This is a genomic window from Planococcus shenhongbingii, from assembly GCF_030413635.1.
In the GTDB taxonomy this organism is placed as follows: Bacteria; Bacillota; Bacilli; order Bacillales_A; family Planococcaceae; genus Planococcus; species Planococcus shenhongbingii.
In genome coordinates this window covers 3166432-3224102 of the sequence record NZ_CP129235.1, presented here as the reverse complement: position 1 = coordinate 3224102, position 57671 = coordinate 3166432, and the positions used below count along the sequence as shown (strand labels likewise).

Annotated in this window: 57 protein-coding genes (2 of these 57 only partly in view); 53 read left to right on the top strand and 4 right to left on the bottom strand. The window is 44.7% G+C overall.

The window, feature by feature from the left end; translation table 11 throughout:
• The 12 genes from QWY16_RS15595 to pyrG all read left to right on the top strand — a co-directional run.
• On the top strand, positions 1-18 hold the final stretch of the coding sequence (locus QWY16_RS15595; protein ID WP_300990147.1) for a cob(I)yrinic acid a,c-diamide adenosyltransferase. Its footprint begins 570 nt before the window's first position; only the last 18 of its 588 coding nucleotides appear in the window; its start codon lies beyond the left edge, outside the window; it ends in the stop codon at positions 16-18.
• Entirely contained in the window at positions 11-493 is a 483-nt protein-coding gene (locus QWY16_RS15590) for an ECF transporter S component (protein ID WP_300990146.1), read from the top strand. The genes QWY16_RS15595 and QWY16_RS15590 overlap by 8 nt, the downstream gene beginning before the upstream one ends.
• A complete protein-coding gene (locus tag QWY16_RS15585; RefSeq protein WP_300990145.1) occupies positions 493-1176 on the top strand; it encodes an alpha-ribazole-5-phosphate synthase in 684 nt (227 codons plus the stop codon). The genes QWY16_RS15590 and QWY16_RS15585 overlap by 1 nt, the downstream gene beginning before the upstream one ends.
• A gap of 333 nt (positions 1177-1509) precedes the next feature.
• Positions 1510-3648, top strand: a complete 2139-nt coding sequence (locus QWY16_RS15580) for a (Fe-S)-binding protein (protein ID WP_300990144.1) — start codon at positions 1510-1512, stop codon at positions 3646-3648.
• 510 nt (positions 3649-4158) lie between these two features.
• A complete protein-coding gene (locus QWY16_RS15575) occupies positions 4159-5355 on the top strand; it encodes an acetyl-CoA C-acetyltransferase (RefSeq protein WP_300990143.1) in 1197 nt (398 codons plus the stop codon).
• A gap of 2 nt (positions 5356-5357) precedes the next feature.
• Positions 5358-6209 carry a 3-hydroxybutyryl-CoA dehydrogenase gene (locus tag QWY16_RS15570; RefSeq protein WP_300990142.1) on the top strand — a complete coding sequence of 284 codons (852 nt, stop codon included), beginning with the start codon at positions 5358-5360 and terminating at the stop codon, positions 6207-6209.
• A gap of 16 nt (positions 6210-6225) precedes the next feature.
• Complete coding sequence (locus QWY16_RS15565) at positions 6226-7362, top strand: acyl-CoA dehydrogenase (protein WP_300990141.1); 1137 nt, start codon at positions 6226-6228, stop codon at positions 7360-7362.
• A 16-nt stretch (positions 7363-7378) separates the two neighbouring features.
• Positions 7379-8518 carry an acyl-CoA dehydrogenase gene (locus QWY16_RS15560; protein ID WP_300990140.1) on the top strand — a complete coding sequence of 380 codons (1140 nt, stop codon included), beginning with the start codon at positions 7379-7381 and terminating at the stop codon, positions 8516-8518.
• A 16-nt stretch (positions 8519-8534) separates the two neighbouring features.
• Positions 8535-9176 (top strand): TetR/AcrR family transcriptional regulator, encoded by a 642-nt coding sequence (locus tag QWY16_RS15555; protein WP_300990139.1) that lies wholly within the window; start codon positions 8535-8537, stop codon positions 9174-9176.
• A 6-nt stretch (positions 9177-9182) separates the two neighbouring features.
• Positions 9183-12434, top strand: coding sequence for a fused isobutyryl-CoA mutase/GTPase IcmF (gene icmF / locus QWY16_RS15550; RefSeq protein WP_300990138.1), 3252 nt, complete (start codon positions 9183-9185; stop codon positions 12432-12434).
• Positions 12435-12930: 496 nt separating this feature from the next.
• Entirely contained in the window at positions 12931-13521 is a 591-nt protein-coding gene (gene rpoE, locus QWY16_RS15545; RefSeq protein WP_300993474.1) for a DNA-directed RNA polymerase subunit delta, read from the top strand.
• Between the two features lie 157 nt (positions 13522-13678).
• Positions 13679-15295 (top strand): CTP synthase, encoded by a 1617-nt coding sequence (pyrG, locus tag QWY16_RS15540; protein ID WP_300990137.1) that lies wholly within the window; start codon positions 13679-13681, stop codon positions 15293-15295.
• Positions 15296-15942: 647 nt separating this feature from the next.
• Here pyrG and QWY16_RS15535 read toward each other — a convergent pair.
• Positions 15943-16431 (bottom strand): DUF2529 family protein, encoded by a 489-nt coding sequence (locus tag QWY16_RS15535; protein WP_300990136.1) that lies wholly within the window; start codon positions 16429-16431, stop codon positions 15943-15945.
• 117 nt (positions 16432-16548) lie between these two features.
• Here QWY16_RS15535 and QWY16_RS15530 point away from each other — a divergent pair, with 117 nt between their 5' ends.
• The 33 genes from QWY16_RS15530 to fabZ all read left to right on the top strand — a co-directional run bounded on the left by QWY16_RS15530 (position 16549) and on the right by fabZ (position 46874).
• A complete protein-coding gene (locus tag QWY16_RS15530; protein ID WP_300990135.1) occupies positions 16549-16908 on the top strand; it encodes a response regulator in 360 nt (119 codons plus the stop codon).
• Between the two features lie 85 nt (positions 16909-16993).
• The gene (locus QWY16_RS15525) at positions 16994-17851 is read left to right on the top strand and encodes a class II fructose-bisphosphate aldolase (RefSeq protein ID WP_300990134.1); all 858 of its coding nucleotides are present in this window, start codon (positions 16994-16996) and stop codon (positions 17849-17851) included.
• 79 nt (positions 17852-17930) lie between these two features.
• Positions 17931-18593 carry a fructose-6-phosphate aldolase gene (fsa, locus tag QWY16_RS15520; RefSeq protein WP_300990133.1) on the top strand — a complete coding sequence of 221 codons (663 nt, stop codon included), beginning with the start codon at positions 17931-17933 and terminating at the stop codon, positions 18591-18593.
• Between the two features lie 470 nt (positions 18594-19063).
• On the top strand, positions 19064-20362 hold the full coding sequence (gene murA / locus QWY16_RS15515) for a UDP-N-acetylglucosamine 1-carboxyvinyltransferase (protein WP_300990132.1): 1299 nt from the start codon (positions 19064-19066) through the stop codon (positions 20360-20362).
• Between the two features lie 74 nt (positions 20363-20436).
• Complete coding sequence (glpX, locus tag QWY16_RS15510) at positions 20437-21402, top strand: class II fructose-bisphosphatase (protein WP_300990131.1); 966 nt, start codon at positions 20437-20439, stop codon at positions 21400-21402.
• A 127-nt stretch (positions 21403-21529) separates the two neighbouring features.
• Positions 21530-22813: a transcription termination factor Rho gene (gene rho / locus QWY16_RS15505; RefSeq protein ID WP_300990130.1), complete on the top strand. Its 1284-nt coding sequence runs from the start codon at positions 21530-21532 to the stop codon at positions 22811-22813.
• 152 nt (positions 22814-22965) lie between these two features.
• Entirely contained in the window at positions 22966-23181 is a 216-nt protein-coding gene (gene rpmE, locus QWY16_RS15500) for a 50S ribosomal protein L31 (protein ID WP_300990129.1), read from the top strand.
• A 153-nt stretch (positions 23182-23334) separates the two neighbouring features.
• Positions 23335-23928, top strand: coding sequence for a thymidine kinase (locus QWY16_RS15495; RefSeq protein WP_300990128.1), 594 nt, complete (start codon positions 23335-23337; stop codon positions 23926-23928).
• A 427-nt stretch (positions 23929-24355) separates the two neighbouring features.
• The gene (gene prfA, locus QWY16_RS15490; protein ID WP_300990127.1) at positions 24356-25429 is read left to right on the top strand and encodes a peptide chain release factor 1; all 1074 of its coding nucleotides are present in this window, start codon (positions 24356-24358) and stop codon (positions 25427-25429) included.
• On the top strand, positions 25422-26279 hold the full coding sequence (gene prmC, locus QWY16_RS15485; RefSeq protein ID WP_300990126.1) for a peptide chain release factor N(5)-glutamine methyltransferase: 858 nt from the start codon (positions 25422-25424) through the stop codon (positions 26277-26279). Before prfA ends, prmC begins: the two co-directional genes overlap by 8 nt.
• Before the next feature lie 90 nt (positions 26280-26369).
• Positions 26370-27362 (top strand): L-threonylcarbamoyladenylate synthase, encoded by a 993-nt coding sequence (locus QWY16_RS15480; RefSeq protein WP_300990125.1) that lies wholly within the window; start codon positions 26370-26372, stop codon positions 27360-27362.
• Between the two features lie 23 nt (positions 27363-27385).
• Entirely contained in the window at positions 27386-27838 is a 453-nt protein-coding gene (locus QWY16_RS15475; RefSeq protein WP_300990124.1) for a low molecular weight protein arginine phosphatase, read from the top strand.
• Positions 27839-28034: 196 nt separating this feature from the next.
• On the top strand, positions 28035-28472 hold the full coding sequence (rpiB, locus tag QWY16_RS15470; protein WP_300990123.1) for a ribose 5-phosphate isomerase B: 438 nt from the start codon (positions 28035-28037) through the stop codon (positions 28470-28472).
• Positions 28473-28489: 17 nt separating this feature from the next.
• Positions 28490-29074: a TIGR01440 family protein gene (locus QWY16_RS15465; protein ID WP_300990122.1), complete on the top strand. Its 585-nt coding sequence runs from the start codon at positions 28490-28492 to the stop codon at positions 29072-29074.
• Positions 29061-30296, top strand: coding sequence for a serine hydroxymethyltransferase (glyA, locus tag QWY16_RS15460; protein WP_300990121.1), 1236 nt, complete (start codon positions 29061-29063; stop codon positions 30294-30296). The genes QWY16_RS15465 and glyA overlap by 14 nt, the downstream gene beginning before the upstream one ends.
• Positions 30297-30374: 78 nt before the next feature.
• Positions 30375-32543, top strand: a complete 2169-nt coding sequence (locus QWY16_RS15455) for an EAL domain-containing protein (protein WP_300990120.1) — start codon at positions 30375-30377, stop codon at positions 32541-32543.
• A 151-nt stretch (positions 32544-32694) separates the two neighbouring features.
• Positions 32695-33324: a uracil phosphoribosyltransferase gene (gene upp, locus QWY16_RS15450; protein WP_300990119.1), complete on the top strand. Its 630-nt coding sequence runs from the start codon at positions 32695-32697 to the stop codon at positions 33322-33324.
• Positions 33325-33438: 114 nt separating this feature from the next.
• On the top strand, positions 33439-34536 hold the full coding sequence (wecB, locus tag QWY16_RS15445) for a non-hydrolyzing UDP-N-acetylglucosamine 2-epimerase (RefSeq protein WP_436837194.1): 1098 nt from the start codon (positions 33439-33441) through the stop codon (positions 34534-34536).
• Between the two features lie 238 nt (positions 34537-34774).
• Entirely contained in the window at positions 34775-34996 is a 222-nt protein-coding gene (locus QWY16_RS15440) for an AtpZ/AtpI family protein (RefSeq protein WP_300990117.1), read from the top strand.
• A 3-nt stretch (positions 34997-34999) separates the two neighbouring features.
• Positions 35000-35371: an ATP synthase subunit I gene (locus QWY16_RS15435; RefSeq protein ID WP_300990116.1), complete on the top strand. Its 372-nt coding sequence runs from the start codon at positions 35000-35002 to the stop codon at positions 35369-35371.
• A 27-nt stretch (positions 35372-35398) separates the two neighbouring features.
• Complete coding sequence (gene atpB / locus QWY16_RS15430; RefSeq protein ID WP_300990115.1) at positions 35399-36109, top strand: F0F1 ATP synthase subunit A; 711 nt, start codon at positions 35399-35401, stop codon at positions 36107-36109.
• Between the two features lie 61 nt (positions 36110-36170).
• Complete coding sequence (gene atpE / locus QWY16_RS15425; protein WP_006829234.1) at positions 36171-36395, top strand: F0F1 ATP synthase subunit C; 225 nt, start codon at positions 36171-36173, stop codon at positions 36393-36395.
• A gap of 173 nt (positions 36396-36568) precedes the next feature.
• Positions 36569-37090: a F0F1 ATP synthase subunit B gene (gene atpF / locus QWY16_RS15420; RefSeq protein WP_300990114.1), complete on the top strand. Its 522-nt coding sequence runs from the start codon at positions 36569-36571 to the stop codon at positions 37088-37090.
• Complete coding sequence (locus tag QWY16_RS15415; RefSeq protein WP_300990113.1) at positions 37087-37617, top strand: F0F1 ATP synthase subunit delta; 531 nt, start codon at positions 37087-37089, stop codon at positions 37615-37617. Before atpF ends, QWY16_RS15415 begins: the two co-directional genes overlap by 4 nt.
• A 28-nt stretch (positions 37618-37645) precedes the next feature.
• Positions 37646-39154: a F0F1 ATP synthase subunit alpha gene (gene atpA / locus QWY16_RS15410; protein WP_300990112.1), complete on the top strand. Its 1509-nt coding sequence runs from the start codon at positions 37646-37648 to the stop codon at positions 39152-39154.
• Between the two features lie 124 nt (positions 39155-39278).
• A complete protein-coding gene (atpG, locus tag QWY16_RS15405) occupies positions 39279-40133 on the top strand; it encodes an ATP synthase F1 subunit gamma (RefSeq protein WP_300990111.1) in 855 nt (284 codons plus the stop codon).
• 315 nt (positions 40134-40448) lie between these two features.
• Complete coding sequence (gene atpD, locus QWY16_RS15400) at positions 40449-41864, top strand: F0F1 ATP synthase subunit beta (RefSeq protein ID WP_300990110.1); 1416 nt, start codon at positions 40449-40451, stop codon at positions 41862-41864.
• A 24-nt stretch (positions 41865-41888) separates the two neighbouring features.
• On the top strand, positions 41889-42293 hold the full coding sequence (locus QWY16_RS15395; RefSeq protein WP_300990109.1) for a F0F1 ATP synthase subunit epsilon: 405 nt from the start codon (positions 41889-41891) through the stop codon (positions 42291-42293).
• A gap of 205 nt (positions 42294-42498) precedes the next feature.
• Entirely contained in the window at positions 42499-42732 is a 234-nt protein-coding gene (locus QWY16_RS15390) for a DUF1146 family protein (protein ID WP_300990108.1), read from the top strand.
• 462 nt (positions 42733-43194) lie between these two features.
• Entirely contained in the window at positions 43195-44493 is a 1299-nt protein-coding gene (gene murA / locus QWY16_RS15385) for a UDP-N-acetylglucosamine 1-carboxyvinyltransferase (RefSeq protein WP_300990106.1), read from the top strand.
• Between the two features lie 283 nt (positions 44494-44776).
• On the top strand, positions 44777-45832 hold the full coding sequence (locus QWY16_RS15380; RefSeq protein ID WP_300990105.1) for a rod shape-determining protein: 1056 nt from the start codon (positions 44777-44779) through the stop codon (positions 45830-45832).
• A gap of 289 nt (positions 45833-46121) precedes the next feature.
• Positions 46122-46388, top strand: a complete 267-nt coding sequence (locus QWY16_RS15375) for a DNA-directed RNA polymerase subunit beta (RefSeq protein WP_300990104.1) — start codon at positions 46122-46124, stop codon at positions 46386-46388.
• 42 nt (positions 46389-46430) lie between these two features.
• Positions 46431-46874, top strand: a complete 444-nt coding sequence (gene fabZ, locus QWY16_RS15370) for a 3-hydroxyacyl-ACP dehydratase FabZ (protein WP_300990103.1) — start codon at positions 46431-46433, stop codon at positions 46872-46874.
• 56 nt (positions 46875-46930) lie between these two features.
• On the opposite strand, the gene QWY16_RS15365 is transcribed toward fabZ, so the two are convergent.
• Positions 46931-47368, bottom strand: a complete 438-nt coding sequence (locus tag QWY16_RS15365; RefSeq protein ID WP_300990102.1) for a YwpF family protein — start codon at positions 47366-47368, stop codon at positions 46931-46933.
• A gap of 281 nt (positions 47369-47649) precedes the next feature.
• On the opposite strand from QWY16_RS15365, the gene QWY16_RS15360 reads away from it, so the two are divergent.
• Positions 47650-48060, top strand: a complete 411-nt coding sequence (locus tag QWY16_RS15360; protein ID WP_300990101.1) for a single-stranded DNA-binding protein — start codon at positions 47650-47652, stop codon at positions 48058-48060.
• A 25-nt stretch (positions 48061-48085) separates the two neighbouring features.
• Positions 48086-48244, top strand: a complete 159-nt coding sequence (locus tag QWY16_RS15355; protein WP_300990100.1) for a hypothetical protein — start codon at positions 48086-48088, stop codon at positions 48242-48244.
• A gap of 38 nt (positions 48245-48282) precedes the next feature.
• Here the strand turns inward: QWY16_RS15355 and QWY16_RS15350 are convergent, their stop codons facing one another.
• Complete coding sequence (locus tag QWY16_RS15350; protein ID WP_300990099.1) at positions 48283-51009, bottom strand: DEAD/DEAH box helicase; 2727 nt, start codon at positions 51007-51009, stop codon at positions 48283-48285.
• Positions 51006-52538, bottom strand: a complete 1533-nt coding sequence (locus tag QWY16_RS15345; RefSeq protein ID WP_300990098.1) for a hypothetical protein — start codon at positions 52536-52538, stop codon at positions 51006-51008. Before QWY16_RS15345 ends, QWY16_RS15350 begins: the two co-directional genes overlap by 4 nt.
• Before the next feature lie 465 nt (positions 52539-53003).
• On the opposite strand from QWY16_RS15345, the gene QWY16_RS15340 reads away from it, so the two are divergent.
• The 6 genes from QWY16_RS15340 to QWY16_RS15315 form a co-directional block, all read left to right on the top strand.
• Positions 53004-53366, top strand: coding sequence for a hypothetical protein (locus tag QWY16_RS15340; RefSeq protein WP_300990097.1), 363 nt, complete (start codon positions 53004-53006; stop codon positions 53364-53366).
• 104 nt (positions 53367-53470) lie between these two features.
• On the top strand, positions 53471-53929 hold the full coding sequence (locus QWY16_RS15335) for a transcriptional regulator (protein ID WP_300990096.1): 459 nt from the start codon (positions 53471-53473) through the stop codon (positions 53927-53929).
• Between the two features lie 664 nt (positions 53930-54593).
• Entirely contained in the window at positions 54594-55517 is a 924-nt protein-coding gene (locus tag QWY16_RS15330; RefSeq protein WP_300990095.1) for a S66 peptidase family protein, read from the top strand.
• A 178-nt stretch (positions 55518-55695) separates the two neighbouring features.
• The gene (locus QWY16_RS15325) at positions 55696-55917 is read left to right on the top strand and encodes a DUF2187 family protein (RefSeq protein ID WP_300990094.1); all 222 of its coding nucleotides are present in this window, start codon (positions 55696-55698) and stop codon (positions 55915-55917) included.
• Between the two features lie 263 nt (positions 55918-56180).
• Positions 56181-56891 (top strand): hypothetical protein, encoded by a 711-nt coding sequence (locus QWY16_RS15320; protein ID WP_300990093.1) that lies wholly within the window; start codon positions 56181-56183, stop codon positions 56889-56891.
• Positions 56884-57671, top strand: the 5' portion of a protein-coding gene (locus QWY16_RS15315) for an efflux RND transporter periplasmic adaptor subunit (RefSeq protein WP_300990092.1). 511 nt of this gene lie beyond the right edge of the window; only the first 788 of its 1299 coding nucleotides appear in the window; it begins with the start codon at positions 56884-56886; its stop codon lies beyond the right edge, outside the window. The genes QWY16_RS15320 and QWY16_RS15315 overlap by 8 nt, the downstream gene beginning before the upstream one ends.

Below are 57671 nucleotides of genomic sequence, written 5' to 3'. Positions count from 1 at the left end.
GCGAAGAAAAATGACTAATCCATCGACAAACAAAATCACGCTGGCTGCTTTGTTCATCAGCTTATCGGCTATCGGCGGCATGATTAAAATCCCGCTCGGAATCGCATCGATTGCCCTCGATTCCTTGCCGGCTCTTGTAGCAGTTTTGTTCCTTTCCGCACCGCTTGCTGGAACAGTAGCAGCTTTCGGACATTTACTTTCTGCATTATTTGGCGGCATGCCACTAGGACCTTTCCATATTATCATTGCATTGGAAATGTGGGCGGCGGTCTGGCTTTTTGCCAAGCTGCACAATGCAAACAGAACGGCCTTAAAATGGCCGGTATTCATTATCTGCAACGGGTTACTCGCGGCGATTCCATTTTACTTTCTATTGTCTCCGGCATTTTTCTATGCGTCAGTACTGGGGCTGCTGATGGCTGCGACTATTAATGCAGTTGGAGCAGCAATCGTTCTGCCGTTTATGAATAAAGTCGGAGAGAAGGTTTTATAATGCGCCATGAATTGCAAATGGGGGAATGGGTGATCACATCCGACAACTCAGCAGCAATCGGAGAAAAACCGCACGATGTGGTGGCGGCTTCTGATAAAATTACGGCTAAATTTGCTGCACGGGTGGCACTGCTTGAGCAGTGGGCAGCCGGAAGCGATCCGGAAGCGATCCTGTTGCATAACTTCAGCGGCGAAACTCAGTGGAACCGGTATGCAGAAGGAATCCATGAGCTGTTCGCCGAAATTGGAATCGAAGCGCCTAAAATTGCCGGCAGTTCTGAAACCAATATGGAAACGCTGCAGTCGGGTCTAGCGGTGACCATGCTCGGCAGGAGACGCGAGGAAATAAACTCCGAAAGCCTGCAATGGTTTATTTACGGGATGCCTTTGGTCGGCAAAGAGGTGCTGGAAAAAAGGGAACAAATTGCGGACATGAAAAAAATTTATGAAGCGTTGAGAGAAAGGCTTGCTGCCCAAATTTGGCCGGTCGGCTCGAAAGGCATTGCCAAGGAAGCGGAGCATTTATTCGGCCGGAAAATTTCAATGGCCGCTGAAGTGGATCTTGAAGTTTCAGGCGGACCAGCGAGCTGCGTGCTGATTGGCGTTCGGCCGGAACAGATTGAATCGTTGAAGCTGCATTTCGGCCAATATGTTTTTCCTTTAGAGATGGAAGCGCCACGATGAGTGGTGCTTTTTTTAATGAAGTGAAATTCTATGAGCGGAACACGGGGTTCTATGATCGCTCGACGAAATTCTAAGAGCAGAATGGGGAGTTCTATGATCACTCCAGTAATTTAGATGATTATTCACAGTTATTCTTTGAACATTCATAATAAATTATTGGTTCATTTTACTAGCCGGGTGTATATAATAGGAAATGAAAACCCTTTCATATTATCTATTGACTGAATGCTCATTCATATTTATTATAGAACATAGTATCGACAATCTTTTATCAGTCACGTAAACTTTGTATAAGGAATTTTTTGAATATACAAACACAAGGGGGATATCATCATGGAGCCATTGCTCATAGCAAACTGGATTTTGTTTCTTGCAGTAACGGTTTATGCAGTTTACCTGTTTCTCTATTTATTGAAAACTAGGTATGATTTCATAAAGCTTGGCAAGAAAGTGGAGTTTGAGGAAAACTTTAAAGAACGTTTCCGCAAAGTCATGGTCAACGTTTTTGGCCAAAAGAAACTATTGAAAGATAAGAAGAGCGGAACGATCCATGTCATATTCTTTTATGGGTTCTTATTGGTGCAGGCAAGTGCCATTGATTTCATCATCAAAGGCTTGGTGCCAGGAGCGCATTTGCCGCTCGGGCCGCTTTATCCGGCGTTCACATTTTTCCAGGAAATCGTCACTTTGACGATCTTGGTCGCTGTCGTATGGGCATTCTATAGAAGATATATCGAGAAATTAGTTCGTTTAAAACGAGGCTGGAAAGCAGGCTTGGTGCTGATCTTCCTCGGCACACTGATGGTTTCTGTGCTAGTTGGAAATGGTGCAGCCATGATTTGGCAAGGCCATGAAACAGCTTGGACCGAACCAGTAGCATCTGTATTTGCGACTGCATTCTCAGCGCTTCCTGTAACTGCGGCAGGCGTTATCTTCTACGCTATGTGGTGGGTGCATCTATTGTGTCTATTAACATTCCTGGTCTATGTGCCGCAATCGAAGCACGCTCACTTGATTTTCGGGCCGGTTAATACATGGTTCCACCGTGTAGACCATGTGGGCCGCTTGAAACCAATCAACTTTGAAGAAATGGAAGACAATGAAGACGAAGAAGCCATGCCATCATTCGGTGTCGGCAAAATCACGGACTTCAGCCAGTCGCAGATGATCGACTTCTACGCTTGCGTAGAATGCGGACGCTGCACAAATATGTGTCCGGCAACTGGCACAGGAAAAATGCTTTCGCCGATGGATCTGATTACAAAACTTCGGGATAACTTAACCAATACAGGTGCGGTCACGACCCGCCAAAAGCCTTGGGTGCCTGCACTCGCATTCAATAACACCAAAGGAAACCAACTGGCGATGGCTGCTGGTGCTGAAGGGATCAGTATCGACGAACTTTACAGCCCGAGCTTGATTGGAGACGTCATCACAGAAGAAGAAATTTGGGCATGCACGACTTGCCGCAACTGTGAAGACCAATGTCCGGTAATGAATGAACACGTGGATAAAATCATCGACCTTCGCCGTTACTTGGTAATGACGGAAGGGAAAATGGACAAAGATGCACAGCGCGCAATGACAAATATCGAAAAGCAGGGCAATCCATGGGGTCTTAACCGCAAAGAAAAAGAAAACTGGAGAGATGCACGTCCAGATATCAGCATTCCAACTGTTAAAGAAATGAACAAAGCCGGAGAAGAATTTGAATTCTTGTTCTGGGTAGGTTCAATGGGTTCGTTCGACAGCCGCTCTCAAAAAATCGCGTTATCATTTGCACGATTGATGAACGAAGCTGGTGTCAAATTCGCGATTCTTGGCAATAAAGAAAAGAACTCCGGGGATACACCGAGACGTTTAGGGAATGAATTCTTATTCCAGGAACTGGCGACAGCAAATATCCAGGAGTTTGAAAAAGCGGGAATCAAGAAAATCGTCACGATTGACCCGCACGCCTACAATATCTTTAAAAATGAATACCCTGATTTCGGATTTAAAGCCGAAGTTTACCACCATACAGAGATGCTATTCGAGTTGGTGCAGGAAGGCCGCTTGAAACCGCAATTCCCGGTAAACGAACGCATTACATTCCATGATTCCTGCTACCTCGGCCGCTACAACGATGTCTATGACGCACCGCGTGAAATTCTGAAAGCGATCGAAGGCGTAGAATTGGTTGAAATGGTACGTAATCGCCAGGACGGAATGTGCTGCGGAGCCGGAGGCGGATTGATGTGGATGGAAGAAGATGCAGGTCACCGCGTCAACGTTGCCCGCACCGAACAAGCACTGGAAGTGAACCCGACAATGATTTCCTCCGGCTGTCCATACTGTTTGACAATGTTGTCAGACGGCACAAAAGCGAAAGAAGTCGAAGATAAAGTCGGCACATACGATGTTGCTGAATTGCTTGAAATGGCAGTTATCGGAAATCGCACAGCAGAATTAGAGCCGGCAACCATTCAATAATAATTGCCAAAAGAAAGAAAATTCTATAAGATAGGCTTATAAGCAAGAAAATGAAAGGGAGTGCATTGCTCCCTTTTGTTTTGAATTAAAACCGAGCGAGCGTTCAGTCAATCATATTGGCCGAACCGGTTCGGCCAATATGATTTGCGACGAAGCAGCGAAGCGATGCAGGAGCAAAGACTTAAATAAAAGCTAGCGAAGCGATGCAGAGGCAATAGTATAACGTGATGCTGGGTTTAGATTTGCGACGAAGCAGCGGAGCTGATGCAGGAGCAAATGGTTTGCCTCGAAGCTAGCGAAGCGATGCAACGCACTTTCATGTTTCGAAACAGCAAAGAAGCATCTTTTCAACGTTCAGATTAGTTTATCTGCGTTCAAAAAGTTTTATCTACGGTCAATCATCATTTATCTTCGTTCACGTCAACTGTCGCCGTTTTAGGCGAAGAATCACAACAAGCATAATTTTTTTACACATAATTGAAAACGTTTACAAAGGGAGGAAGAAAGATCATGGCAAAAACAGTGATTGTCGATGGGGCACGTACAGCATTTGGGAAGTTTGGGGGCAACTTAAGCACTTTGTCAGCAAGCGAATTAGGGGCAGAAGCGATTAAAGCAGCAATGAGCCGTGCGGATATCCAACCGGAAGAAGTGCAGGAAGTAATCATGGGGAACGTGCTGCAAGCTGGCCAGGGACAAATTCCATCACGCCAAGCAGCAAAAAAAGCAGGAATCCCGTACAACGTCAAATCAGAAACAATCAATAAAGTATGTGCTTCCGGCATGCGCAGCGTTACGCTTGCAGACCAGATCATCCGCTTGGGCGATGAAGAAGTCATCGTGGCAGGCGGCATGGAATCGATGTCGAATGCACCGTATTATTTGCCGAGAGCACGTTGGGGGCTTCGCATGGGGGATGCGCAAGTAGTCGACGGCATGGTCCATGACGGATTGTCTTGTTCATTCCATCCGGACCGCGTCCATATGGGGACTTACGGCAACTCGACAGCTGAAGCATTCGCATTGACGCGTGAAGCACAGGACGAATGGTCTGCCCGTTCGCATGAACGCGCGGTAAAAGCGAAAGAGTTATTTGCAGAAGAAATTGTAGCGATTGAAATTCTGCAGAAAAAAGGCGATCCGATTACAGTCGATTTCGATGAAGCACCTCGTGCCAATTCGACTATTGAAGCGCTGGCGAAACTGAAACCGGCGTTCGGCAAAGACGGCACCATCACAGCCGGCAACGCACCAGGCATCAACGACGGAGCAGTAGCCCTTGTATTGATGAATGAAGAGCGGGCGCAAAAAGAAGGAAAAAATGTACTGGCGCATATTTTGGCGCACACAGAAGTAGCGATTGAACCGCATCGATTCCCGGAAACTCCAGGAATCGTCATTAATGAATTATTGAAGAAAACAGGCAAGACGCTCGACGACATTGATTTGGTGGAAATCAACGAAGCCTTCGCAGCAGTAGCGTTGGCAAGTTCGCAAATTGCGAATTTGGATGCTGAAAAAGTGAACGTCAATGGCGGCTCTGTTGCACTTGGCCATCCAATCGGGGCGAGTGGGGCACGCATCATTTTGACACTTGCATACGAATTGAAACGCCGCGGAGGCGGTATTGGAATCGCAGCCATCTGTTCAGGCGGCGGACAAGGCGATGCAATCATGATTGAAGTTCCAAAACAGGAGGCAAACTGAAAATGGCAATTCAAAATGTAATGGTAATCGGAGCCGGCCAGATGGGTTCCGGCATTGCACAAGTTTGTGCACAATCAGGGTTTAATGTGAAATTGAATGATATGAAACAAGAAGCATATGACCGCGGCATCGCGGCAATTACAAAAAACCTGTCACGCAATGTGGAAAAAGGACGCATGACGGAAGAAGAAAAAACGGCTGTTCTTGGCCGTATTTCTTCTTCCCTTGATTTGAAAGATGCACATGATGCAGATATTGTCATTGAAGCGGCAGTGGAGAACATGGAAATCAAACACAGCATCTTCAAAACCTTGGACGAAGTAGCTCCAAAGCACGCAATTCTGGCTTCGAATACATCTTCACTTCCTATTACGGAAGTCGCAGCCGTCACAAACCGTCCGGAACAAGTGATTGGCATGCATTTCATGAATCCGGTTCCGGTTATGAAACTGGTTGAAATAATCCGTGGCCTGGCAACAACAGATGAAGTTTATAAAACAGTCGAAGAAATGACTGTGAAATTATCCAAAACTCCAGTGGAATGCAACGACTTTCCGGGCTTTGTTTCAAACCGCATCTTGATGCCGATGATCAATGAAGCAATTTTCACCTTGCAAGAAGGAGTGGCCACGAAAGAAGCGATCGACAACATCATGCGCCTTGGGATGAACCACCCGATGGGCCCGCTCGAATTGGCGGATTTTATCGGACTTGATACATGTCTTTATATCATGGAAGTGCTGCATGATGGATTTGGCGACAGCAAATACCGCCCAAGTCCGCTTCTGCGCCAATATGTGAAAGCTGGATGGCTCGGCAAGAAAACAGGGCGTGGTTTCTATGAATACAGTTAAATTAGGGGGCACCACAATGGATTTGCGTTTTACTGAAGAGCAGTTGATGATGCGAAATATGGTCCGTGATTTTGCAAAAGAAGAAATTACTCCTTTTATCGAGCAGATGGAACAAGGGGCGTTTCCAAGAGAAATATTAAAGAAGATGGCAGATTTGGGCTTAATGGGGATTACCGCTCCTGATAAATACGGCGGATCTGAAATGGACTTTACTTCCTACATCATCGCGATTCATGAATTGTCGAAAGTGAGTGCGGTGATCGGCGTGATTCTTTCAGTTCATACTTCAGTCGGCACAAATCCGATCTTGAACTTTGGGACAGAAGAACAGATTCAAAAATATATTCCGAAACTGGCGTCAGGTGACTATTTGGGTGCTTTCGCACTGACTGAGCCTTCAGCAGGATCGGATGCAGGAAGCTTAAAAACAAAAGCGGTCTTGAATGGCGATCATTATATTTTGAACGGCTCGAAAGTGTTTATTACCAATGGCGGTGAAGCTGATACATATATTGTGTTCGCTTCAACAAAACCGGAAGCGGGAACACGGGGGATTTCTGCTTTTATCGTCGAGAAAGAATTTCCGGGTTTAATCGTCGGCAAAGATGAAAAGAAAATGGGGCTTCACGGTTCGAGAACGGTGCAATTGACATTCGATAATTTGAAAGTACCGGTTGAAAATCTGCTCGGCAAAGAAAACAAAGGCTTCAGCATAGCGATGGCGAACTTAAATGTCGGCCGCATCGGCATAGCCGCACAAGCTTTAGGGATTGCCGAAGCAGCATACGAATATTCGGTAGCATACGCAAAAGAACGTCAGCAATTCGGAAAATCGATTGCGGACAACCAAGGCATCGGCTTTAAACTGGCAGACATGGCAACGCAAGTGGAAGCGGCAAAACTGCTCGTTTACAACGCAGCCGACTTATACGCCAGAGGCAAAGACTGCAATAAAGAGGCTTCGATCGCGAAGCTGTTCGCTTCAAAAGCGGCAATGGACAACGCCATCGAAGCCGTCCAAGTATTTGGCGGCTACGGCTATACAGAAGATTACCCGGTCGAGCGTCTGTTCCGCGATGCGAAAATCACCGAAATCTACGAAGGCACGAGTGAAATACAGCGAATTGTTATTAGTAAGCAACTATTAAAATAATTGGAGGAATGGGACAATGAATTTTCAATTGAGCGAGGAACATGAAATGATCCGTAAAATGGTACGCGATTTTGCAAACAATGAAGTGGCGCCGACTGCTGAAGAACGCGACGAAGAAGAGCGTTTTGACCGCGAAATTTTTGATAAAATGGCGGAACTGGGACTGACAGGAATTCCTTGGCCAGAAGAATACGGCGGAATCGGCTCGGATTATTTGGCATATTGTATTGCTGTTGAAGAGTTGTCCCGTGTCTGTGCATCAACAGGCGTAACGCTTTCAGCCCATACTTCACTTGCTGGCTGGCCGGTATACACATTCGGCACAGAAGAGCAGAAACAGAAATACCTGCGCCCGATGGCTGAAGGAACAAAAATCGGCGCATATGGCTTGACTGAACCGCAATCAGGTTCTGATGCTGGCGGAATGAAAACAAATGCCAAAGAAGACGGCGACCATTACATTTTAAACGGTTCGAAAATCTTCATTACAAACGGCGGCATTGCCGATATCTATATTGTTTTTGCGGTAACTGACCCGGATTCAAAACATAAAGGCACAACTGCTTTTATTGTTGAAAAAGATTTTGAAGGCTTCTCAGTTGGCAAGAAAGAGAAAAAACTCGGCATTCGTTCAAGTCCGACAACTGAAATCATTTTCGATAATTGCCGCGTACCAAAAGAAAACATGTTGGGTGAATTGGGACAAGGATTTAAAATTGCGATGCAGACGCTTGACGGCGGCCGCAATGGCATCGCAGCCCAAGCAGTCGGCATCGCTCAAGGCGCTTTGGATGCATCCGTAAATTATGCGAAAGAACGCGAGCAATTCGGCAAGCCGATTTCGGCAAACCAAGGCATTTCGTTCAAACTGGCAGATATGGCGACTTCAATCGAAGCGTCACGTTTGTTGACTTATCAGGCGGCATGGCTTGAATCGAACAAACTGTCCTATAGCAAAGAATCGGCGATGGCAAAATTGATGGCTGGCGACACGGCGATGAAAGTAACGGTTGAAGCGGTTCAAGTATTCGGCGGCTACGGCTATACGAAAGATTATCCGGTTGAGCGTTTTATGCGTGATGCGAAAATCACGCAAATTTATGAAGGCACTCAGGAAATCCAGCGTTTGGTCATTTCCCGGATGGTCACTAAGTAACTGGAGGGATTCGCCCATGAACAAAAAGCGTGAAGTACAGTCCTCCGTAAAAGACGAAAGCCTGATTGAAAAGCGCCGTGCGCAGATGATCCGGGGTGCTGTTACGCTTTTTAAAGAAAAGGGCTTTCACCGGACAACCACAAGGGAAATCGCTAAAGCTTCGGGCTTCAGCATCGGAACTTTATATGAATATATCCGGACGAAAGAAGATGTTCTGTACTTGGTTTGTGACTCGATCTACGATGAAGTCCATGCAAGGCTGGATGCGATTGATATTGAAAAAGGGTCGCTGGAAGTGCTGGTGACCGCACTCGAACATTATTACGGCTTGATTGACGATATGCAGGATGAATTTGTGGTCATGTACCAGGAATCGAAATCATTGCCGAAAGACGCGCTGCAATATGTACTGAAGAAAGAGATTGAAATGGTTTCTTTATTTGAGCGTCTGCTTGCAGAATGCGCCGCAAGCGGTGAGATCAAACTGACGGCGAAAGAAATCAAACTGGCGGCCCATCATTTATTCGTACAGGGGCAGATGTGGGCGTTTCGGCGTTGGGCATTGCGGGATTTCACCATTCAGGAATTCACCAAGCTTCAAACTCAATTTCTGCTGCAGGGGATGGCAGGAGAAAAAATCACGATACAGGGGGCTTAATATAAAATGGCGATTTTACAAGAAGAAACAAAGTATAAGCCGAAAAATCATGTCCGTTTTGTAACCGCATCAAGTCTTTTTGATGGCCATGATGCATCAATCAATATCATGCGCCGAATTTTGCAGGCAGCTGGAGCAGAAGTGATTCATCTTGGGCACAACCGCTCAGTGGAAGAAGTTGTCAATGCGGCGATTCAGGAAGATGTCCAGGGCATCTGTATTTCCTCATATCAAGGCGGACACATGGAATACTTCAAGTACATGCACGATTTACTGGAGGAAAGAGGAGCGGGACACATCCGGATCTACGGCGGAGGTGGAGGCGTTATTTTGCCTCGCGAAATCCAGGAATTGGAAGAATACGGCATCGCCAGTATTTTTTCTCCTGAAGACGGACGGAAATTAGGGCTTGAAGGAATGATCCAGGAAATTGTCAAAGAATGCGATTTTTCAACTGTAAAAGAAGACTTGTCTTTTGAAGGAGTGTCTGCAGACCATCCGGTGGCCTTGGCCAATCTGATTACCGCTGCTGAAGAGGCGCATACCCATGAAATTGATACGGATGACTTGCTTCAAGCAGTCCGTGCTCAGACGAAAAATACGCCAGTCCTTGGAATTACAGGGACAGGCGGCGCCGGGAAGAGTTCGCTGACAGACGAGCTGATCCGCCGTTTCCTATCAGAGCTGCCAGACAAAAAAATTGCCATTTTATCAATCGATCCGACAAAGCAAAAGACCGGCGGCGCGCTTTTGGGCGACCGCATCCGCATGAATGCCATCTTCAATAAACGCGTTTTCATGAGAAGTTTAGCGACACGCGGCTCAAGAACGGAAATTTCAGGCGCTTTAGGCGACGTTTTAGATGTTGTAAAAGCGGCAGGGTTCGATTTGATTATTGTGGAAACCAGCGGAATCGGGCAAGGAGACGCGGAAATTGCTAATTTCGCGGACGTATCGATGTACGTCATGACAAGTGAATTCGGTGCACCGACACAACTTGAAAAAATCGACATGATTGATTACGCAGATTTGATTGTCATCAATAAATTCGAACGCAAAGGCTCGGAAGACGCGCTTCGGCAAGTTCAGAAACAGTACCAGCGCAGCCACTTATTATGGGACAAAGAACTTGACACGATGCCGGTATTCGGCACAATCGCCAGCCAGTTTAATGACAAAGGCACCAATTCCCTGTTTGCGGCTTTGGTTCACACAGTAAATGAAAAATGCAATACTGAATGGACCACAAGTTATGATCAGTTTATCAAAACGCAAAAAGAAAATTTGATCATTCCAAATGACCGCCGCTATTATTTACGGGAGATTACGGACACTGTGCGCAGCTACCACGCGAAAGCGAAAGAGCAATCTGCATTTGCACGCCGTTTGTTCCAATTAGAAGGAGCAATCGAAGCGGTAAAAGAAAAAGCGCCGGATGATGCCTTAGTAGCGTCGCTTCAATCATTGGCTTATGGCGTCCGCGATGAGCTGTCAGCTGAATCAAAGCGCATTCTGGAAAATTGGAAAGCGCTGAAAGAAGCTTATGCAGGCGATGAATTCGTCACTACGGTACGAGACAAAGAAATCCGGACGATTTTGAGGACAGAAAGCCTTTCCGGCTTGAAAATTCCGAAAGTTGTCTTGCCGAAGTTTGAAGATTACGGTGAGATTCTTAAATGGGTCTACCTGGAAAACGTTCCCGGTTCATTCCCTTATACAGCTGGGGTATTCCCGTTCAAACGTGAAGGGGAAGATCCAAAGCGCCAATTTGCTGGAGAAGGAACGCCGGAACGCACAAATAAACGATTCCATTACCTGTCGAAAGACGACGATGCGAAACGCTTATCAACAGCGTTCGACTCCGTGACGCTTTACGGAGAAGACCCGGATCACCGTCCGGACATTTACGGGAAAGTCGGAGAATCAGGTGTGTCGATTTGTACGCTCGATGACATGAAGAAACTGTATGACGGCTTTGACCTTTGTGCACCTTCTACGTCGGTATCGATGACGATCAACGGACCAGCGCCGATTATCCTGGCGATGTTCATGAACACGGCTATCGACCAGCAAGTGAAAATCAACGAAGAAAAATTCGGCCGTCCGCTAACGCTCGAAGAGTTCACGGAAGTACGCGAGTCGACGCTCCAAGTCGTGCGTGGAACAGTGCAGGCAGATATCTTGAAGGAAGACCAAGGGCAAAACACGTGCATCTTCTCGACGGAATTTGCGCTTCGCATGATGGGCGATATCCAGCAATACTTTATCGACCACAAAGTGCGCAACTATTACTCCGTGTCGATTTCGGGCTACCATATCGCGGAAGCGGGAGCGAATCCGATTTCACAGCTTGCGTTCACTTTGTCGAACGGCTTCACCTATGTTGAATATTATTTGAGCCGCGGCATGAACATCGATGACTTTGCTCCGAACTTGTCGTTCTTCTTCTCGAACGGCCTGGATCCTGAATATACAGTGATTGGCCGCGTGGCACGCCGCATCTGGGCAGTGGTTATGCGTGATAAATACGGCGCCAATGACCGCAGCCAAAAACTGAAATATCATGTCCAGACGTCTGGCCGCAGCTTGCACGCCCAGGAAATCGACTTTAACGATATCCGGACGACTCTGCAGGCATTGATGGCGCTTCAGGATAACTGCAACTCGCTTCACACTAACGCTTACGATGAAGCGATCACGACGCCGACTGAAGAATCAGTGCGCCGCGCGATGGCTATTCAGATGATCATCACAAAAGAGCATGGCTTATCGAAAAACGAAAATCCGCTGCAAGGCGCATTCATTGTCGAAGAGCTGACGCAATTGGTGGAAGACGCAGTGCTGACGGAATTTGACCGAATCAATGACCGCGGCGGCGTTTTGGGTGCAATGGAAACCCAATACCAGCGCGGCAAGATCCAGGAAGAATCGATGTTCTATGAAATGAAGAAACATACAGGCGAACTGCCGATTATTGGAGTCAACACGTACTTGAACCCGAATCCGCAAAGTGACGCAGATATCAACGCGATGGAAATCGCACGTGCCACAACTGAAGAAAAAGAAACACAAATCGCCAATTTGCGCGCTTTCCAGGAACGCAACGCATCAGATGAAGCATTGGCTCATTTGAAACACGTAGCGAAATCAGGCGGCAACATCTTCGAAGAATTGATGGAAACCGTAAAAGTCGCTAGCCTCGGCCAAATCACCACAGCTTTATACGAAGTAGGCGGGCAATATAGAAGAAATATGTAATTCTAATGGATAATGAACGAAAAAGCCGTGTGTGGAGCCTTCCACACACGGCTTTTTATTTGGACATGTGAATAATAAGCGATATTTTTGCGAAAACGGCTTTAGAGAGAAGTGGAAAGGCTTTTTATTTGCGTTCAGCCAAATCTATGGTCCATTTCAAATTTTTGGTAAGGCAAATCTGAAAATCAAAACCCCGGTGAGTCGCTTTGAACGGAAGTTTTCTGTATAATAGAAGAAAGTTCAATGTAGCCACAGCAAAGGATGATACTCTATGTCTAAATACTTCCATTACATAATCATCATCCTCTGCATCGTATTTACTTTATTTCTGTACAATAAAGCACTTGCATCAATTCCTTTTTTGATCCTGTCATTTTATTTGTTTTATTTTGGCTGGACACAGCTTACTGACAGAAAAAAGAAAACACGGTAGCGGAGTGCACCTACTTTGTATATAATGAATAAAGTTGAAGATAGAAGAAGGGACGTGCACAGATTGAATATCCGTGAATTATCACAAGATGAATTAGTGGAAGAGTCGTTTGTCGACTTAGCCTATGCAATTTTAGAAGAAACACATGAAACTAAAACTTATTCGGAGATTGTTTCAGCAATTGAAGCATTACTCGGTTTATCGAAAGAAGATATGAAAGCGCGCCTTGTTCAGTTTTACACAGACATGAACATTGATGGCCGATTCTTGATATTGGGTGAAAATCGCTGGGGACTTCGTGAATGGTATCCAGTAGAGCAAATTGAAGAAGAATCCGCACCAACGGTTAAAGCACGCAAGAAGAAAACGAAAGTATCCAGCGACGAGGACTTCGATGACATGGATCTCGAACTCGAAGATGAATTGGAATTTGACGACTTTGATGAAGTGGATGACGAAGACGACGATGAAGATGATGAAGTATTGGTCATTCCGCCAGTCGAAGACGAAGAAGCGGAAGTCATTGATTTCGATGTGGATGTAGATGACGATGACGATGATGAGGTAGACGTGGATGTATTGGTCGAAGACCTGGACGGCAACATTATCGATGATGAAGAAGAAGAGGACGACTTAGAAGACGACCTTAAGTAGTCTGAACAATTTTTTACCTTGACTTAAGCGGCTAGACTGGATAAGATTTTATTGGGCTCCTTAAAATAGGAGAGATGAATCGTACAGTTTACGCGCTCCCTCTGCACAGTGCAGGCGGGGCGCTTTTTATTTTTTTAAATTGAAGGAGGAAACAAGCATGACAAAGTATATTTTTGTAACCGGAGGCGTTGTGTCGTCTTTGGGCAAAGGAATTACAGCAGCATCATTAGGCCGTTTATTGAAAAACAGAGGATTGAACGTTACCATCCAGAAATTTGACCCATACATCAATATTGACCCAGGCACGATGAGTCCATATCAGCACGGAGAGGTTTTCGTAACAGACGACGGCGCGGAAACGGATTTGGATCTTGGCCATTATGAACGTTTTATCGACATCAATTTGAACAAATACTCTAACGTAACGACAGGGAAAGTTTACTCCACTGTCATTAAAAAAGAACGCCGCGGCGACTATTTGGGTGGAACTGTCCAAGTCATTCCGCATATCACAAATGAAATCAAAGACCGCTTGCTGCGCGCTGCGAAATCAGCAAAAGCAGACGTAGTCATCACTGAAATCGGCGGAACTGTCGGCGACATCGAATCCCTTCCATTCCTTGAAGCTATCCGCCAAATGCGTTCAGACCTTGGCCGCGACGAAGTCATGTACATCCACTGTACACTGATCCCTTACCTTGGCGCTGCTAAAGAAATGAAAACAAAACCGACTCAACACAGCGTAAAAGAACTGCGCAGTCTTGGAATTCAGCCTAACCTGATTGTTGTCCGCACAGAACATCCTGTACCTCAAGACATGAAAGATAAAATTGCTTTGTTCTGCGACATTAAATCGGAAGAAGTTATTGAATCGCGCGATGTTGACGTAATTTACGAAATGCCGCTTCGTTTGAAAGAGCAGCATATGGATCAAATCGTTCTTGACCATTTTGGAATTGAAGCTCCGGAAGCCGATATGACAGAATGGACGGCTCTTGTAGAAAAAGTTCAATCCTTATCCAAAAAAGTGCGTATTGGATTAGTCGGGAAATACGTTGAATTGCAAGATGCTTACATCTCTGTTGTTGAAGCATTGAAACATGCTGGATTTGCATATGATGCCGACATCGAAGTGAATTGGATCAACGCTGAATACATCAATGAGGAAAATGCTGCTGAGCAATTGGGCAACTGCGACGGCATCCTGGTTCCTGGTGGATTTGGAGACCGCGGTGTCGAAGGAAAAATTGTTGCAACTAAATATGCCCGTGAAAACAACGTTCCGTTTTTCGGAATCTGCTTGGGCATGCAATTGGCCTCTGTTGAGTTTGCACGCAGCGTCATGAATTTTGAAGACGCGCATTCTTCTGAATTGAACCCGAAAACGTCTTATCCGGTCATCGATTTGCTGCCGGAACAAAAAGATGTTGAAGATTTGGGCGGAACACTTCGTTTAGGTTTGTATCCTGCTAAATTGGAAATCGGTTCAAAAGCATACGAAGCGTATGGTGAAGAGCTGGTTTATGAACGCCACCGCCACCGTTATGAATTTAATAATGAATACCGTGAGCAGTTTGAAGCAGCTGGCTTTAAATTCTCAGGCACTAGCCCGGATGGCCGTTTGGTTGAAATTATTGAGCTTGCTGACCACCCTTGGTTTGTGGCTTGCCAATTCCACCCGGAATTCATTTCACGCCCGAACCGTCCACAGCCTCTATTCAGAGAGTTTGTACATGCTTCATTGAAAAATGCAGAAGTGCCGGTTCAATCTTAATTCAGATTCTTAAACCCATGAATTGCAGTTGGATAATAAAAAATAAATAATCACGTTGAAAAACCTTCCTGCTTTTTTATTGCAGGAAGGTTTTTATTTTGGATTCAGCTTTGATTCATCAAGCGGTTGCAAATTTTAAATCACGGCGAACTTAAACGTCAGTTTGATAAACCAAAACCGTTTTACAGTTTCACTCTGTAAACGGTTTGACTGTCGAGAAACTTCTATGCTCTTCCATTTCGCTTCAGGCGGACGCTTTTCGCGGGGTGCGGCCTGAGCCTCCTCGCTCGCTAGCGAAGACCGTGTGCTCCTGCGACGAAGCGCTTGGCGCTGCAACGCCCTTTCATGTTTCGAAGCTAGCGGAGCGATGCAGAAACAAGAGCACATTTTTGCCCTTCGCCGCCTTCCGCTGCATTCAGCTTCCTTTTGCCACTTCTAGAGATTCTCTAAAATTGTGATTGTTTTGGAAAGCTTTCTAATGTTTGTGCTTGCTCTCTAGATATGGAGCCAACCAGCGGAGACGCCTGCGGCAAGCGGAGCTGGTTGGCGAAATATCGATTAAGTGATGAAAGCTAAAACGATTTTCAACTTTCTCGACATTTTGACTGTCTAAAGTTTCATTCTGCAAACGGTTTGTTAGAACTTCATTACTCAGCCAGCATTTCATCGATGGCCATTTTGACTGCATGATAAACAAATAACGCGCCCATTGCATGGGGCACCACTGTCCGGCTGTCGTCTTCTGCCGGCAGCAGGCCTTTGTCGATTTTCAATGAAATAAAGGCATCCGCTTCCATTTCATTATTACGATTCTCTGCCGTTAGCATAGCAAATGGCAGGTGGGCATCATTTAATCGTCCGGCGAGTTCGTCGCCTTCATTGTTTTTCGCAAGAATCCATACACGGTCGGCGCTGGTAATAACACTGTCCGGCTGCCACCGGGCACAGCTTTGGAGCGGTTCAATTCCTTCAGCTGCACTGGCAGCCACTGCTTTCATTTCACCGAATGCGGCAATGAAGATAGTTCCTTCGCCGATGGCTGCTTGGGCAAGAACACGAGCTGTATCTTCAATCGCTTCTTCTTGCTGGGCAAGCCGCTGAAATAAGCCGCTTAATTGGGTTGTTAACATTTTCATTTCTTTCACCTCATAAACAGATTATAGCAGAAGGTACTGGGATGTAGAAAAGAGCGCCATTGTCTAGTAGAATGAAAAGGTACGTTGAAGCTGGAAAAAAGAAGGGAATGGCTCCTCTTGAAAACGGTATTGATCGTAGATGACCAGATAGGCATCCGACTTTTATTGAATGAAGTATTTAAAAAGGAAGGCTTCCATACCTTAATGGCTGCAAACGGCAAAGAAGCCATACAAAAAGCGATGGAAACACAGCCGAATCTGGTATTGTTGGATATGAGAATGCCGGGAATGGATGGCATTGAAATTTTGAAAAGCTTGAAGGAATTACAGAAAGAGATACATGTAATCATGATGACGGCATATGGCGAACTTGATTTGATTGAAGAATCGATTGACAGCGGAGCAGCCCGTTATTTCACAAAACCATTTGATGTATTTGAAATACGCGATGCTGTAAAGCAATTGTTAAGAGACTGATACACACGAAAGTAGCGAAAGCATGCTGTTTTTGGTATAGTAAAAAGGATATTTGGGTAATATACAGCTGAGGAGGAATTTTGTAATGCCGTTAGTTTCAATGAAAGAAATGATGATAAAAGGGAAACAAGAAGGTTATGCAATCGGACAATTTAACTTAAATAATCTTGAGTTTACTCAAGCGATTTTACAGGCAGCACAAGAAGAAAATTCTCCTGTTATTTTAGGGGTATCTGAAGGTGCAGCTCGTTATATGGGCGGATTCACTACAGTGGTACATATGGTGAAGGGCTTAATGCACGATTACAAAATTACAGTTCCAGTGGCTATTCATTTAGACCACGGCTCCAGCTTTGAAAAATGTAAAGAAGCTATCGATGCTGGATTCACTTCTGTCATGATTGATGCATCTCATCACCCGTTTGAAGAAAATATTGAAATCACAAAACAAGTTGTGGAATATGCACATAAACATAATGTATCCGTGGAAGCGGAATTAGGAACTGTCGGTGGACAAGAAGACGACATTATTGCAGATGGCGTAATTTATGCAGACCCTCAAGAATGCAAGCAATTGGTTGAAGAAACTGGCATTGATTGCCTGGCGCCGGCTCTTGGGTCTGTCCACGGACCATACAAAGGCGAACCGAACTTAGGCTTCGAAGAGATGGAAGAAATTTCTCAGCTTTGTGATGTCCCACTTGTATTGCACGGAGGAACAGGAATTCCGGTAAAAGATATTCAGCGTTCGGTTTCTTTAGGAACAGCGAAAATCAACGTCAATACGGAAAGCCAGATTGCTTCAGCGAAAGCGGTCCGTGAAGTATTGAATAAGGATGCGGATGTTTACGACCCACGTAAATATATGGGGCCAGCCCGTGAAGCGATCAAAGCGACTGTCATTGGGAAAATGCGTGAATTCGGCAGCTCAGGAAAAGCTTAATAACAACAATACTGGATGAAAGAGAGAAGCGTCCGAAGGGTCTCTTCTCTTTTTTCCACATAACTAGGAGGAAAAGAAGATGAAATTTTTTATCGATACAGCAAACTTCGAAGAGATTAAAGAAGCACACTCATGGGGGATTCTTTCAGGTGTAACGACAAACCCTTCTCTAGTGGCGAAAGAAAAAAATGTTTCTTTCCACGACCGTTTAAAAGAAATTGCAGCACTTGTTGATGGCTCAATCAGCGGGGAAGTTATCGCACTTGATGCAGAAGGTATGATCAAAGAAGGTCGTGAATTGGCTGCTTTGGCACCTAACATTACCGTGAAATTGCCAATGACGCCGGACGGTTTGAAAGCTTGTTCAGTTCTTGCGGCAGAAGGCACAAAAGTCAACGTAACATTGATTTTCAGTGCGAACCAAGCACTTCTTGCAGCACGTGCAGGCGCATCTTATGTATCTCCTTTCCTTGGCCGTTTAGATGATATCGGACACAATGGCATGGACTTGATCGCGACAATTGCTGACATTTTTGCTATCCATGACATCAAAACAGAAATCATTGCAGCTTCCATCCGCCATCCACAGCACGTAACAGAAGCAGCACTGAACGGAGCGCATATCGGTACAATGCCGATCAAAGTAATGCAGCAAATGTTCAAGCACCCATTGACTGACAAAGGAATCGAAGCATTCCTGGCAGACTGGGAAAAACGCTCTATTGAAGAAGAAGTAAAATAAAACTATATATGTTGAAATGAAAAATCAACTTTTACATGTCGCTCCGGCCGCTTTGGGCAGAGCTCCCGCAAGAAGACAGGAAGACCGCCTGTCTTCTTGCTTCGCTTAGCCCGTGGACATGCCTTTGTCGGCAAGTGAAGATAATTAGTTTTAGTTAGATAGTCGAACCAATCGGACTTTTAAAGACAGTAGATTTTTGCGAAAGCGGAAATTGTACTGTCATTTAAAGTGGAATACAGAGAAACTGTGTTCAGCTTGGCTGAACACTAGTTGAACCAATCGGACTTTTAAGGATAGTAGATTTTCGTGATAGCGGAAGTCGTACTGTCGTTTAAAGTGGAATACAGAGAAACTGCTTTCAGCAAAGCTGAAAGCTAGTTGAACCAATCGGACTTTTAAAGACAGTAGATTTCCGTGAAAGCGGAAGTCGTACTGTCATTTAAAGTGGGATAAAGGAGAAATTAAATCGCATGGATGTATATAAAGTAAAAGGCGGTAAACGCTTATCCGGCACGATTAAAGTGAATGGGGCAAAAAACAGCGCAGTGGCATTGATTCCTGCGTCCATTTTAGCGAACTCACCTGTGCAAATTGAAGGCTTACCGGAAATTTCTGACGTCTGGACACTGAAAAGTATTTTAGAAGAAATCGGCGGCGAGGTGTCATTTGAAGATGGCACTATGAAAATCGATCCGACTCATATGATTGATATGCCATTGCCAAACGGGAATGTGAAAAAACTGCGGGCTTCTTACTATATGATGGGTGCTATGCTTGGCCGTTTTAAACATGCGGCAATCGGGCTGCCAGGCGGATGCTTTTTAGGGCCTCGCCCGATTGACCAGCACATCAAAGGTTTTGAAGCGCTCGGAGCAAAAGTGACGAACGAACATGGTGCCATTTATTTGCGTGCGGATGAACTTCGCGGTGCGAAAATCTACCTGGATGTTGTCAGTGTAGGAGCGACTATCAATATCATGTTGGCGGCAGTTCTTGCTAAAGGCCAGACAACTATTGAGAACGCAGCAAAAGAACCTGAAATTATCGATGTGGCAACGCTTCTCACAAACATGGGAGCAAAAATCAAAGGAGCGGGTACGAACGTAATCCGCATTGATGGCGTTGAAGAGCTGCACGGAACAAACCATACAATCATCCCGGACCGTATAGAAGCAGGAACATTCATGATCATGGCAGCTGCAATTGGAGATGGCGTACTGGTTGATAACGTTATTCCATTCCATATGGAAGCTTTAACAGCAAAATTGCGTGAAATGGGAGTCGATGTACAAGAAAACGAAGAATCCATTTATATTCCAAAATCGGCCTCACTTCAGGCAATTGATGTGAAGACACTGGTATATCCAGGATTTGCAACGGATTTACAGCAGCCATTTTCAGTATTAATGACGCAAGCGACGGGTTCTTCAATGATCACGGATACGATTTATTCGGCCCGTTTCAAGCATATTGATGAATTGCGCCGCATGAATGCAAGTGGACGGGTTGAAGGGCGCGCAGCGGTAATTACCGGGCCGACTCCGTTGACATCGGCAACTGTGGTGGCTTCTGATTTACGGGCAGGTGCGGCATTGGTTATTGCCGGTTTGCTTGCAGAAGGCGAAACAGAAATACGGGAAATTTATCATATCGAACGCGGATATTCGAATATTGTCAATAAGCTTCGTGGGCTTGGCGCAGATATCCGCAGAGAAACAATTGATCCGGTCACAAGTGCAAAGTCCGACCTGGGACAGAGCGCAAACTGACTTCTTTCCAGCTTGTTGATATATGCTACAATTATGAAGTATAGATTTTCAGCTGAACGGGAGGAAAAGAAACTATGGAACGAAGTTTGTCAATGGAACTTGTGCGTGTTACGGAAGCGGCAGCAATTGCTTCGGCAAAATGGATGGGCCGCGGTTTGAAGATTGAAGCGGATGACGCGGCAACTAGTGCCATGCGGAAAGTTTTTGATACAATTCCGATGCGCGGTGTGGTAGTAATTGGTGAAGGTGAAATGGATGAAGCACCAATGCTCTATATCGGAGAAGAACTCGGGACTGGCCAAGGACCGGAAGTGGATGTTGCAGTCGATCCTTTAGAAGGAACGAATATCGTAGCAGCTGGCGGCTGGAATGCGCTTGCAGTTCTTGCGATTGCTGACCGTGGCAATTTATTGAATGCACCTGATATGTATATGGATAAAATTGCAGTAGGACCTGAAGCGGTCGGTAAAATTGACATCAATGCACCAGTGATTGATAATCTTCGTGCAGTTGCGAAAGCAAAAAACAAAGATATTGAAGACGTTGTAGCAACTATTCTGGATCGCCCGCGCCACAAACACATTATTGAGCAAATTCGTGCTGCAGGAGCCCGTATTAAATTGATTAATGATGGAGACGTGGCAGGAGCGATCAATACCGCTTTTGAAAAAACCGGTGTTGATATTTTATTCGGCACAGGCGGAGCCCCTGAAGGCGTAATCGCGGCTGTTGGCTTGAAATGCTTAGGCGGCGAACTTCAAGGGAAGTTGATGCCTCAGTCAGATGAAGAAGCACAGCGCTGCTTGGATATGGGCTTGGATGTCAGCAAAGTTCTTAAAATGGAAGACCTTGTAAAAGGGGACGATGCCATCTTTGCAGCAACAGGCGTTACGGACGGTGAACTGCTTCGCGGAGTTCAGCTAAAAGGCGGTTTTGCAGAAAGCCATACATTGGTAATGCGTGCGAAATCAGGCACCGTCCGTTTTGTTGAAGGGCGCCATAGCATGAAGAAAAAACCAGATCTCGTTATGCATGATTAATGATCCAACTTCAAAATTGAGTCCGGTATCTTGCCGGACTCCTTCTTTAAAGATCTTTCCAATCAAATCAACGACTGATCCTCAACATACGAAACCCTAAAAAAAGAGTAAGAGTGGTGTCCAATTAATGACAATAATAACAATTTCCTCTTTGGAGAACATGACGCTGAGAGAGCTTTACACTTTGGCGAAAGAATACAAGCTGACCAATTACAGTAAATTATCGAAAAAAGAATTGATTTTTGCTATTTTAAAAACAAGAGCAGAACAAGAAGGCTTCTTCTTTATGGAAGGCGTTCTTGAAATCATCCAATCGGAAGGTTTCGGTTTCTTGCGTCCGATCAATTACTCACCAAGTTCACAGGACATTTATATTTCCGCTTCCCAAATCCGCCGGTTTGACTTGCGGAATGGCGATAAAGTTTCAGGGAAAGTGCGTCCGCCAAAAGAAAACGAACGCTATTTTGGCTTATTGCAAGTAGAAGCGGTAAACGGGGAAGATCCGGAAGTCGCTAAAGAACGTGTCCACTTCCCAGGCTTGACGCCACTTTACCCGGACCGTCATATCCGCCTTGAAACAACGCCGAAACATCTTTCTGCACGCATCATGGATTTAGTGGCGCCTGTCGGATTTGGCCAGCGCGGTTTAATCGTTGCTCCGCCAAAAGCCGGTAAAACGATGCTGTTAAAAGAAATTGCCAACTCGATTACCACAAATCACCCGGAAGCCGAGCTGATTGTTCTGCTCATTGATGAACGTCCGGAAGAAGTGACGGATATCGAACGTTCGGTTGACGCAGATGTTGTATCTTCAACATTTGATGAAGTACCGGAAAATCATGTAAAAGTGGCAGAGCTAGTTTTAGAACGCGCAATGCGCCTTGTAGAGCATAAACGGGATGTTATCATTCTAATGGATTCCATTACACGATTGGCCCGAGCATATAATTTGGTTATTCCGCCAAGTGGCCGTACACTGTCAGGAGGAATAGACCCTGCAGCTTTCCACCGTCCAAAACGCTTTTTCGGGGCAGCCCGCAATATCGAAGAAGGCGGCAGTTTGACAATCTTAGCTACTGCTTTGGTTGATACCGGATCGCGTATGGATGAAGTGATTTACGAAGAATTTAAAGGAACCGGCAATATGGAGCTGCATTTAGATCGCAGCTTGGCAGAGCGCCGCATTTTTCCAGCACTGGATATCCGCCGTTCGGGCACCAGAAAAGAAGAGTTGCTTCTTAATCCAGCTCAATTGGAGAAACTGTGGGCAATCCGCAAAACCTTCTCAGATTCACCGGATTTCGGAGAACGCTTCTTGAAAAAGCTGGGTCAAACAAAGACCAATGAAGAATTTTTCGAGCAATTGAACAATGAAATGAAGGCTCACCGCAGCAACAAAAAGATGATTTAAATAGTTGCAATATGACCTAATATTTGTTATGATACTGAGAGTGATTTAAAACAGTGCTATTGCATATACGGCCTAAAGAGCCGTGTAAGGCAATAGTAAAATAGATTATCAAACTCTGTTCCAGATGGTTCAGGGCGGGAGGAGAAAATATTATGAAAACAGGTATTCATCCAGAGTACAAACAAGCGACAGTAACTTGCTCATGTGGGAACTCTTTCACTACAGGTTCTGTAAAAGAAAACATTAACGTTGAGCTTTGCTCAGAATGTCATCCATTCTACACTGGACGTCAGAAGTTTGCTGCAGCAGATGGCCGCGTAGACCGTTTCAACAAAAAATACGGCATAAAAGAAGAAATTGCTGAGTAATTGATAAATATACCTGCTTTGCGCGAAAACGCCAAGCAGGTATTTTTTCGTTTAATAGCTGTTTAATTCGCCTTACATAGCAGAAAAAAGCAGAATTACTAACCAAATTTGGGTATGATTATAATGAAAAAGCGTTTGAAAGGGGTCCCACTTATGTACGTTATGAAACAATCAGGCTGGGTAGAGCTGATCTGCGGAAGTATGTTTTCAGGAAAATCGGAGGAATTGATCCGGCGCATACGGCGCGCTCAATTCGCAAAACAAAAAATTGCTGTATTTAAACCGAAAATTGATGACCGTTATAGCGAAGAAGCGGTTGTTTCCCATAATGGCACTACTGTTATTGCCTTGCCAATTGAGCATTCAAAAGAAATGTGGCAGTTTATCACAGATGAATATGATGTCATTGCCATTGATGAAGCTCAATTTTTTGATGAAGAAATTATAGATAATGTTCAGAAACTGGCTGATCACGGATTCCGTGTCATTGTAGCAGGCCTGGATCAAGATTTCAGAGGACGCCCTTTTGGCCCGATGCCGACATTATTGTCCATTGCAGAACAAGTAACGAAACTTCAAGCGGTTTGCACTGTTTGCGGATCCCCTGCAAGCCGGACACAGCGTTTGATTGACGGCAAGCCAGCTGGCTCTGACGACCCGACGATTTTAGTAGGCGCATCAGAAGCATACGAACCGCGCTGCCGTCATCACCACGAAGTGCCGGCCGGTGTGACGATTTCGAAATAGAAAAGTTTTTTATATAGATTGGCTAGAGAGGTTAACTTTTTGAAACGCTTCGGCCGCTTTGGGCAGAGCTCCCGCTATAAGCCGAGAAAGACACTCGTCTTATAGCTCCGCCTAGCCCGTGGACGCGCCTGCGCTGGATACGCTTCTTGGAAAAGAGAGAATCATTTATATAACTTGCTGATTATTTCTTAGTTACAAGAATCATATCGATAATCTTAAAGTAAGTTTTTAAGTATAGACGAAACATAGAGGAAAGAGCGGAAGGCGGCGACTCCAGCGGGAATAGTATGAGCCGAAGATCCCGCAGGAGCGAAGCGACGAGGAAGCTGAGGCCATACCCGCGGAAAGCGTCCGCCTGGAGCGATTTCTTCAACCCTACTTGCAATATGAAGAAGAAAAGAAAATAGAAAAAAGAGGTGATATGGGAATGTTTGATCGATTACAAGCTGTAGAAGACCGTTATGACCGTTTAAATGAACTGTTGAGCGATCCTGAAATTGTCAGTGATACCAATAAACTTAGAGAGTATTCCAAAGAACAATCCGATTTGCAGGATACGGTGGAAGCTTACCGTGAATATAAAGAACTTACAGCTCAATTGAACGAAGCGAAAGCGATGTTTGATGATAAACTGGACCCTGAAATGCGCGAAATGGTCAAGGAAGAAGTCAATGATTTGGAAACGCAATTAACGGCGATTGAAGAACGCCTCCATATTTTATTGATACCAAAAGACCCGAACGACGACAAAAACGTCATCATGGAAGTGCGCGGAGCAGCTGGTGGAGATGAAGCGGCATTATTTGCCGGTGACCTTTACCGCATGTACAGCAGATATGCCGAATCGAACGGCTGGAAAGTGACCATTATGGATTCCAATCCAACTGGCCTTGGCGGCTTTAAAGAATTGGTATTCATGATTACTGGAAAAGGCGCTTATTCGAAACTGAAATACGAAAACGGCGCGCACCGTGTGCAACGTGTGCCGGAAACTGAATCGGGCGGCCGCATCCATACGTCAACAGCGACAGTGGCTTGTTTGCCGGAAGTGGAAGAAGTCGAAGTGGAAATCCACGACAACGATATCCGGGTAGACACGTACGCTTCATCTGGAGCGGGCGGACAATCCGTTAACACGACGATGTCGGCAGTGCGATTGACGCACATTCCGACCAATACGGTCGTTACCTGTCAAGATGAAAAATCTCAAATCAAAAACAAAGCCAGTGCAATGAAAGTCCTCCGCGCACGCGTTTATGATAAATTCCAGCAGGAAGCACAAGCTGAATATGACGCAGTGCGGAAATCTGCTGTCGGAACCGGGGACCGTTCTGAACGGATCCGGACGTACAATTTCCCTCAAAACCGGGTGACGGATCACCGCATCGGGTTGACTATCCAGAAACTTGACCAGATCATGCAAGGCAAGCTGGATGAAGTCATCGAAGCTTTGGTTGTGGAAGAACAGTCTGCAAAAATGGAAAGCTTGAACAATGACTAAAAGTAGACGATTGTATGAGGCCCTTAACGGGGCTTCTTCTTTTTTAAAAAGCAAGGGCCGGGAAGAAGCGGTCGCGCGAATCCTGCTTCAGCATGAACTCGGTTTATCACATGCTGGCCTGCTGTCTGCCATGCGTGATGAAATGGATGAAGCGGTATTTGAGCGCTACTGGAGCAAAATTGAGCAGCATGCAAAAGGAATTCCTGTTCAGCATTTGACCGGAGCCGAAGAATTTTATGGCCGGAAATTTCAGGTCAATGAAGACGTCTTAATTCCCCGGCCGGAAACTGAAGAACTGGTGGAAGAAACTTTAAGGCTGGTCAAGGAGATGTTCCCTGATAAATATCCGACGGTTGCGGATATTGGAACAGGAAGCGGCATCATTGCGATTACGATGAAATGTGAGCTTCCTGGATCGCTTGTCACAGCGACTGATATTTCGGAAAAAGCGTTAACTATGGCCAAGCAAAATGCACATCGGCTGGAGGCAGATGTCCATTTTAAGCTCGGGGATTTAACTGAACCGATCCGTGATCAGAAATGGGATATCATTTTATCGAACCCACCGTATATCAGCTATGAAGAAGCAGCGGATTTATCTGATACTGTCCGTGATTTTGAACCGCATAACGCATTATTTGCGGATAATAACGGCTTGGCTTTATACGAAAAAATGGCAGATCAATTGCCGCATTTGCTGAATAAACCGGGGATTGTCGGCTTTGAAATCGGTTATAAACAAGGGCCGGTTGTGGAAAACTTATTAAAAAAAGCTTTTCCGGATGCAACAGTGTATATAAAAAAAGATATCAACAATCAAGACCGCATGGTTTTTTGCATAAACAATTAACTTGTTCACAAATTGTGAGCAAATCGCTATGAATTATCCACAATTTGTGGATAGAATTATAAAAAACAAGCGAAAATAGGAGATGTTCACATGGAAACGGAAATCGTACTTGTGGATAGTTCTGTGAATAAAGAAGAAACTTATTCACAGGCTGTGGAAATCCTTCGAAATGGAGACATTGTGGCCTTTCCCACTGAAACCGTCTATGGGTTAGGTGCAGATGCCACGAATCCGCAAGCCGTTGAAAAGATATTTACTGCAAAAGGGCGGCCGTCAGACAATCCATTGATAGTACATGTCGATTCTAAGGAAAGCGCCTTGAACTGGGTTCAAAATGTTCCGGCAAAAGCAATTCAGTGCATGGATGCTTTTTGGCCTGGAGCATTAACGATCATACTGGAGTCAAAACCGGGCGCTTTTGCTGAGAATGTTACAGCAAATCTTAAGACAGTCGGTATTCGTGTACCAAATCATCGAGTTGCTCTGGATTTGCTGGCACGGGTAAACGTTCCAATTGCCGCGCCAAGTGCCAATACAAGCGGCAAACCGAGTCCAACGCTGGCAGAACATGTCTATCACGATATGGCTGGCATCATTCCGCTTATACTTGACGGTGGACAGACAACCATCGGACTCGAATCGACCGTTCTCGATATGACAAGCGAACCGCCAGTTATTTTACGGCCAGGGGAAATCACAAAAGAAGATCTTGAACTCGTAATTGGCACAGTCCGGCTGTCTTCTGAAATCCAAGGGAATGCCCCAAAATCTCCCGGGATGAAATATATACATTATGCGCCTGATGTGCCTGTCTACTTGATCGAGAACGATGAAGCATTAGTTGGAAAAGCGATTCAGCATGTACAAAAAGAAGGAAAGAAAGTAGCAGTTCTCAGCACCGCCGATTTCCCAGTGGCAGATTACCATTTCCCGTTATCGGCAGAAACTCTTTACGATAGTTTGCGCAAATGTGACCAGACGGATGCCGATTTGATTTTGGCCACTGTTTCAACAGCTTCGAACCGAAGTGATGCCATGATGAACAGATTGGAAAAAGCGGCTGACCACAAGTGGTTCAGCTAAATCATTCTAAAGGTGGGGGTACAATGAAGATTTTCTTTGTATGCACAGGCAACACATGCAGAAGCCCGATGGCAGAAGCCATATTATCAGCGAAAAAATTGCCGGGAATTGAAGTCCGTTCAGCCGGTATCTTCGCTGGAGAAGCTCCTTTGTCATTCAATGCTCAAACCGTCTTGGACGAAGAAGGAATTTCATTTGAGCATACTTCCAGACAATTGGTGTCGGAAGATATGGAATGGGCAACATTAATCTTAACGATGACTGCTTCCCATAGACAATTCCTGCTGCAGCATTATCCGGAATATGCCAGCAAACTATATACATTAAAAGAGTTTACCGGTGAAATGGCGGCGGATGTCAGCGATCCATACGGCGGATCTTTATCCACTTATCAGCAGACGTTCAATGAATTGAAAAGATTGATTCAGCTGCTTGTAGAAAAGCTGGCTGAAGAAGAACAGACAGAAAAGAAATGATTGTTTAAATTGGGCCATTTGCGAATACGCAAATGGTTTTTTTATGGAACCTTTCAAATAGCTGAAAATCCATTGTTTCTTCGGTACACAGCGGGTTTATAGGATTTTTAGGATATTGATGTTAGAATAAAAGAAAAGTGAATAATGCATTTAAAAAGCATTTCGCTTCAATCGAAAATAGAAAAGAGGGCTTTACATGAAAATTGCTATAACATCAGATCACGGCGGGAATAACCTGCGTAAAGAAATCGTTAATTTATTAAATGAATTGGGTATGGATTATCAGGATTTTGGTCCGCATACAGACGATTCAGTGGATTATCCGGACTATGCAAAACCGGTGGCGGAAGCAGTGGCAAAAGGTGAATTCGATCGCGGAATCCTCATTTGCGGCACAGGAATCGGCATGTCGATTGCTGCCAATAAAGTTAAAGGCATCCGCTGCGCATTGGTTCATGATGTATTCAGTGCGAAAGCGACAAGAGGCCATAATAATTCAAACGTTCTAGCGATGGGTGAACGCGTAATCGGGCCTGGATTGGCACGTGAAATTGCCAAAACATGGCTTACAGAAGAATTCGAAGGCGGCAGACACGAGAAACGCATACAGAAAATAACAGATCTCGAACAATAATAAAAGGAGTGGTCGATATGCAAACCTTATGGCAACTGCAGCTTGAAGAAACGTTAAGTGAATTGGAACAGCAAATTCAATTTAAAAAGGGCCAAGTGTTTGTAGTCGGCTGCTCCACTTCAGAAGTCGCAGGGAAACGGATTGGCACAGGCGGCGGCCTTGATATTGCAGAAAGCCTTTATGAGCCGCTTGAAAAATTTGCGGCACGCCACCGTATTTTTCTGGCTTTTCAAGGCTGCGAACATATCAACCGGGCACTGACGGTCGAACGCCAAGCAGCTGAAAAATATGGCTGGGAACCGGTTACGGTCATCCCTGTTGCTAAAGCCGGCGGCTCCATGAGCGCTTACGCCTATTCAAATATGAAGGATCCGGTGGTGGTTGAAGAAATTCAAGCACATGCTGGAATCGACATTGGACAGACAATGATTGGCATGCATTTAAAAAGAGTAGCCGTTCCTGTGCGAACTTCTGTTAAACTAATAGGTGAAGCGATTGTGTCAGCTGCAACTACCCGTCCGAAACTGATTGGTGGGAAACGCGCAAGTTACGATCGTGAGCTTGTCCAACTACAGGAGGGATACATTGATGGAATTGATTAAAACGCAGGACTCGGCAGTTTTCGAAGCAATTAAGGCAGAAAAAGGGCGTCAGGAAGCGAATATTGAACTAATCGCCTCTGAAAACTTTGTATCGCAGGCAGTAATGGAGGCACAGGGTTCAGTCCTTACTAACAAGTATGCTGAAGGTTACCCTGGAAAACGCTATTATGGCGGATGTGAATTTGTGGATGTAGTAGAAAACATTGCGCGTGACCGACTGAAAGAAATTTTTGGCGCAGAACATGCGAACGTTCAGCCACATTCAGGATCACAAGCCAATATGGCGGTTTACACAGCAGTGCTTGAAAAAGGCGACACAATCCTAGGCATGAATTTAAACCACGGCGGACACTTGACACACGGCAGCAAAGTGAACTTCAGCGGAATGCAATATAATTTCGTGGAGTATGGAGTAAATGAAGAAACGCAATTAATCGATTATGAAATCGTGCGCCAAGTAGCGCTTGAGCATAAACCGAAAATGATCGTAGCTGGCACTAGTGCTTACTCCCGCGTTTTGGACTTTGAAAAATTCCGTGAAATCGCTGATGAAATCGGAGCTTACCTAATGGTTGATATGGCGCATATTGCAGGATTAGTCGCAACTGGCGCTCATCCGAATCCAGTGCCGCATGCACATTTCGTAACCTCGACTACACACAAAACGCTTCGCGGCCCTCGTGGAGGATTGATCCTTTGCAAAGAGGAATTCGCGAAGAAAATCGACAAGACCATTTTCCCTGGAATTCAAGGGGGCCCTCTAATGCACGTCATTGCTGCAAAAGCGGTGGCATTTGGAGAAGCGCAACAGCCTGAATTCAAGACATATATTGACCAAGTCGTAAAAAATGCACAAGCGCTTGCTGAAGGTTTAAAAGCTGAAGGCGTTGATATCGTTTCAGGCGGAACTGACAACCACTTAATGCTGGTTGATCTTCGTTCTCTAAACTTGACTGGTAAAGTAGCGGAGCATGTACTTGATGAAGTAGGGATTACAACAAACAAAAACACCATTCCTTTTGATCCGCAAAGCCCATTTGTGACTTCAGGAATACGCCTTGGTACGCCAGCGGTGACTTCCCGAGGATTTAAGGAAGCGGAAATGAAAGAAATCGCTTCGATCATGGCGAAATTATTGAAAAATCCAGAAGACGAAAATGTGAAAAAAGAAGCTGCAGAACGAACAGCTAAGTTAACAGCTAGTTTTCCATTGTACAAATAAGGAAATACAGCTGCCGAAAGTTTGATTTAGGCAGCTGTATTTTTACTGTCTACATAAAAGATCTTGGGGGACCTTCGTATGCCAACGTACCAATTAAGGAAAGAAAAGCGAATAATCATTGAGTGGCTGCGCCGTCTGGGGGTAGAATTTCAAACTGGTTTTGTTGTGTTGAACCATGATGTAGAAGACACCCCGATCATTTATGCGAATCAGGCTTTTTGTGAGATGAGCGGCTTCTCAGAAGATGAAATAGTCGGATTTAATGGAAGGTTTATGCACGGGTCAAAAACCGATCCGGAAGTAGTCCGGAAAATAAGAGACTGCATTGATGCCCGTACTGCATGCACATATGAAATCATTAACTACCGGAAAGACGGCAGCCCTTTTTGGAATGAAATTACCGTCCAGCCCATTAGCATCCAGGAAAAAGGAGTAACTTTTACATTGATGCTTCAACGGGATATCACGGACCGTAAGCGGACGGAAGCTTTGATCAAATTGCAGCAGGAAACTTATAATGATATTGAAAAAGGCTATATGCTGAGCGTTCTTTTACAAAAAGCCTGTATGGCAGTTGAGTCTTTTTTCCAAGATGGTGCAAAATGTACGGTCATGCTGGTGGATGAAAATGATCGTTTCCGGATTGCGGCAGGAAATTCTATGCCGAAGGAATTTCATGAAGCAGTGGACGGAGTTTTAGCAGAAGAAACAGCAGTCACTTGTGGAGCAGCTTTTTATCGTGATGAAACCGTAGTGGTGGAAGACATAACAATTGATCCTTTATGGAAGAACCACCAGCAACTTGCGGAAACGCTTGGCCTTGTTTCAAGCTGGTCTGTCCCGATTCATGATCTTGAAGGCAAACCCATCGGCACGTTTGGCATTTATTTCCCTGCACGCACTCTTCCGGCTCCCAAGGAATTGGAATTTATAGAACAGATGGCGCCGGCAGTGGCATTGATCATCAAATATTCCCAACAGCAAGCAGATATTCTGGCATTGGCTTATACCGATAAAGAATCGAATTTGCCGAACCGGAACTATTTCATAAATGAAATAAAAGAACTGTTAAAAGAACAAAAAGAAGGATTTATTGCATTCATCTCTGCAGATGAATACGTAAAAGTGGTTGATCAGTACGGACATCGGGCAGGGGATTCACTCGTCCGCGAAGTCGGCAAACGGTTTCTTCGGGCGAAATTGCCGTCGGATCATGTGATTGCCCGCTTTTCTGATTCGACCATTGCGTTGTTTTGCTTAACGCCTCTTGGTAAAGTGCCGGATTATTTGGAGCTGCTGGCCCAATTGGATCCGGTCAGCATTCAGGATATGGAACTGTTCCTGACCTTGAAAATGGGAGTAGCCCTGATTACGCCGAACCAGCAAAATGCGGACGAACTGATACGCCATGCAGACAGCGCATTGTCCAAAGCCAAATTGCGGGCAGGGGAATCCATTTGTTATTACGAAAACGAACACGATGAATCGATGATGAAAGATTTGCGGATCGCCAATGAATTGACGGCAGCGATCAAGCGTGAAGAAGTCGATGTTTACCTGCAGCCGAAAGTGGAATTGAAGACTGGGAAAATTCTAAGCTTTGAAGCTTTGGCTCGCTGGTCTTCCCCAGAGCTTGGTGTTATTGCTCCTGATGTTTTTATTCCCGTTGCGGAAAAGAACGGCAAGATCCGGGTATTGGAGCAAGTGGTGCTTAAACGTGTCTTGACGTGGTTGAAAAAACGGCAAGACCAAGGTTTGGAGTTAAGCCAAGTGGCGATCAATATTTCAACCGATCATTTTTTCCATCATTCCTTTATTCCCTATCTTGTCGATAAGACGGCAGAATATGGCATTGAACCGAAATGGCTTCAATTAGAAATTACGGAACGCATCGGTTTTGTTGACATTGATACAGCTTATAAAGTTTTTAGGCAGCTGAATAATTATGGTTTCACAAGTTCACTCGATGATTTCGGTACAGGATATTCTTCTTTGAGTTATTTGCAGAAGCTGCCTGTCACCGAAATCAAAATTGACCGTTCGTTCATTTCCAATATGCAGGAACCTCAGACTTTAGCGATTGTGCGCACGATTGTTCAGCTGGCAGAGAACTTGAATATGCGTGTTGTAGCGGAAGGAATCGAAACCGAGGAGCAGCGGCGGATTTTAATAGCGCTTGGATGCCGCATCGGCCAAGGTTATTTCTACTACCGTCCGATGTCGCTGGATGAAGCAAATTTACTATGAATCGAAGCCAAAGGGCTTCGATTTTTTTCGTGCTCTGATTCTTTTACAGGGGAGAAAAAACTGAAAAGTCGCAATGCTCTCAGCAGCAACTTTCAGAAGAAAAATTCTGTTATACTATATAAGATAAATGTTAGAAAAGGAGAGATATGCCTTGGGGAAAGTATATGTATTTGACCATCCACTGATTCAGCATAAATTGACGTATATCCGTGATAAGTCGACAGGAACGAAAGAATTCCGTGAATTGGTTGATGAAGTTGCGACGTTGATGGCTTTTGAAATCACCCGCGATTTGCCGCTAAAGGAAATTGAAGTGGAAACGCCGGTCCAGATGGCGACTTCCAAAGTGTTGGCGGGCAAGAAATTAGGCATCGTGCCAATTCTGCGTGCAGGCATCGGCATGGTAGATGGCATTTTGAAATTGATTCCTGCCGCTAAAGTGGGCCATATCGGTCTATACCGGGATCCAGAAACTCTACAGCCGGTTGAGTATTATTTGAAGCTGCCATCCGATGTGCAAGAACGTGAATTTATTGTAGTAGATCCGATGCTTGCAACAGGTGGTTCAGCGATTGAAGCTGTAAACTCATTGAAAAAGCGCGGTGCGACGAAAATTCGTTTCATGTGCATCATTGCAGCACCAGAAGGCGTAGAAGCTTTCCAATCAGTTCATCCGGATGTGGATCTCTACATAGCGGCTTTGGACGAGAAGCTGAACGAGCATGGCTACATTGTTCCAGGTCTCGGTGACGCAGGCGACCGGTTGTTCGGTACAAAATAAGCAAGAAAAATGCAGGCAATCCAACCCTCGGGTAATAGCTGCGAAGAGGGTTTTTTTGCCGGAGTCTAGACATATAAGAAGTGAGGGATTTATTTGTCGAAAAAGTGGAAAGTGATGACGATTTTTGGCACGCGGCCTGAAGCCATTAAAATGGCGCCGCTTGTACTCGAACTCCAAAAGCATCCTGAAACCATCGAGCCGCTTGTTGCGGTAACTGCCCAGCATAGAGAAATGCTTGACCAAGTGCTGGAAACGTTTCAGATTACTCCGGATTTCGATTTGAATATTATGAAAGACCGGCAGACATTAAGTGATGTTACCACTCGGGCACTTATTGGGCTTGACGGCATCATGAAAGAAGCAAAACCGGATATCGTACTTGTGCATGGCGATACGACGACGACATTTGTGGCGAGCCTTGCCGCTTTCTACAACCAGATTGCTATTGGCCATGTAGAAGCTGGGCTGCGCACACATAATAAGTATTCTCCTTATCCAGAAGAAATGAATCGTCAATTGACGGGTGTCCTTGCTGATATCCACTTTTCGCCGACTGAAAAATCCGCTCAGAACCTGCGCTCGGAAAACAAACAGGAAACAAGCATTTATATCACTGGCAACACGGCTATAGATGCATTGAAAACAACAGTGCGCGAAACTTACAGCCATCCCATTCTTGAAAAAATCGGTTCAGACCGCATGATTTTATTGACGGCCCATCGCCGTGAAAATCTGGGGCAGCCAATGCGCAATATGTTCCGGGCCATCAAGCGCCTTCTTGCGGAACATGACGATATCCAAGTGGTTTATCCGGTTCATATGAATCCGGCAGTGCGTGAAGTCGCGGATGAAATTCTGGGGCGTGATCCGAGAATCCATTTGATTGAACCGCTGGAAGTGTTGGATTTCCATAACTTCGCTGCCCGCTCATTCATTATTTTGACGGATTCCGGCGGCATTCAGGAAGAGGCGCCGTCGCTCGGCAAACCGGTCCTTGTGTTGCGGGATACCACTGAACGGCCTGAAGGCATTGAAGCTGGTACACTTAAACTTGCGGGGACAGATGAAGAAACAATATATGGATTGGCAAAAGAATTGCTGACAAACAAAGAGACCTATAAAGCAATGTCCCAAGCATCCAATCCATATGGAGATGGTGAAGCTTCCCGCCGAATAGTTGAAGCCTTGATCGAATACTTTTCTGCGAAGTAAAGCATTATAGTTGTGTTGAGAGAATACTTTTTGGAAATTTGTCGACAATATGACAGATGAAAATCGCTTGTGAACAATTTCACTTCTAGGAATTGACATGATTTTACCCCTATTGTATGCTTACAAAGGGTATGCATGAGAAGGTTTTCTTACATAGAAGAAGTTGTTCTGAAAGCCTGATGCGACTGCTCTTTTTAGAGGTAAAATGTCAAATCAAACGAAACTCGAGGGGTTTATCATGCGCCCAACAAAAAGTCCCTTACAAGCGATGGCCCTTTACAGTGCCATCCTCTCACAACTTGTCGGGTCCGTACTCATCGGTACATTTACAGGTATGTGGCTCGATGATCAATTCGGAACCGCCCCGCTTTTCTTGATCATTTGCCTATTCGCAGGATTAGCCATCGGTATATGGGCAATGTTTCAAACTATCCGAAAATTCGACTCAGGAGACCAGTAAAAAATGGATGGACTAAGGGAGATTTATACAAGGCTTAAGAAGATGATGTACTTCATCCTTGCGGCATTCGTTATTGGTTGGGGGTTTACCCCTTATCAAGAAGTTTTCGCGGGCCTGATCATCGGTTCCTTGTTCGGCATTTATAATATGTGGATTCTGGTTCGCCGGATGGAAGGATTTGACCGGGCGGTGGCAGAAGGCTCGAAGGTTCGTTCGCTCGGAACGGCATTACGGTTTGCATCAGGTGTTGCAGCAGTGGCGATAGCAATTCTTTTCGCTGAGTACATTCACTTGGTCAGTACGGTAATTGGGTTGATGATCCCGTATGTTCTGTTATTGGCAGAACGGATTGTTTATCATGTGAAACACCATTAATAAAGTGGAAAGAGAGGTGAAACTATCGTGGATCATGGCGCTCCAATGTATGAATTGTTCGGTATTTGGTTTAACTTATCGAACGTTATGATGCTTCTTGTAGCCGCTCTTATCGTTTTCCTAATTGCATTTATCGCTACTCGGAATCTGCAGCTTAAACCAAAAGGCATGCAAAACTTCATGGAATGGATTATGGATTTCGTTAAAGGTCTTATTAAGAGCAATATGGACTGGAGAGACGGCGGACGATTCCATGTTCTTGGAATTACGTTGATCATGTTCATTTTCGTATCAAACATGCTGGGATTGCCTTTTGCAATAGTTGTCAATGGAGATCTTTGGTGGAAATCACCAACTGCTGATCCAACTGTCACTATGACATTGGCTGCCACCATTATCGTTTTGAGCCATTACTATGGCATCAAACTGAAAGGGCTGGGACAATACAGCGCAGGATATTTAAAACCTATGCCGTTTTTATTCCCGCTTAAGATTATTGAAGAGTTCGCAAATACGCTGACACTCGGTCTGCGTCTTTACGGTAACATCTATGCAGGTGAAATCTTGCTTACTTTATTGGCAGGCCTTGCATCAGCAAGTGTCTTTGGATTTGCAGCCGCTATCCTTCCAATGATGGCATGGCAAGGATTCTCAATCTTTATTGGCGCAATCCAAGCGTTCATTTTCGTTATGTTAACGATGGTTTATTTATCGCATAAAGTTGCCGACGACCATTGAGTATAAATTGCTCATATTGAGCAAAAACAAAAAACAACTATCCTGAGGAGGACATATCACAATGACAGGTTCATTAGGTTTATTAGCAGCAGCAATCGCAGTAGGTTTAGCAGCACTAGGTGCAGGTATTGGTAACGGTCTTATCGTTTCAAAAACAGTTGAAGGAATCGCTCGCCAGCCAGAAGCACGCGGCGTTCTTCAAACAACTATGTTCATCGGGGTAGCATTGGTTGAAGCACTACCAATCATCGCAGTAGTTATCGCGTTCATCGTAATGAACCAATAGTATCGGCTCTCATACATTAAGCAGAATGGCGGGAATGCTTCGGCAGGTTTTTCGCCATTTATGTTTGTATGACCTTATGATTTCGAAAACCTATTCTTTTACGTTAAAAGATCTTATTATAGAAGAAACTCAACGAAACTGAACTTTAAGCTCTTGAAGGGAGTGAAACAATCGTGTTTTTTGATCACCTCGTACTCGGCGCGGCCGGGGAATTTTTAAACATCGGAGATATCATAGCAACTCTTGTAATTTTCATCTTGTTGATGTTGCTATTGAAAAAATTCGCATGGGGCCCATTGATGGGCGTAATGCAACAGCGTGAAGATTTGATCGCCAGTGAAATCGAAACGGCTGAACACAGCCGCCAGGAATCACAGAAATTGCTTGAAGAACAGCGCAGCTTGTTAAAAGAAGCGCGTACTCAAGCGCAGGAAATCGTAGAAACGGCTAAAAAGCAAGGCGAAGTTTCGCGTCAGGACATTATCGCGACAGCGCGTACTGAAGCTGGCCGCATGAAAGATTCTGCAGTTCAAGAAATCGCTAACGAGAGAGAAAAAGCTCTAGCGGCAGTACGCGAAGAAGTTGTGGCATTGTCAATGCTTGCAGCATCTAAAGTACTTAACAAAGAAATCAGTGTAGAAGACAACCGCCAATTGATTAATGAAACGATTGCGAAGGCAGGCGACATACAATGAGCCAAGCTTCAGAACGTTATGCATTAGCATTATTTGAAATTGCAAACCAGCATGGCACTTCTGAAGAAGTGGAAGCGGATTTGCGTGAAGTTAAGAAAGTTTTCGTTGAAAACCCGGAATTGCTGAATCTCCTAGGTTCACCAAAATTGGCAGCTGAAAACAAAAAAAATATTATTTCCGAACTTTTCGGCCAAGGGAATGGTTATGTCGTCAACACATTGCAGTTGCTGACAGAACGCGGACGCTTAGACGAAGTCACGGACGTAGTAGACCAATATATTGGATTAGCTAATGAAGCCAAAGGAATTGAAGATGCAAAAGTGTATTCGGTGAGTCCATTGACAGAAGAAGAACGTGCATCCATTTCTGCTACATTTGCCAAGAAAATCGGTAAACAATCTTTACGAATTGAAAACATCATCGATCCTTCTTTGATCGGTGGATTGCGTCTTCAAGTCGGAACCCGTATTTATGACAGCAGCATCTCTTCTAAGTTGGAACGTTTGCAGCGTCAATTGATCGGTTAATTTACGAAATTATGAGAGGGTGACACACATGAGCATCAAAGCTGAAGAAATCAGTGTCCTGATTAAACAGCAGATTGAAAACTATCAATCTGAATTGAAAGTAGACGATATTGGTACGGTAATCACAGTCGGTGACGGTATCGCTCGTGTTCATGGCCTCGACAACGTCATGGCTGGAGAACTTATTGAGTTCTCAACTGGTGTATTGGGTATGGCACAGAACTTGGAAGCCAACAACGTTGGTATCATCATCTTAGGGCCTTACACAGACATCAAAGAAGGCGATGAAGTACGTCGAACTGGCCGCATCATGGAAGTGCCAGTAGGACCAGAACTTATCGGACGCGTAGTAAATCCACTTGGACAGCCAGTAGACGGCTTAGGTCCAATCAACACAACAAAAACTCGCCCAATCGAAAGCCCGGCTCAAGGGGTTATGGCCCGTAAATCGGTTCACGAACCACTTCAGACAGGGATTAAAGCGATTGACGCTCTAGTGCCGATCGGCCGTGGACAGCGCGAATTGATCATCGGTGACCGCCAGACAGGTAAAACTTCTGTAGCGATCGATACCATCTTGAACCAAGCTGACCAAGACATGATTTGTATCTATGTAGCAATCGGGCAAAAAGAATCTACAGTACGTAACGTAGTTGAAACTTTGCGCAAAAACGGTGCACTTGATTACACAATCGTAGTGACAGCTTCTGCTTCACAACCAGCTCCATTATTGTACCTGGCTCCTTACGCTGGTATCTCTATGGCTGAAGAATTCATGTTCGAAGGCAAGCACGTCTTGATCGTATACGACGATTTAACAAAACAAGCGTCTGCTTACCGCGAACTTTCACTATTGCTTCGTCGTCCACCAGGCCGTGAAGCTTATCCAGGGGATGTTTTCTACTTGCACTCACGGTTATTGGAACGTGCTGCGAAATTGAACGAAACTTTAGGTGCCGGCTCAATTACAGCTCTTCCATTCGTTGAAACGCAAGCAGGCGATATTTCTGCTTACATTCCAACAAACGTAATTTCGATCACTGACGGACAAATTTTCCTTCAGTCAGATCTATTCTTCTCGGGTGTACGTCCGGCAATCAACGCAGGTCTTTCTGTATCACGCGTAGGTGGTTCAGCACAGATCAAAGCAATGAAAAAAGTTGCGGGTACTTTGCGTCTTGACTTGGCTGCATTCCGTGAGCTTGAGTCGTTCTCTCAATTCGGTTCAGACCTTGATGCAGCGACTGCAGCAAAACTTGAGCGTGGGAAACGTACTGTTGAAGTATTGAAGCAAGATTTGAACAACCCGATTAAAGTTGAAAAACAAGTTGTTATTTTCTATGCATTGACTCGCGGATTCCTTGATGATATTGCAATTCAAGACATTCAGCGTTTTGAAGCGGAATTGACAAGCTGGCTGGATTCCAACCACACTGAAATTTTGGAAACTATTCGCAAAACTCAAGGTTTGCCTTCTGATGAAGCATTTGGAGCAGCAATCAACGATTTCAAACGCACATTCGCAAAATCAGAATAAGAGAAACTGTGTACAGCTGAGTTTCTTAATTCCGCTGAATGCCGGTTGATCTAAACTGCTGAATAAGGCAGGGCAATAACTTTGTTCGAATATGAAGAAAAAATAATAAGGTGGTGAAATACCAGTGGCATCTTTACGCGATATAAAAAACCGAATTTCGTCAACCAAGAAAACAAGCCAAATCACTCGAGCGATGCAGATGGTTTCTGCGTCAAAGCTGAGCCGTGCGGAATTGAATGCGAAAGCATTCGTCCCTTACATGGATAAAATTCAGGATGTAGTCGCTTCTATTGCACAAGGTTCGAATGAAACCCACCCAATGATGACGACTCGCCCTGTTGCTAAAACAGCTTATCTCGTGATTACATCGGATCGCGGTTTAGTCGGCGGATACAATAGTAATATTCTTCGTACAGTAATGGCGAGAATCCGCCAGCGCCATACATCCAATGATGAGTTTGTTATCCTCAGCGTTGGTCGTAAAGGTCGGGATTTCTTTGCCAAGCAGGGAATGACGATTCTTGAAAGTGCGATTGCACTGCCGGATCACCCAACTTTTGCTGATATTAAAGAAATTACGCGCAAAGCTGTTGGTATGTTCTCAGATGGTACGTATGATGAAGTTTATATGTACTACAATCACTTTGTCTCAGCTATTCAGCAAGAAGTTACTGAAAAGAAAGTTTTGCCATTAACGGATATCCAAGCGACTGGAGCAACTGCTTCCTACGAGTTCGATCCATCAGCTGAAGCGATTTTACAAGTGCTTCTTCCGCAATATGCAGAGAGCTTGATTTTTGGTGCTGTTCTTGACGGCAAGGCAAGTGAACACGCTGCGTCCATGACCGCAATGAAGAGCGCAACCGACAATGCGTCTGACTTGATCGATGGATTGACACTTTCATACAACCGGGCACGCCAAGCAGCGATTACTCAGGAAATCACTGAAATCGTCGGCGGGGCAGCTGCTTTAGAATAGAAATTATAAGTTGAATTAAAGAATCATCCTTTTACACATCGCTTCGGCCGCTTTGGGCATGGCTCCCGCTAGAAGCCGAGAAGAACACTCGTCTTCCAGCTACGCCTAGCCCCTGAACGCGCCGGCGCTAAGAGATCTCTTGATATGGAGCAAAACAGCGGAGACTCCCGCGGAGCAGCGTAAGCGACGAGAAAGCCGAGACCCCGCAAGGCGCGAAGCGACTGAGGAGGCTTGGCGCTCGCCCGCAGGAAAGCGCAGCTGTTTTGAGGAATATCAACGTTATATAGTAAAAACAGTAAGACAGGAGGGAACAGCATGAACACAGGACACATTCTTCAAGTTATGGGTCCGGTTGTAGACGTTAAGTTTGCCAATGGCCAGCTTCCAGAAATCTACAACGCCCTAACTGTACTCATTGATCGTCCAGGCCAACAACAAGTGAAATTGACACTTGAAGTGGCTCTACACCTTGGTGATGATTCCGTTCGCACGATTGCGATGGATTCCACTGACGGATTGCAACGCGGTTCAGTAGTAACCGACTTGGGCAGCCCTATCACTGTTCCAGTTGGAGATGTAACATTAGGCCGTGTATTTAACGTACTCGGAGAAGTAATCGACTTAGGTGAAGAAATTCCGTTGTCTGAACACCGTAATCCTATTCACCGTTTAGCTCCGACATTTGAACACCTTTCAACAGAAGTTGAAATTCTTGAAACAGGCATTAAAGTAGTTGACTTGCTTGCCCCTTATATCAAAGGCGGTAAAATCGGTCTCTTCGGTGGTGCCGGTGTAGGTAAAACAGTTCTTATCCAGGAATTGATCAACAACATCGCTCAAGAACACGGTGGTTTATCCGTATTCGCTGGTGTTGGTGAACGTACACGTGAAGGAAATGACTTGTTCTTTGAAATGAGCGATTCTGGCGTTATCAAGAAAACGGCAATGGTATTCGGACAAATGAACGAGCCGCCTGGCGCACGTATGCGTGTAGCTTTGACTGGTTTGACTATGGCTGAATATTTCCGTGACGAACAAGGCGCAGACGTTCTTTTGTTCATCGATAATATTTTCCGTTTCACACAAGCAGGATCTGAGGTATCAGCACTTTTGGGCCGTATGCCATCAGCGGTTGGTTACCAGCCGACACTTGCTACTGAAATGGGTCAATTGCAGGAACGCATCACAACAACTAGCACTGGTTCAGTAACTTCGATCCAAGCGATCTATGTACCAGCCGATGACTATACGGATCCGGCTCCGGCTACAACTTTCGCTCACTTGGACGCAACAACTAACCTTGAGCGTAAACTTTCTGAAATGGGTATCTACCCTGCGGTGGATCCTCTTGCATCAACTTCACGCGCTTTGTCGCCTGAAATTGTTGGAGAAGAGCATTATGCAATTTCCCGTCAAGTTCAAGAATCGCTTCAACGCTACCGTGAACTTCAAGATATCATTGCAATCCTGGGTATGGATGAGTTAAGTGATGAGGACAAGCTAACGGTTAACCGTGCACGCCGCATCCAAAACTTCCTATCTCAAAACTTCCACGTAGCTGAACAGTTTACGGGCCAAAAAGGCTCTTACGTTCCAGTACAGGAAACAATCAAAGGATTCAAAGAAATTCTTGCTGGTAAATACGACCACTTGCCGGAAGATGCTTTCCGCTTAGTTGGCCGCATTGAAGATGTAATCGAAAAAGCTAAAGGCATGGGCGTAGAAGTCTAAAATAAGGGACCAGGAGGGAAAAAAATGAAGACCATCATAGTCAATATTGTCACTCCCGACGGCCCGGTATACGATTCCGAAGTTTCTATGGTAATAGCAGTTACAGCAACGGGTGAGATGGGAATCTTGCCTGGCCATATTCCGACAGTAGCTCCTCTTGGAATCGGCGCAGTCCGATTAAAGAAAGAAAACTCGACTGAATTGGCAGCTGTAAGTGGCGGATTCTTGGAAGTTCGTCCTGACAAAGTAACAATTCTAGCTCAATCAGCAGAACTTGCGACAGACATCGATCTGGCGCGTGCACAAGAATCTGCAAGACGTGCAGAAGCGATACTTCAGGCGAACAAAGATGAAGTAGACTATCAGCGAGCAGAACTAGCGTTAAGACGTGCGAAGAATCGTATCAACGTTTATGAGGGTAACATTTAATTGAAAAGCGAAAACGGCCGTTCAGCTCCGGGAGACTTAAGATTAACTTCCGAAGCGGCGTTTTTTGCCGCACAGGAAGGGCAGCTTAAGGCCGAGGAGTTGGCCGTTGGAGTCTGGACACTAAATGTAGAAATAAAAAATTCAAAAAACGGGCAGAAGGGCAATTGACTTTTGCCCGTTTTTTTTACTATAAGGAGAGAGCAGCATGGAAGCTATGATTGGACAGACTGCCTTGATTTCTATTTTCAGCCATATCTTTTTTACCGGCGTCGCTTTTTACGCGCTGCGGGCGGTAATGTTTGAAAAATGGATCCGTAAACAGCATGTGCTTCAAGCACAGATTTTATATATTTTCCTGAGCATTGCCATTGGTACAGGAGTATCGACATTCTTTTTGAATATCTCCTCATGGTCTAGACAACTGCCTTACTTATTTTAAAATTTGCTTTTTTGCCATGAGAACGATTTTCGTGCACATGGCAAAAGGGCAAATTTTTTTATTTGCCTCAATGTTCTTTCTCCAATAGTTCTCTGTTTCCAGCTAGTTTAGCAGGATTACAGAAATCTTTATTTCCCGGGAAATAAAATTAATTTCCAGGTTTACCAGTGGAAAAAAAGGGAAAATTAAGTCTGTAATGAAAATGTAATATATTGTTATACATACAGCAAGCTCAGACAGATATACTTAAATATAGGACATACGGACATAAAATGTGAACGACTTTCGAAACATATAGCGTCAAAAAGAATAAAATTATAGAAAACATTGGATAGATACTTGTTATATTAGTATAAAACAGGTATTATAAAAAAGGTTTTGTTTCTAATTTATGACATTGGACTTTTAAATTTCGGAATTACATATAGATGTATGAATACTTAACAGATGGAGGGCATATCAGTGGATCAGATTATTGTACGAGGCGGCCAAAAATTAAAAGGGAAAGTTAGAGTAGAAGGGGCTAAGAACGCAGTATTGCCAGTTCTTGCCGGATCACTTCTTGCTTCAAACGGAAAAAGCATTATTAAAGAGGTACCTAACTTGGCGGATGTGTATACGATTCAAGAAGTACTGAAAAGTTTAAATGCTACGGTTGAATACTTTCCGGAGAAAAATGAAATGGTGATTGATTCATCACAGACATTATCAAGTGAAGCGCAATTTGAATACGTCAGAAAGATGCGCGCATCAATCTTGGTAATGGGGCCGTTGCTTGCACGTAATGGATTCGCTCGTGTTGCTTTGCCGGGAGGCTGTGCAATTGGATCACGTCCGATTGAACTGCACTTAAAAGGGTTCGAGGCAATGGGTGCACAAATTACTTTCGGGAACGGTTTTGTAGAAGCGGAAGTTAATGGCCGTTTGCGCGGCGCAAAAATCTATTTGGATTTCCCAAGTGTCGGAGCTACTGAAAACATTATGACAGCAGCTGCCTTAGCTGACGGAGTAACCATTATCGAAAACGCTGCGAAAGAACCTGAAATTGTTGACTTGGCAAATTACATCAATGAAATGGGCGGCCGGGTGATTGGTGCCGGAACAGATACTTTGCGCATTGAAGGCGTTAAAGAATTGCATGGCGCTGAGCATTACATCATACCTGACCGTGTAGAAGCTGGAACATTCATGGTGGCAGCAGCTATTACCCAAGGCGATGTCATTATTGAAAATGCGGTACCTGAACATATGCGCGCATTAATTTCTAAAATGGGTGAAATGGGTGTAGACATCGAGGAGACGGAAGAAGGGCTTCGTGTGCGCTCGAATCATCCGCTGCGTTCTATTGATATCAAAACGATGCCGCATCCAGGATTCCCAACAGACATGCAATCTCAAATGATGTCGTTGATGCTTACGGCCACTGGAAATGGGATCTTAACTGAAACAGTTTTTGAAAACCGGTTTATGCACGTTGAAGAATTCCGCCGCATGAATGCCTCTGTTAAAATCGAGGGGCGCTCAGTGATCATGGAAGGGCCTTCTAAGCTGCAAGGTGCTGAAGTGTCAGCAACGGACCTAAGAGCAGCTGCAGCGCTGATTTTAGCTGGTCTGGCGGCTGAGGGGATCACACGGGTCAATGAACTGTATCATCTGGACCGTGGCTATGTAGATTTCCACTTGAAACTGGCTTCATTGGGTGCGGACATCGAACGTGTCACCACTGCAGAAGCAGAAGTAAAAGAAGAACAAATGGCCTAATACATTATATTCTAAGCCTGTCAGCTTTTGTTGGCAGGCTTTTTGTTATTTGATGGGGAAGAAGAGAAGCCTGAACCATTTAGGATTCAAGCAGCCAATCTTTGAACAGCGCCAATGGTGAGAATGAAACGTCTGGTAATATTCTTTGAAAATTACAAAACTGGTCTTACTTCCTAGATGATTCTTTTTCTTTTCTAGTGGGACTATGCTAAAATGTTCACTTAGGAGAGTCTTTTTTGACTCGTATATATCGTGCGTTATTGGTGGGAGGGGAAACGGATAAATGTTCTCAAAAGATATCGGAATTGATCTCGGTACAGCCAATGTCCTGATTCACGTCAAAGGAAAAGGAATTGTCTTGAATGAGCCGTCAGTAGTGGCAATAGATCGAAAGACAAACCAGATTTTAGCAGTTGGAGAAGAAGCAAAGAAAATGATCGGCCGTACGCCTGATAATATAATGGTTATCCGTCCACTCAAAGATGGAGTTATTGCTGATTTTGATGTGACAGAAATTATGCTTAAATACTTTTTAGATCTTTTAAAAGTAAAAGGCTTTATGACCAAACCCCGCATTTTGATTTGCTGCCCGACCAATATCACAAGTGTTGAACAAAAAGCAATCCGTGAAGCTGCAGAAAAATCCGGCGGCAAAAAAGTGTTTTTGGAAGAAGAACCAAAAGTGGCTGCAATTGGAGCAGGAATGGATATTTATCAGCCCAGCGGCAATATGGTCATTGATATGGGCGGTGGAACTACAGATGTTGCTGTCTTATCCATGGGGGAAATCGTCACAAGCGAATCCATCAAAGTTGCGGGAGACGTCTTTGACAACGATATTCTTCAATACATCAAACGCCATCATAAACTAATTATCGGCGAACGAACTGCTGAGGACATCAAAATAAAAATTGGATCGGTTTTCTCAAACGGCAGGAAAGAGGAAATGGAAGTGCGCGGACGGGATATGGCCACCGGGTTTCCGCGTGTCATTATCGTTCATTCTGCAGAAATTGAGCAAGCATTAAAAGAATCCGTTAACCTGGTTATCGCTGCTGCTAGGAAAGTATTGGAAAAAACACCACCGGAACTTTCTGCAGACATTATTGATCGCGGAGTGGTATTGACTGGTGGAGGAGCAATGCTTCATGGCCTCGACCACCTTCTTGCAGAGCATTTGAAAGTGCCTGTCATGGTTGCAGAGCAGCCGATGAACAGCGTCGCTCTTGGCACAGGAATCATATTGGACAATATGGATAGATTCTCCTTGCGCAAACAAGGCTTGTTAAAAAATTTCCAAATGCGGTCCAGCGAAGAGAAAAAAGCCACCACCGAGTGAACTTGATCTGGTACGTGACGAATGTCAGATGGCATTGATAAAATTATTTAGTATAATGACAACTAATGAAGATGCAAGTTCAATTCAGCACCAATAGTTGAGTTCTGGGCATTAAAGAGAAACTTCGACCGATGGGAGCTTTATCTCCTATTGATTGTTGGTTGATCCAGTCGGGCTTTTGCTGCCAGTGATCTCCCAAGTGGCGAAGAGGGAGTTTATTGACCGTTAAAGCGGGATAAAACCTTGGTTCAATAAGCGGCATGCATCGATGGAAAGGTTGACTGAGTGAATGGTTGATTCGAAAAAGAAGGTAAGCCTTCAGGAAAAGGAACAAAAAGAAACAACTGCAAAAGCGGAACCGAAACAGCGCAAGTGGGTACAAATTCGCCTGTTTCCTATTTGGCTGCGGATTGTAATTGTCATAGCTTTGATAGCATTAGCAATGGTTCTCGGAGTTATGGTCGGATATGGCGTTATTGGAGATGGCAATCCGCAGGACGCGTTGAAATGGGAAACGTGGCAGCATATCATTGATATCATGAGCGGAAAGAAATAACTTCCGCTCCTGTTTTATTTCATTTATTAAGGAGCTGGAACAATGTTAACAGTTGAACAAATTCAGGCAATTTTGCCGCACCGATATCCGTTCTTAATGGTAGACCGGATTTTAGAAATTGAAGAAGGAAAAAAAGCGGTCGGATTAAAAAACGTAACGGCAAATGAAGAATTCTTCAACGGCCATTTTCCAGGCTACCCGGTTATGCCGGGGGTGCTGATTGTTGAAGCACTTGCGCAAGTAGGAGCTACAGCAGTTCTGCAAATGGAAGCAAATAAAGGCCGTTTGGCATTTTTCACGGGAATCGACAATTGCCGGTTCAAACGCCAAGTGGTTCCTGGCGATCAGTTAAGACTGGAAGTTGAATTGACCAAAGTCCGCGGTTCTATGGGCAAAGGGCATGCAATTGCTTCTGTAGATGGAGAATTGGTATGCGAATGCGATATCCTTTTTGCTTTAGGGCCTGTAGTAGGCGAAAAGCAGTAAAACAGAAAAAAGAGGCTGCCAGGAGTGAAATATTCCTGGCAGCCTCTTTTTTCTATTCACGTTTTTGCTCCGTCTTTCCGCAGCCCTGGGCGTGTCCGCATGTCGTGTTCAAAGCGTTCCAGCAATTCCGTACCTTCAAGGCCGTCTTCAAGAAGCTCAGACAGCAAGGACTCCGCATATTTGCGGCGTACCCGTTTCAAGGTGCCTTTCATCAGCACAGAAATCTGGTCACCCATCACTTTGACGCCGTATATCGCTACTTGGAAAGTAGCAGGCTCGTTGTCAGGGTAGGAGATGACCACTTTTACATCATATATGTCACCGGAGTTCATCATCTTTTGGAAAGTTTCCTGATACTCAAGGTCCATGAGCATTTCGAGCACCCATGAACGATGGCTATTTTCCTGGTTAATGATGATGCCGTCCTGCAGCGGATAGTTGATTACTTCCTCGTCGTTTACCACGCCCAAAGACAGCATTTTAAATGTCTTCATGGAAATCCCTCCAAACATCACTTTTTTACAGTATATCACAGCCATAATTTCTCCGGCTATCAGCATAAAATATTCTGGAAATATGCTAAATATTATTTTTCACAAGATGGAGAAAGCTTACCAACTGGGCATTCCATCCTCATGCATAGATAAAAATCTTTTTCAGCAGTATTCAAAAATAAAATATTGCAGGCATAAATGCGGCAAAAATAATTTTTGGTATTTTGCACAATATTCACTTTGCTTAGTATGCTTTCTGTAATTCCAAAGGAGGTGAGTAAATGAACCAAGTCGGAATTGTAGGTCGATTAACGAAAGATCCGGTAAGCCGTGTCATGAGTGAAGGCCGCATACATACTTCTTTCATTGTAGCGGTGTCCCGGAACTATAAAAATCAGAAAGGGGAAATAGAAACCGATTTTGTCCTTTGTTCGTCATGGGGCCGTCCAGCCCAAAACATTTCGAAATACTGTGTGAAAGGGTCGCTTATTGCTGTCACGGGCCGGCTGCAGTCCCGGCATTATGACAAAGAAGACGGAACGCGTGTGTATGTCACTGAAGTGTTGGGTGATCAAATCCGCTTTTTGGACAAAAGGAAAGAAAAAGAAGAATCCGCCCACAGACAGCCGGAGCCCGAGTCTGAAGCAGACTTTGACTTCCAGCCGCCTGGGACGGATGGAGTAAACGTTTAACGCCAAACAAAGGAGGCACTTAGGAATGCCAAAAGACGCGCAGTTGCAATTGGAAGTGCATATGGAGCAATTGATCAAAATGACGGCTCAGCTTCATCGGCGATTGGCAGAGGCGGAGCGGGAACTAAGTGAGTTAAAAGCAATTTTCCGTTCCGTCCAAAAGGGTGATGGTCTTTCCGTCTAAAATGGGAATTCGGTCAGGTGGGGGCCTGACCGAATTATTTATAAATTATAAGAAAACAATTCTTTTAGTTCGTGATCTGACAGTTCCGTCATCCACTGGCTGGATTGGATAAACTGCTCGGACATTGACTGCTTCTGCGTCAGCAGGGAGTCAATTTTCTCTTCGATCGTCCCGATGGTCACAAATTTATGGACATGGACAAATTGCGTTTGGCCAATGCGGTAAGCACGGTCAGTCGCCTGATTTTCAACAGCAGGGTTCCACCATCTGTCTGCATGCAGGACATGAGTGGCAGCAGTCAAGTTCAGGCCGGTGCCACCTGCTTTCAGAGATAGGATAAAGATTGGGAATTCACCTGCTTGGAAAGAAGCGACCAGCGAATCCCGCTGATTTTTTGGCATGCTTCCTGTCAAGAACGGAACTTCATGGCCATATAATTCATTGATCGCTTGCTGCAGCAAATGGCCCATGCCGATGTATTGCGTAAAAATCAAACATTGTTCCCCGCGTTCTGCAATTTCCCCGGCGAGAGTCACAATACGCTCCAGCTTCTGAGATCTAGGCAGTATTTCTTCAGCAGAACTATAAGGTTCTTTCAGATACAGTGCTGGATGATTACATAGCTGCTTTAATTTGCTTAACATTTTCAGCACAAGCCCTTTTTTCTCGAAGCCTGTGAGCGTCTCCATTTTCTGCACCGTATCCTGGACCAAACCTTCGTATAAAGCAGCTTGTTCCGGAGTAAGCGGACAGTATTCCAACTGCTCTAGCTTTTCCGGCAAGTTCAGCTGCAAGTCGGGATCTTTTTTCGTCCGGCGCAATAAGAAAGGCTGAATGCGTTTGCGCAGTTTTTCCTTATGTTCTTCTGAATCATCGCGTTCAATCGGAATCATAAAGTTCTCTTGGAATTGTTTGATGCGATATAAGTAGCCTTTATTGATAAAGTCGAAAATTGACCATAATTCAGAAAGCCGGTTTTCAATCGGTGTACCAGTCAGCGCTATATGGTGATTCCCTTTAAATTTACGGATGGTCCGTGACTGTTTCGTATACATGTTTTTGATGTTTTGCGCTTCATCGAGAGTGATGCTGGTCCAATGGACCGCTTGGATTTCCACCGCATCAGAAGAAGCGATTCCATAAGTCGACAACACAACATCCGGTTTTTCGTCATTCAAGAAGTGTAAAAATTCCCCTTCTTTCGGGCGAGTGCTGCCGTAATGGGTGACGACTTTCAAATCAGGAGCAAAGCGCTCCAGCTCTTTTTGCCAGTTGCCGAGTACGGAAGTCGGGCAAATGATCAGTGACGGCTGTTCCGGATTTTTTCCGTGTACATGCAAGAGATAAGCAATCAACTGCACCGTTTTTCCAAGACCCATATCATCCGCCAGGCAAAGGCCAAATCCTTCTTGCCGCATAAAGACCAGATAATCGAATCCGGTTTTTTGGTACGGCCGAAGTTCTGTCAGTAAATTTGGAGGGATCGGCGTTTCCGGCAAATCACGTTTGTCGAGCAGCTTATCGAGCAGCAAACGAAGCGATTTGTTCAGATGGAATTCGACTAATGGGTCGTCTTCTTCTTCGGATTCTTCATTGAACATGATTTCCGGCACATTCTGGAACAGCATGTCTTTGATCGTCCATTCCGCATCATCGGCTTCTTCAATCATTTTCCGCAATTGCATCAGCAGATTTGAATCGACGCGGACCCATTCATTGCCGATGCGGATAAATTCCTTGTTTTCAGCAACAAGCTGCTGGAAATCCTGCATGCTGAGTTCATGGCCGTTCAATGAAAACTGCCAGTCAAAACGGACGATCTGATCCAGACCTACCACCGATGCCTTTTTGACAGGGGAGTGGATATTTGCCCGCACCCGTACTTTCGATTCCTGGACAGCTTTCAGCCAAGACGGAATGGAGACTTCGATGCCGAATGCCTGCAGGATTTCTGCATCATTGCGCAAAAACTCAAGCACTTGGGCATCTGTCCATTCTTCATGGAAAAGACGGCTTTCGTCATAGCTCTCCACCGACGGGCATAGGCTTAGCAGCAGGATCTGCTGCTGTCTGATTTCCTGGGAATGGACTTTCCATTTCTCAGGAAGGACCTTTTCAATCGGCTGATCAGCGCGGCGTTTTGACGGAGACCAGTAGACCGTACCGCGTTTTGGACGCAGCACTACTTTAAAAGACCAAAAAGCATCCGTATCCGGTTCGCTCAATTGTGCAGCTATAACGTAATCTTCAGTTGCTTGTAGGCCTTGCCAACCCGCGTGCTGAACAAAATGCTGGATAAATGGCAATTGTGCGGGAGTCAACCCTTTTTGCCGTAATTGGTGTTGAATGGTATCGATAAGGAAGGCCTGGATTTCCGGATCGCCATAAGCCGGGTCGAACAGGATATCTTCACCGTCCACTGATATATGGTTCCATAAGTCTGGGTCGTTCAGCGAATCGGCCACTTTTCCGGCCAGTTTCAGCCAGGTGTCGTCTTCGGCGCGCTGCCCTAAGAATGAAACATAATGATGGGGAGCCTGCTGAAACAATCGGACAAATTCCGCCGGCGTCAAAAGCAGGTCTAATCCATCGATTCGCGCGGTTAATCCATAAAAGCTTTCTTTATCTAGAAAATACAAATACGGTTTCCAAATTTCCGGAGGTATCCGGTTTCCCAATTCATTTGTTGCCTGGATGTGAAAATCTTCCATGCGATTGATTTTCAAGTAATAAGTGCGGCTTCCTTCTATTTGGAACTGATTCATACAAGATGTCCTTTCTCGATCTCTTCCTGGAGTGCCCGCAGACGTTTGTTTTGTGTCCGGATTTCAGTCATATAGGCTTTCCAAAACTCCATTTGACCGCTTTTTTTACAGGCGGCTTTCATTCGCTTCCAGATCCGGACCGCCTGTTTATAGCTCGGCCGGGTGCGTTCTTCCAAGTAATCCATTGCATACCGGTGGAAAAGCGGCAATACGTAGTCTGGAGCGGCTTCCTGAACTTCTTTCAAGCCGCATTCTTCGGCAAAATACAGCGGTGAATTATGAAGATGGTGCAATTCCGCCCATTGTTTATAAAGTTGTTTTTCAATCAGGTAAGTAGAGTAAGCCGGCAGCCCGTAATGGCCAAATTGTTTGAACAAGTCTTCCCAATCCGTTTCGCTTAAATGGATTTGTGAAAACAGGCGGCTCAAAACACGGACATACTGATGGCGGTATTGTGTATATAAACCATCGAACAGGAATGTTTTTACGTTCGGTTTAACGGCCATTAAAATAGCCGCCAATGCCTGTTCATGCTGTTCTTCTTCTGCCAGGATGGCAAGCTGCACCCAATCGGGCGTCTCTTCCGGTGAAATTTTCTTCACTGAAACATCGTCTTGCAACAAAATTGCGAAAAACGCCTCAATCCGGTTTTCAGGCCGGTCAAAAGCAGATATCTCTTCCATCCGCAGTTTATTCGTTGTAAAAAGAGTGGTCCAAAACAAACGGTAAACCGTAAAGCGCTGTGAAAACGAACCGCCTTTCACTTGGACAAAAGAACGGACCAGCTGCCGCAAATGCTTTAAGAAATCATCTGCTTCAAATGTGCGGTGCTGGACACGCAATTGCTCAAGCAAATCGCGGATGGCGTGGAGTTCATCTTCAAACCAAGTCTTAAAGAAAGAATGGTGCACTTCAGTCGTTCCGGCGATATACGTGTTCCAGACTTCCATAAGTGAAATTAGATGGGCGTAGGTGCGGTAAAACACTTTCCATTCCCGTTCAAGAGGCACAAAGGAAAGCGCATTTTTCAAACGCCCTTCATACATCTGTTCAAAATAAAAATAATTGCGTGTTGTGTAATCCGGAACTGGATCGCGCCAGGCATTGCGGATAAGCTGTGTCCATTGATCAGGTGACCGTTTGCTGGTAAGGAGACTAAGGGGATCAGAAGGGCGGGATCGCCAGTCAGCTACCCATTCTGATAGAGAGCCGATTTTCTGGTAAAGCGCAAAAACCACAGCCAATTTATGGCGGCACATCTCTTCCTGCGGACAAGCGCAAGCGGCGTTCAATTTATCGAAGTTTAACAGAACTTTAACTGTATGGGCATCTTTGACGATTGCTTCAAGCAATAGCCGCTCTTCATTGAACGACAAAATCTGCACTCCGTCATGGCGCACTAAAAAGACTGCTTTTCGAACCATTTCCTCATCCTGCTCACGCGATGGATTGAGTGATTTGTCGATAGCAGCCATATAATTGTGTATCGTGTCATCGAACCGTTTTGCTAGGGATTGAACCGTAGCCATATGCATCGCTCCAAATAAAAACTTTCCTTCTATTATACGGCTTTCAGAGAGCTCCGTAAACGATGAAGAAAATTTAGTGCTTATCTTTTGATGGATCTGTGGGTTTTCACTGACGGATTTCTGCTGCCGGCGGCGTGAATTTGGTTCTGTTTTATATCAGTTGAACTGAAAAATGATTTTTGAAAATCCCGCTTCGGCCGCTATGGGGAGGACTTCCACGATAAGCCGGGAAGGACACTCGTCTCATCGCTCCACCTTGCCCGTGGACGCGTCGGCGCTAGAGAAGCTTTCTGGAAAAGAGAGGACCATTGATACAGCTTTTTGATGATTGATCACTTAAATCCGAAGAAAAACAGCAGAGACGCCCATGGCAAGCGGAGCTGTTTTGTGAAATATCTGCTGCTGTAAATAACTTGTCCAATCCGTGTAAACCTAAAAAACAATAACGAAAGGAGAATGGACTTGATGGATTCCTATGTTTTAGCAATTCCGGATTTAAGGTATGTAATAACTCCAGAGGCAATCAGCCGGTGGGAGCTTTTCTGGCGGCATGCAGACAGCTGCTTCCCAAAAGTGGAATGGCAGGCGGCTGCGTCGCATGATAGTTTCGTATTTACCAACAATGAGCTATTTCCGGATAGCCCTTTAAAAGAAGTGCGCATCGATTTTCATGCCAATTGCATCATCTTCAAAAAAAGGGAAACGGAAGAACAGGAATTCGAAATATTTCTCCGCTCTCTAATGGATTCTTTATTTATTCTAATCCCCTCCAATGAGATGCATTTTATTGTGTCTCCAAAGAAGCAGCGCCGTCACAATTTGGCATAATGGTTTGATTAGCCCTGTGCTTTTTTGTATCGGAAATGAGAGATATATGATATTATGAGTGTAGTAAGAATATTCAAATTCTTTTTGAAAAGGGGGGGAGTGTCATGCTGCATGTTAAATTGATGAAACCTTTTTATACAAAGAAAGAAGATCATCTCGTAAGGTTCGTATTTGCCTATCAATACTTCTCGATTCTTAAAGATGATGAACTGTTTCATTTTATTCCAGTAGAAGGCAAAGAGATAGTCGTCAATTTAAATACATTTCAAGTAGAGAATCTATCTGAAGTGTTTGTGTTCCAAAAAGGCAACAGATTTATCCGATTGCCGCTATATCAGTTGCTGTTAGTGTCTGATATCCACATGCATCTGCAAGCCATATTGCAGGAAGAGAGAGAAGGTCTGCTGGAAGTGAACGACCAAGCAAAACAGGAAGCGGAAGAAGCTATTCATTTTCTTGAACAGGAAAACTTTAACCGTATGATTGATTACGCTTTGGCCGCACACGATGAAGCGATGTTCAATGACTTGATTAAACAACAACAGGAAAATGGAGGTTTGTAAAGTGAATTTAGCCTATGGATAAAACGCCTGCCCGGATCAATTGAGAGCAGGCGTTTTTGTATACATAAAAAAACGCATAAAAGCCCCTTTCCAGATTTCCGGAAAAGGGCTTTTAATATACTCCGATATGCATAAGTCACCTCTTACATTAATGTGAAGAAATTCAGGAACAGCATTAAGGCAGTTGAACCGGCTAATCCAATTGCAAGATCTTCCCACTCTAGTTCAAGCACTTTATCAAAATTCATACATATCCACTCCCTGTGTTGGTTTTATAAAAGAAGATCTTCCCTGCAAGTTATAAGGTTTTGGTAAGCCGTTTTATAACTTGTTTTTAATCATATAGCAAGATCAATTTCTTATCATGGACCAAAATGACTAAAAATTCTAAATTATCGTTGTTTTTAATTAATATTTTCCAATTTTTATTAAATTAATGAAGATTTCTTAAAGGAATTTATTGAAATTCGGCCGCTGTATTGAGAGATTTAGTTTGATGAAGTTCTTGAAGATCCACTAATTGTTAAAGTGGAGCAACAAAAAAAGAATTCCTTACATGAAAATTTCTGTGTTCATGAATATGAATTTCGCAGGAGTTTTACTTTCTGCAGCAAAGCGGTATGCTTACATACATGAAGACTAGTTAAAATAGGAGTGGATGCTTGTGCGAATCAAACCAAGGCGTTTGAAAAAAGGGGATACGGTAGGAGTGATTTCACCGTCAAGCCCGCCAAATTTAGAGAATTTGAAGAAGGCTTTGCCGTTTTTGGAACAATTGGGGCTGAAAGTGAAAATGGGAAAATCAGTGGAAGCGAAGAACGGCCATTTGGCTGGAACGGATGACGAGCGGCTTGCGGATTTGCATGCCATGTTCGAAGACCCGGAAATTTCAGGCATCATCTGTGCAGGCGGCGGATATGGATCAGCGCGTTTGGCGGAAAGCATCGATTTCCAGATGATCAAAGAAAATCCGAAAATATTCTGGGGCTATTCAGATATTACGTTTTTACATTCGGCAATTGGCCAATACTCGGAGTTGGTGACATTTCATGGGCCGATGCTGGCGTCGGATGTGGGCAAAGAGGAATTTCATGAACGCAGCGCCCGGATGTTCGGCCAGTTGTTCGGGCCTTTCGAATTGCATTATTCCGAAGAAATTTCTCCGCTTACAGCGCTCAGCGCAGGAATGGCACAAGGGGAACTGGTCGGGGGAAATCTATCGCTGCTGCGAAGCGCCATCGGCACCAAGTTCGAGCTGGACGTGAAAGGCAAGATCTTGTTGATAGAAGACATCGACGAAGAGCCTTATCAAGTGGACGAATTGCTGAACCATTTGCGGATGGCCCGAAAATTTGATGAAGTGGCCGGAATTGTCATCGGAGACTTTAAAAATTCGGAACCGAAGAAAAAAGAAAGATCGTTGACGCTGGATCAAGTGTTTGATGATTACTTCAGTGAATTGAAAGTGCCGGTCGTCAAAGGCTTTAAAATTGGACATTGTGAACCGCATTTTTCTGTCCCGCTTGGAGTGGAAGCCCAGCTGGATGCTGACGCTAAAACCTTGACCATTTTGCCGGGAGTCGAGTGAAAAACAGTTGAAAAAGCCTGGTGGCGTACAAGATGCAGGAGTATGCGGGTACAGCTGATTGCGGATGGGGGGCCTGGAACTGCCGGTTAAAATCTATGCAGCTTAAGAGGTGAAATTCTGTCTTTTTTATGATATAATAAATAGATATTGTTTCTACTAAAGAGAGGCGAGGATAACGATGGCATTTCAACCACATGAAAAAGAGGTATCGGAATTTGTAGCAGCCCGCAGAATTGGTGAATGGATTTCCTTCACTCGCAACGGAGTGGAAGTTAACGGAACGATCTTTAAAATTATGGACAACTCGGTGATTGTCGAGATTTCACATGAAGATGCAAAGGAAATTGGTGCAGCATCCAACATGACCGTAATTTCACATAAGAAATACAAAATCGTATAAGATTTTTTAGAAACTCCTGCAGTTTGCAGGAGTTTTTTCATATTTAAGAAGAACAAATATGAACGGTTCCGGCAGCTTTCTTAAAGGAGCTTCTTTTTTAATGCTTAACAAACGGCGCCGGGATGCTTGTGATATTTGATACGCTTTTAGCTTAAAGACTGAAATATTAAAAAATGTGACAGCTTTATCGTTTCAAAGCGGTGTTTTTTTTGGTAAAGTTAAAGGGAGCAGAACCATCATTTGCGCTGAAAGGAATCACATACATGATATTTGATTTTAAATTCTGGCATTATTTTACCCGACAGGGAGAGTTAATACATAATTTGCAAGAAAACGAAATGCGGAAATTCAACCAGCGCCTTGCCTGGATTTTTGTTTTAGGGGTGCTTCTCTTTGCGCTGCGTGAAATCTGGGGGATGAATACCTCATCCTTGACTCCTTATTTAACGGAGGCGTCTTGGGATGCCTACACGCTTGCCCGCTGGACTTCGCTAGCGGGTACATTGATTTGGGCCGGGTTTTATTTAGCTTTCCATTCCTATGGTGTGGCTTTTCTCTTCAGCAAGCTGACGAAAATGACTTTTCGGGCAGCAATCGTGATGCAGGCGTACGTAGTGGCTTTACTGGTTATTGAAAAAGCCTTGACATTTTTCCTGTTTGCCGTAACGGGCTTTACGATGCCGGTATCGCTATTTTCGTTTGGCCCTTTAGCGGTTACGTTTTTGGACAATACATTGATGAACCATTCTTTCCTGATTTTTTTCTTTAATCAATTGACTATTTTCACATCGCTGATTATTGCAGTCCAATACCGTTATGTCCGCAGCTTTACGGCGTTTTCACCCAAGCTGATTTTATTGCTGCTGATTTTGATTCATATTGTGGCGGCACTGGCTATTGCAGCATTTAGTGCCTATGTGCCGCTGGGTGAGATGCTGAGCGATTTCACGAGAGGGGGAGCTTCTATTGAATAGGTTCTTTTTCATCGGGCTCTCTGTTGCGGTGACTGCTTTTATCTCCGCTAATGCTTTATTGCTGTTTGGAGAGAAAAGCAGCATCTCGAAAAATGTCTACGTCAGTGAATATGAACGGGCATACTCCAATACATATACAGAAAAACTGCCAAAAGAATCGATTGTGGCGCCGCGTGCCAGCACTCAGATTTATGTGCAGGAAAGGGAAGCAATCGATCAATGGACGGTCAATGAAGGCGACGCTGTCCAAGCCGGCTCAGAAATCGCTTTGCTGAACGAAGCGGAATCGGAAGGGCAGCGGGCGCTTTGGGAATCAGAAAAAAGCGCATTGGAATCAGAAAAAAGCGAAGTGCAAAGCTCATTGAGCGCACTCGAGTCTGCCCGTTCCAGCCAAAGCGGCAAAGAATCTGAAAATACTTCGGACCAATCGACCGAAACCAACGAAGACGGCGACATCATTGAATACAATTTCGATTTTTCTGTTGGCGTCGAAGTGCCACAAGACGGCTCGTTCGCAGCAGGAATTGCCCAAGCGGAACAGCGCCTGGCAGCTATCGAATCGCAATTGGCTGTCATCAACGCCCAGTTGAGCCAAAGTTTGGCGAGGCCGGCTTTGGTCAGCCCGGTGGAAGGCATTATAGCCAAAGTCAACCGGGATTCTTCACCGCTGAGTGTGGAAATCTATTCGGAGGAAAAGACATTTGTCACGTATGTATTGGAAGATGAATGGAAAGATGTCGCTGCTCAGGACCGTGTAATGGTTCAAGCGGAAGGGCTGGA

Excerpts from the sequence above, each read along its gene's own strand:
- QWY16_RS15455 (WP_300990120.1), top strand. The coding sequence starts at position 30,375 with ATGCCAACGTACCAATTAAGGAAAGAAAAGCGAATAATCATTGAGTGG.
- QWY16_RS15435 (WP_300990116.1), top strand. The coding sequence starts at position 35,000 with ATGGATGGACTAAGGGAGATTTATACAAGGCTTAAGAAGATGATGTAC.
- QWY16_RS15480 (WP_300990125.1), top strand. The coding sequence starts at position 26,370 with ATGGAAACGGAAATCGTACTTGTGGATAGTTCTGTGAATAAAGAAGAA.
- QWY16_RS15320 (WP_300990093.1), top strand. The coding sequence starts at position 56,181 with ATGATATTTGATTTTAAATTCTGGCATTATTTTACCCGACAGGGAGAG.
- QWY16_RS15390 (WP_300990108.1), top strand. The coding sequence starts at position 42,499 with ATGGAAGCTATGATTGGACAGACTGCCTTGATTTCTATTTTCAGCCAT.
- QWY16_RS15535 (WP_300990136.1), bottom strand. The coding sequence starts at position 16,431 with ATGAAAATGTTAACAACCCAATTAAGCGGCTTATTTCAGCGGCTTGCC.
- QWY16_RS15565 (WP_300990141.1), top strand. The coding sequence starts at position 6,226 with ATGGATTTGCGTTTTACTGAAGAGCAGTTGATGATGCGAAATATGGTC.
- murA (WP_300990132.1), top strand. The coding sequence starts at position 19,064 with ATGGATGTATATAAAGTAAAAGGCGGTAAACGCTTATCCGGCACGATT.
- fsa (WP_300990133.1), top strand. The coding sequence starts at position 17,931 with ATGAAATTTTTTATCGATACAGCAAACTTCGAAGAGATTAAAGAAGCA.
- rpiB (WP_300990123.1), top strand. The coding sequence starts at position 28,035 with ATGAAAATTGCTATAACATCAGATCACGGCGGGAATAACCTGCGTAAA.
- QWY16_RS15585 (WP_300990145.1), top strand. The coding sequence starts at position 493 with ATGCGCCATGAATTGCAAATGGGGGAATGGGTGATCACATCCGACAAC.
- atpA (WP_300990112.1), top strand. The coding sequence starts at position 37,646 with ATGAGCATCAAAGCTGAAGAAATCAGTGTCCTGATTAAACAGCAGATT.
- QWY16_RS15375 (WP_300990104.1), top strand. The coding sequence starts at position 46,122 with ATGGTTGATTCGAAAAAGAAGGTAAGCCTTCAGGAAAAGGAACAAAAA.
- QWY16_RS15360 (WP_300990101.1), top strand. The coding sequence starts at position 47,650 with ATGAACCAAGTCGGAATTGTAGGTCGATTAACGAAAGATCCGGTAAGC.
- QWY16_RS15580 (WP_300990144.1), top strand. The coding sequence starts at position 1,510 with ATGGAGCCATTGCTCATAGCAAACTGGATTTTGTTTCTTGCAGTAACG.
- wecB (WP_436837194.1), top strand. The coding sequence starts at position 33,439 with ATGACGATTTTTGGCACGCGGCCTGAAGCCATTAAAATGGCGCCGCTT.
- QWY16_RS15555 (WP_300990139.1), top strand. The coding sequence starts at position 8,535 with ATGAACAAAAAGCGTGAAGTACAGTCCTCCGTAAAAGACGAAAGCCTG.
- QWY16_RS15525 (WP_300990134.1), top strand. The coding sequence starts at position 16,994 with ATGCCGTTAGTTTCAATGAAAGAAATGATGATAAAAGGGAAACAAGAA.
- QWY16_RS15350 (WP_300990099.1), bottom strand. The coding sequence starts at position 51,009 with ATGAATCAGTTCCAAATAGAAGGAAGCCGCACTTATTACTTGAAAATC.
- QWY16_RS15335 (WP_300990096.1), top strand. The coding sequence starts at position 53,471 with ATGCTGCATGTTAAATTGATGAAACCTTTTTATACAAAGAAAGAAGAT.
- QWY16_RS15570 (WP_300990142.1), top strand. The coding sequence starts at position 5,358 with ATGGCAATTCAAAATGTAATGGTAATCGGAGCCGGCCAGATGGGTTCC.
- QWY16_RS15560 (WP_300990140.1), top strand. The coding sequence starts at position 7,379 with ATGAATTTTCAATTGAGCGAGGAACATGAAATGATCCGTAAAATGGTA.
- pyrG (WP_300990137.1), top strand. The coding sequence starts at position 13,679 with ATGACAAAGTATATTTTTGTAACCGGAGGCGTTGTGTCGTCTTTGGGC.
- QWY16_RS15380 (WP_300990105.1), top strand. The coding sequence starts at position 44,777 with ATGTTCTCAAAAGATATCGGAATTGATCTCGGTACAGCCAATGTCCTG.
- prmC (WP_300990126.1), top strand. The coding sequence starts at position 25,422 with ATGACTAAAAGTAGACGATTGTATGAGGCCCTTAACGGGGCTTCTTCT.
- atpE (WP_006829234.1), top strand. The coding sequence starts at position 36,171 with ATGACAGGTTCATTAGGTTTATTAGCAGCAGCAATCGCAGTAGGTTTA.
- QWY16_RS15365 (WP_300990102.1), bottom strand. The coding sequence starts at position 47,368 with ATGAAGACATTTAAAATGCTGTCTTTGGGCGTGGTAAACGACGAGGAA.
- icmF (WP_300990138.1), top strand. The coding sequence starts at position 9,183 with ATGGCGATTTTACAAGAAGAAACAAAGTATAAGCCGAAAAATCATGTC.
- glyA (WP_300990121.1), top strand. The coding sequence starts at position 29,061 with ATGGAATTGATTAAAACGCAGGACTCGGCAGTTTTCGAAGCAATTAAG.
- fabZ (WP_300990103.1), top strand. The coding sequence starts at position 46,431 with ATGTTAACAGTTGAACAAATTCAGGCAATTTTGCCGCACCGATATCCG.
- QWY16_RS15415 (WP_300990113.1), top strand. The coding sequence starts at position 37,087 with ATGAGCCAAGCTTCAGAACGTTATGCATTAGCATTATTTGAAATTGCA.
- QWY16_RS15495 (WP_300990128.1), top strand. The coding sequence starts at position 23,335 with ATGTACGTTATGAAACAATCAGGCTGGGTAGAGCTGATCTGCGGAAGT.
- rpmE (WP_300990129.1), top strand. The coding sequence starts at position 22,966 with ATGAAAACAGGTATTCATCCAGAGTACAAACAAGCGACAGTAACTTGC.
- QWY16_RS15345 (WP_300990098.1), bottom strand. The coding sequence starts at position 52,538 with ATGGCTACGGTTCAATCCCTAGCAAAACGGTTCGATGACACGATACAC.
- prfA (WP_300990127.1), top strand. The coding sequence starts at position 24,356 with ATGTTTGATCGATTACAAGCTGTAGAAGACCGTTATGACCGTTTAAAT.
- atpD (WP_300990110.1), top strand. The coding sequence starts at position 40,449 with ATGAACACAGGACACATTCTTCAAGTTATGGGTCCGGTTGTAGACGTT.
- QWY16_RS15325 (WP_300990094.1), top strand. The coding sequence starts at position 55,696 with ATGGCATTTCAACCACATGAAAAAGAGGTATCGGAATTTGTAGCAGCC.
- rho (WP_300990130.1), top strand. The coding sequence starts at position 21,530 with ATGACAATAATAACAATTTCCTCTTTGGAGAACATGACGCTGAGAGAG.
- QWY16_RS15590 (WP_300990146.1), top strand. The coding sequence starts at position 11 with ATGACTAATCCATCGACAAACAAAATCACGCTGGCTGCTTTGTTCATC.
- QWY16_RS15355 (WP_300990100.1), top strand. The coding sequence starts at position 48,086 with ATGCCAAAAGACGCGCAGTTGCAATTGGAAGTGCATATGGAGCAATTG.
- QWY16_RS15465 (WP_300990122.1), top strand. The coding sequence starts at position 28,490 with ATGCAAACCTTATGGCAACTGCAGCTTGAAGAAACGTTAAGTGAATTG.
- QWY16_RS15475 (WP_300990124.1), top strand. The coding sequence starts at position 27,386 with ATGAAGATTTTCTTTGTATGCACAGGCAACACATGCAGAAGCCCGATG.
- glpX (WP_300990131.1), top strand. The coding sequence starts at position 20,437 with ATGGAACGAAGTTTGTCAATGGAACTTGTGCGTGTTACGGAAGCGGCA.
- QWY16_RS15340 (WP_300990097.1), top strand. The coding sequence starts at position 53,004 with ATGGATTCCTATGTTTTAGCAATTCCGGATTTAAGGTATGTAATAACT.
- QWY16_RS15575 (WP_300990143.1), top strand. The coding sequence starts at position 4,159 with ATGGCAAAAACAGTGATTGTCGATGGGGCACGTACAGCATTTGGGAAG.
- QWY16_RS15440 (WP_300990117.1), top strand. The coding sequence starts at position 34,775 with ATGCGCCCAACAAAAAGTCCCTTACAAGCGATGGCCCTTTACAGTGCC.
- QWY16_RS15395 (WP_300990109.1), top strand. The coding sequence starts at position 41,889 with ATGAAGACCATCATAGTCAATATTGTCACTCCCGACGGCCCGGTATAC.